Source organism: Delftia sp. CH05 (genome assembly GCF_009827015.1).
GTDB classification, from domain to species: domain Bacteria; phylum Pseudomonadota; class Gammaproteobacteria; order Burkholderiales; family Burkholderiaceae_C; genus Comamonas; species Comamonas tsuruhatensis.
On sequence record NZ_WUMG01000001.1, the window covers coordinates 223,582 to 280,538 of the forward strand.

A 56,957-nucleotide genomic window follows, 5' to 3' on the forward strand; every position below is an offset into this window, starting at 1 on the left:
GCATGGCCCGGCGTCAACGTGGAGCTGGCAGCGCGTGGCAGCAATGTGGAGAAACTCTTTCATGTGGCGCCCCATGCCGATGCCGCGCAGATCCAGGTGCAGCTCGGTGGCGCGCTGTCCCTGCGCCTGGGCGAGGAGGGTGAGCTGATCGCTGCAACCGGGCATGGCGACGTGGCCTATACGGCGCCCGTGGCCTTCCAGCAGACGCAACAGGGGCGTGTCGATGTGCCGGTGCGCTATGCGCTCAACGCGGCGGGCGATGGCTACGGCTTTGCACTGGGGGCCTATGACGCATCGCTGCCGCTGGTGATTGATCCCTTGTTGCGCAGTACGTATGTGGGGGGCAATGGGTGGGATGGCATCCATGCACTGGCCATTGATCCGCAGACGGGGGATGTGCTCGTGGCAGGGTGGACCAAGTCGTACAGCTTTCCTGGTGTGGCAGGTGGAGGGCGTTTTGGAGATGAAGATGGTTTCGTGTCTCGCCTGTCGGCGGACTTGAAGACGATCAGGCAAAGCATTTACCTGGGCGGCAATGCCCTGGACCTCATCAACGCGCTGGCCATTGATCCAAAGACGGGAGATGTCCTCGTGGCGGGAGTTACAGACTCCACCGACTTCCATGGCGCCACGGGCAGTGCGCCGCCCGGGCGCAACACCTTCGTGGCGCGCTTGTCAGGCGATCTTGCGGCGTCCAGAAGCATCTATCTGGGAGGATCGGGCCGTGACGATGTCTACGCCCTGGTGATCACGGACAACGGTGACGTGGTGGTTGCCGGGGAGACGAACTCCACGGATTTTCCCCTGGCTGCGAGCGGATCCAGCTTCGGTGGTGGTCGGTGGGGGGATGGCTTTGTCGCGCGCTTGTCTGGCGATCTGGTACTGCAGCGCAGTATCTACCTCGGAGGAGAGGGAGACGACAGAGTTACGGCGATTGCCTTGGATACCAGCCGTGCGGGCAAGGGGGAGTTGCTCGTGGCGGGGAGCACGAACTCCAGCGACTTCCCTTTGACACAGGGAGGGCAACAGGAGCGATTTGGCGACCAAACCGTGGCTGGCTTTATATCGCGCCTGTCGAGTGATTTGGGCATAGTGCAAAGCACCTATCTTGGAGGAGGTGAGGGAAGCCGTTCTTGGGTTGATGCATTGGCCATCAATGCGCGCACGGGCGACATAGTGGTGAGCTCGACAACCAACTCTCCCAATTTTCCGGGTCGCGCCAGTGGTGTCCAGCACGACCATGAAATTTATGTTCAAGGGCATATGGAAGTCGTTGTATCGCGTTTACCGGGCAGTCTCACAGCGGCGCCCAACAGCATTTTTCTGGCAAGTCCAGGCAAAACAATCTCTAGCGCACTGGTCATTGCGGCAGGTGATACGGATGATGACCCCGACGATATTGTGGTTACGGGCTGGACAGAAAGGCACCCCAATTCAAACCCAGGGTACCTTGAAGGTGCCGATATGGGCTTGCAACCGTCGCGTTCGGATCGGGGCGCTACCGGCTTTGTTGCGCGCTTTTCGCTGCCAACACGGGGGGATCTGACCGTCAGGCGCAGCACCTATCTGGGGCGAGGAGGCGAGGTCATCGACGCAATGGCCATTGACTCCATGGGCCGTGTCGTGGTGGGTGGAACCACATGGACCGACCTTCCCGGCGCCACAGGCACTATGGGCGGCGGGCGAGACGGCTTCGTCTCCCGCATCGCGGGCGACCTTCGAGCCACTTCCACGCAAAAGATCGTCTTTCCCCAGCAAGGCGCGCAGCGCTTCGACCAGGGCAGTTTTGATGTGCATCCCCCGGCCGTGGCCAGTTCGGAATTGCCGGTTCACTACGGGGTGCTGCCGGCATCGAAGAATGTCTGCGCCATCCCCGACGGTCGGGTGGGCAAGGTCACCATTTTGGGCGTGGGTACCTGCGCGGTGGTCGCCAGCCAGCCTGGCGATGGCGGCATCGGCTGGCTGGCTGCGGGTGACGTGGTTCGCGATATCCGCATCGTCCGCTAGCCCAGCACCCCGCGCGCAATGATGCTGCGCTGCACTTCGGACGAGCCCTCGTAGATGCGCAGGATGCGTGCATCGCGCACCAGGCGCTCCAGCGGCATGTCGCGCGTGTAGCCGTAGCCGCCGTGGATCTGCAGGGCCTCGTCGGTGACGAAGCCCACCATTTCGGATGCATGGAGCTTGGCCATGGCCGAGTGCTGGGTGAAGGGCTGGCCGGCCTGGCGCAAGGCCAGGGCCTGCATGGTCAGTGCCCACGATGCCTCCAGGCGCAGCTTCATGTCGGCCAGCTTCCACTGGATGCCCTGTTTCGTGGCCAGCGGCTCGCCGCCGACCAGGCGCTGACTGGCCCATTGCGCGGCGGCGGCCAGGGCGGCCTCGGCCACGCCCAGGGCGGTGGCCGCCACGTCCAGGCGGCTGTTGTCCAGCACCTTCATGGCCGTCTTGAAGCCCGTGCCCTCGGCGCCCAGCCGGTGGCTGGCAGGCACGCGCACGCCGTCCAGCGATACCTCGAAGGCATGGCCGCCGCGGATGCCCATGAGTTTTTCGGGCGCCGAGACCTGGATGCCGGGCAGGTCACGCGGCACGATGAAGGCGCTGACGCCGCGCGCGCCGGCCTCCATGTCGGTCTTGGCGAAGACGACCATGAAGCGCGCCTCGGCGGCGTTGGAGATGAAGTGCTTGACGCCCGTGATCAGATAGTCGTCCCCATCGCGCACGGCGCGCGTGCGCATGTTGGCCGGGTGCGAGCCGCCGCGCGGTTCGGTCAGCGCAAAGGCCGCCAGCCATTGGCCGCTGGCGCAGCGCGGCAGCCACTGCTGGCGCTGGGCGTCGTCGCCGCCGATGAGCACGGCGTCCGTGCCCAGGTAGTGGGCGCCGATCATGGACGAGGTGGCCGCGCAGGCGCGCGAGATGGCCACCAGGGACAGCAGCATGGCCGTGGGCGTGACGCCGGGGCCGCCCAGGGCCTCGGGCAGGTTCATGCCCATCACGCCCAGGGCCGACAGGCCCGGCACATGGCAGGTGGCGGACAGCGCCTCTTCGTCCATGCGCTGCGCCAGCGGGGCGAGTGCGTCGTCGGCAAAGCGGGCCACGGCATCGGCAATGGCGTGGTCGTCGGCGGTGGTGCCCAGTCGTTGGAAGTTCATGTCGGTTGCTCAATGTGATGGGGAAGAGGGGGCTGCGCCTGCGGTGCCCAGGGCACCGGATGCGCGCAGCGCGGCAATGGCTTCGGTGCCCCGGCCCAGCCACTGCGAGAGCAGGGCGTCGGTGTGTTCGCCCAGGGCCGGTGCGCGCTCGGCGCGGTTGGGTGCGGCGCCGCTGAAATGCACGGGCTGGGTGGGCAGGCGCAGGCCGGGCAGGCGAGGGTCCTGCACCGCGCCGAGCAGGCCGCGTGCCTGGCTCTGGGGCGACTCCAGCGCCTGGGCAATGTTCCAGATGGGCGCGGCGGGCACGCCCGCTGCATCCAGCGCGGCCACCACCTGCGCCACTTCATGCCGGCCGGCCCAGGCCTCGATGGCCTCGCGCAGCGCGGGTTCGTGGGCCGAGCGTGATTCATCGCTGGCAAAGCGCGGGTCGCCGGCCAGGCTGCCCAGTTCCATGGCCTGCAGGGCGGCGGCGAACAGCTTGTTGTTGAGCACGGCCAGCGCGAAGTGGCCGTCGCCTGCGCGGTACACGCCGAAGGGCGCGGACAGCGGATGGCGGTTGCCCACGCGGCGCGCGGGCCGGCCCGTGAACAGGTAGCGCGCCACCGAGGTGGCCAGAAAGCTCAGCGTGGTGTCGAACATGGCCACGTCCACCTGCTGGCCCTGTCCCGTGGCGCGGGCCTGCAGCAGCGCGGCCAGCGTGGCCCAGGAGGCGAACAGGCCGGCCACCACGTCGCTGACGGCCTCGCCCACGACGGTGGGCGCGCCATCGGGCTCGCCCGTGGCCTCCATGAGGCCGCTCATGGCCTGCACGATGATGTCGTAGGCCGGCCGGTGGGCCAGCGGCCCGGTCTGGCCGAAGCCCGAGACGCTGACATAGACCAGGCGCGGATTGAGCGCCCGCAACTGGCTTGCGCCTATGCCCAGGCGCTCGGCCACGCCGGGGCGGAAGTTCTCCACCACCACGTCGGCCTGGGCGGCCATCTCGCGGACCAGGGCCACGGCCTCGGGGTGCTTGAGGTCCAGCACCAGGCTTTGCTTGTTGCGGTTCATCACCGTGAACAGCGCGCTTTCGCCGTTGTTCATGGGGCCGATGGCGCGGTAGTCGTCGCCCTGCGGCGGCTCGATCTTGACGACCTCGGCGCCCAGGTCGGCCAGCAGGGCCGTGGACAGCGGCCCGGCCAGCACGCGCGTGAAGTCGAGGATGCGCACGCCGTCCAGCGGGCGGGCGGTACTGGCAGGGGCGGGGGGCGAGGCGGATTCGGTCATTGATGCAGCCATGGACAGGTGGTGGATGGCTGCATGCTGGCCCGCAATTGAATCAATGGAAAATATTCAATCCTGATGCAATGCATTCAAAAAGATGATCCATATCAGCCTCCGGCAGCTTGAGTACTTCGTGGCCGCTGCACGCCATGGCAGTGCGGCGCGCGCGGCAGAAGCCATCGGCGTGTCCCAGCCGTCCATCTCCAAGGCGATTGCCGACCTGGAGGCGCAGTGGGGCGAGGCGCTGTTCGTGCGCCGCCATGCCAGGGGGCTGGATCTCACGGCGGCCGGCGCGGTGCGCAGCCGCGATGCCCAGGCGCTGCTGGACGGCGCACGCAGCCTGCAGGGGCCGCGCACGGCGGCGGTGGCGGGCGTGCTGCGCCTGGGCTTTCTGAGCACGCTGGGCGCGCGCTGGGTGCCGGCGCTGCTGGCGCAGATGCAGCGCCGCCATCCCGGCATTGCACTGGAGCTGGTGGAGGGCGATATCGCCTCGCTCACGCAGCAGGTGGAGCGCGGCGAGCTCGATGCGGCCCTGCAGTACAACACGGGCCTGGCGCGTCCCCGCATGGAGCTGCTGCCCGTGGCGGCGTTGCCGCCCTATGTGCTGCTGCCGCATCGCCATGCGCTGGCGGCCAGGACCAGCGTGAGCCTGGCCGAAGTGGCGGCCCACCCGCTGGTGCTGATCAACCTGCCGCACAGCCGCGAGTATTTCCTGTCGCTGTTCCGCGAGGCCGGCGTGACGCCGCTGGTGGCCCATGAGTTCGCCTCCATCGAGATGCTGCGCTCCATGGTGGCCAATGGCCACGGCCTGAGCGTGCTGACCACGCGACCGGTGGTGGACCGCGCCCACGATGGCCAGCGCCTGGCCTGCCGCCGCATCCGGGGCCGCGTGGCCCCCCAGCCCGTGGTGCTGGCTGTGTCGGCGGGCAATGCCTCGCCGCTGATTGCACCTTTTTTGAAGGTGGCGCGGGCTGTGATTGCACCGTAGCGGCGCGCCGTGCGGTGGCCTGCACCACGGTGGTGAATCGCGACCAGGGACTTTCCCCAGCTTGTATGGACAAGATGGGTTGGCACGGTGCTTGCTCTCGCTCTCTGTGTTGACCGCAGATGGATGCAGGTTTCCGCCCTTGCCAGGTTTGCCGGGTAATCCTGTATATACATGTTTGGTCGGCAAAAACACACTTCGGGCTTCCGCACCGGTCTGCCCGCGGACCCCGAAACTGCCATTGCCAACTTGCTTTCCCGACCGAGGAGTGCCACATGAGTTCGATCCCCACGTTCCGCCGCCTGCCCCTGGGGCCGCTGGCCGCCGCCCTCTGCCTTGCCGCCGCACTGCAGCCCGCTGCCGCGCAGGAGACCAAGATCACCCTGGGCATGTCGGGCTGGACCGGCTTCGCGCCGCTGACCCTGGCCGACAAGGCCGGCATCTTCAAGAAGAACGGCCTGGCGGTGGACCTGAAGATGATTCCGCAGAAGGACCGCCACCTGGCCCTGGCCTCTGGCGCCATCCAGTGCGCGGCCACCACCATCGAGACGCATGTGGCCTGGAACACCAACGGCGTGCCCATCGTGCAGATCTTCCAGATGGACAAGTCCTATGGCGCCGACGGCATCGCCGTGCGCAATGACGTCAAGGGCTTTGCCGACCTCAAGGGCAAGACCGTGGCCGTGAGCGCGCCGGGCACGGCGCCGTACTTCGGCCTGGCCTGGATGCTGCACAAGAACGGCATGACCATGAAGGATGTGAAGACCGTCTCCCTGGAGCCCCAGCCTGCGGCCCAGGCCTTCGTGGCCGGCCAGAACGATGCGGCCATGAGCTACGAGCCCTACCTGTCCACCATCCGCGCCAACCCGGCGGCGGGCAAGATCCTGGCCACCACCATCGACTACCCCATGGTCATGGACACCGTGGGCTGCGATCCCAAGTGGCTCAAGGCCAACGCCGCCGCCGCCAAGGCCCTGGCCCAGTCGTATTTCGATGCGGTGGCCATGATCGAGGCCGACAAGACCAAGTCCTTCGAGATCATGGGCACGGCCGTCAAGCAAAGCGGCGAGCAGTTCGGCAAGTCGGCCTCCTACCTCAAGTGGTCCGACAAGGAAGCCAACCAGAAATTCTTCGCCAACGAGCTGGTGCCGTTCATGAAGGAATCGGCCGTGATCCTCAAGGAGGCCGGCATCATCCGCTCCATCCCCGAGAACTATGGCGTGATGTACGACGCCAGCTTCATCCAGTAAGCCCGCCAGGGGATGACCATGCAAGCCGCATCCACTTCCGCAGTCCAGCCGGCTAACAAGCCCATGACCCACGCCACACCGCACGCTCCCGCGCCCGCCGCGGCGCCAGCCCCCGTCCGCCGCCGCCGCATGGCGCCGCTGGAGCCCGTCAGCCCCACGGCCAAGTGGGTGCTGGGTGTGGCCTTCTTCGTGCTGTTCTTTCTCGTCTGGGCGGCTGTGACGCTGGGCGGCTTCGTCTCCCCGACCTTCCTGGCCAGCCCCATGACCATGGCGCGCGAGGGCGTGCTGCTGTTCACCGAGTACGGCTTCCTGCACGACATCGGCATGACGGTCTGGCGCGTGATGGGCGGCTTCATCCTGGCCTCGGTCGTGGCCGTGCCCCTGGGCATCGCCATGGGCGCCTGGAAGCCGGTCGAGGCCTTCTTCGAGCCCTTTGTCTCGTTCTGCCGCTACCTGCCGGCCTCGGCCTTCATCCCGCTGCTGATCCTGTGGGCCGGCGTGGGCGAGACGCAGAAGCTGCTGGTCATCTTCATCGGCTCGGTGTTCCAGATCACGCTGATGGTGGCCGTGACCGTGGGCGGCGCACGCAAGGACCTGGTGGAGGCCGCCTACACGCTGGGCGCCTCCAACACCGGCGTGGTGCGCCGCGTGCTGATCCCGGGCGCCGCGCCCGGCATTGCCGAGACGCTGCGCCTGGTGCTGGGCTGGGCCTGGACCTATGTGATCGTGGCCGAGCTGATCGGCTCGTCCTCGGGCATCGGCCACATGATCACCGACAGCCAGGCGCTGCTGAACACGGGCCAGATCATCTTCGGCATCATCGTGATCGGCCTCATCGGCCTGGTGTCCGATTTCATCTTCAAATCGCTGAACCGTCGCATGTTCGAGTGGAGCACCCTGTGAAAAGGATCTACCCCCTGAGCGGCTGCGCCGCTTCCCCCTTGAAGGGGGACGACACCCTCGGTGCGGGGCGGCCCTTCCTCGGTGTCTCTGAGGTGAGTCGCGCCGGTTGCAGCCGCCGTGAATATTGACAAGCGCCCTGGAGAATCGTGATGAATCTTTTGTCCATTCAAGGTGTTTCGCGCACCTTCACCAGCCACAAGGGCACGAGCACGCAGGCCTTGTTGCCTGTGGATTTCGAGGTCCGCGAGAACGACTTCGTCACCATCCTCGGCCCTTCGGGCTGCGGCAAGTCCACCATGCTGCGCATTGCGGCGGGGCTGGATTTCCCGACCACGGGCCAGGTGCTGCTGGACGGCCGCGCCGTGGACGGGCCGGGCGCCGACCGGGGCATGGTGTTCCAGAGCTACACGCTGTTCCCGTGGCTGACGGTGGCCCAGAACATCCGCTTCGGCCTGCGCGAGAAGGGCGTGAGCGAGGCGCTGCAAAAGGAGCGCAGCGACTACTTCATCGCCAAGGTGGGGCTGCGCGGCTTCGAGAACCACTTTCCCAAGCAGCTGTCGGGCGGCATGCAGCAGCGCACGGCCATTGCGCGCGCGCTGGCCAACGATCCCAAGATCCTGCTCATGGACGAGCCCTTCGGCGCACTCGACAACCAGACCCGCGTGCTCATGCAGGAGCTGCTGCTGGGCATCTGGGAGGCCGAGCGCAAGACCGTGATGTTCGTCACCCACGACATCGACGAGGCCATCTTCATGGCCAACCGCGTGGCCGTGTTCAGCGCGCGGCCGGGCCGCATCAAGGCCGACATCCCCGTGAACCTGCCGCATCCGCGCCACTACACGGTCAAGACATCGCCCGAGTTCATGGAGCTGAAAGCCCGGCTGACCGAAGAGATTCGCGCAGAGTCGCTGGCCGCTGCTGCACACTGACGCTTTTCATGACCACTGCCCACACCATGTCTTCCCGCTCCACGGCTTCTCGTCTTTCCGCAACGACGGCGGAGGTGCCCATGGCCCTGTACCAGCAGGTCAAGGACCATGTGATGCGCAAGATCGCCGATGGCTCGCTGTCGGCCGGCGAGCGCGTGCCGTCCGAGCAGGAGCTGGTGCAGGAGTTCGGCGTGGCCCGCATGACGGCCAACCGCGCGCTGCGCGAGCTGGCCGAGCAGGGCGTGATCGTGCGGGTGGCGGGCGTGGGCTCGTTCGTGGCCGAGGAAAAGCCGCAGTCCACGCTGCTGCGCATCGCCAACATCGCCGAGGAAATCCGCCAGCGCGGCCATGACCACCGCTTCGAGCTGATCAGCGTGCGCCGCGAGTCGGCCTCGCCCGAGGCGGCGGCTTCGCTGCAGCTGTCCGCCGGCAGCTCGGTGTTCCACCTGCAGGGCGTGCATTTCGAGAACGACGTGCCCGTGCAGCTGGAAGACCGCCATGTGAACCCGCGCATGGCGCCGGACTTCATGGAGCAGGACTTCTCGCTGATCCAGCCTTCGGTGTACCTGGTGCGCAACGTGCCCTTCGACCAGATCGAGCATGTGGTGGACGCCATGCTGCCCACGCCCGAGCAGGCACGCTGGCTGCAGATGGAGACCGACCAGCCCTGCCTGACGCTGACGCGCCGCACCTGGTACCTGGGCACGCCCGTGACCTGGGTGCACTGCGTGCATCCGGGCATGCGCTACCGGCTGGGCAGCCGCTTTCGCACCGACGGCGGATCGCACGACGGCTGAGGCCGGAAAGGCGGGGTTCCCGCTCTTGCGCTGTTCCGCTTCGATTGATATTGTATAGACAGGCATAGACATCCATCCTGGCACATCCTTCCAGACACCGACAGGGCATCACCATGAACACCATCACGACTCCCGGCCTCACCTCCCGTCCCGGCACCGCGCTGACGCTGCAGCCCGGCCAGGTCACCCTGGCCCAGCTGCGGGCCATACAGCAGGGCGGCGTGCGCCTGTCCATGGCGGCGCCCGCCTACGAGCGTATGCGCGCCGCCCAGGCCCATGTGCAGCACATCGTGGATGAGGACCAGGTCGTCTATGGCATCAACACCGGCTTCGGCAAGCTGGCCTCCACCAAGATCGCCCATGACCGCCTGGCAGAGCTGCAGCGCAACCTGGTGCTGTCGCACAGCGTGGGCACGGGCGATCCGCTGCCTGACGCCGTGGTGCGTCTGGTGCTGGCCACCAAGGCCGTGAGCCTGGCGCGCGGCCACTCGGGCGTGCGCCCCGAGCTGGTCGATGCGCTGCTGGCCCTGGCCAACGCCGACGTGCTGCCCGTGATCCCCGCCAAGGGCTCGGTGGGCGCCTCGGGCGACCTGGCGCCGCTGTCGCACCTGGCCTGCGTGCTGATCGGCGAAGGCCAGGCCAAGATCGATGGACAGGTGGTGTCCGGCACCGAGGCCATGCGCCACGTGGGCCTGGAGCCCTTCGTGCTCGGCCCCAAGGAAGGGCTGGCCCTGCTCAACGGCACCCAGGTATCCACGGCGCTGGCCCTGGTGGGCCTGTTCCAGGGCGAGAGCGTGTTCGCGGCCGGCCTGGTGGCGGGCTGCCTGACGCTGGAGGCCATCAAGGGCTCGGTCAAGCCGTTTGACGCCCGCATCCACGAGGCGCGCGGCCAGCTCGGCCAGATCGCCGTGGCCGCCGCCGTGCGCGAGCTGCTGGACGGCAGCGCCATCGACACCTCCCACCCCCATTGCGGCCGCGTGCAGGACCCGTACTCCATCCGCTGCGTGCCCCAGGTCATGGGCGCCTGCCTGGACAACCTCAGCCATGCGGCCCGCGTGCTGGTGATCGAGGCCAACGCCGCCTCGGACAACCCGCTGGTCTTCGACAACGGCGACGTGATCTCGGGCGGCAACTTCCACGCCGAGCCCGTGGCCTTCGCGGCCGACATCATCGCCCTGGCTCTGGCCGAGATCGGCGCCATCTCCGAGCGCCGCATGGCCCTGCTGCTGGACACCGGCCTGTCGGGCCTGCCGGCCTTCCTGATTGCCGACAGCGGCGTGAACTCGGGCTTCATGATCGCCCAGGTCACGGCTGCCGCCCTGGCTGCCGAGAACCAGTGCCTGGCCCATCCCAGCAGCGTCACCAGCCTGCCCACCTCGGCCAACCAGGAAGACCATGTCTCCATGGCCACCTACGGCGCGCGGCGCCTGGGCGAGATGGCGCGCAACACCGCCGTCATCGTGGGCGTGGAAGCCATGGCCGCCGCCCAGGGCATGGACTTCGACCGCAGCCTGAACAGCTCCGAACTGATCGAGGCGCAGTACGCGCTGATCCGCAGCCAGGTTCCGCACCTGGACCGTGACCGCTACCTGGCACCCGACATCGAAACCATGCGCCAGTGGGCGCTTGCCACGGACTGGCCCCAGGCCATCGTCCGCCACCTGCCCAGCCACCAGGCTGCCTGAACCTCGCAATCGCTCACCCTACGCACCCAGGAGATCGCCATGAACGCCAACGACGCCATCCTCAACGCCAACGCTGCCACCGCTGCCACCAATCCCCGCTATGACGCCAGCCGCGTCATCCGCGCCCCGCGCGGCAGCGAACTGCACTGCAAGAACTGGCTGGCCGAGGCTGCCTACCGCATGCTGCAGAACAACCTGGACCCCGACGTGGCCGAGAACCCCAAGGCCCTGGTGGTCTACGGCGGCATCGGCCGCGCGGCGCGCAACTGGGAGTGCTATGACCAGATCCTGGAGTCGCTGAAAAAGCTGGAGGCCGACGAGTCCCTGCTGATCCAGTCGGGCAAGCCCGTGGGCGTGTTCAAGACGCACGAGAACGCACCGCGCGTGCTGCTGGCCAACTCCAACCTCGTGCCCCAGTGGGCCAACTGGGAGCACTTCAACGAGCTGGACCAGAAGGGCCTGTTCATGTACGGCCAGATGACGGCCGGCAGCTGGATCTACATCGGCGCCCAGGGCATCGTGCAGGGCACGTTCGAGACCTTCGTCGAGGCCGGCCGCCAGCACTACAACAACGACCTCACGGGCAAGTGGATCCTCACGGCGGGCCTGGGCGGCATGGGCGGTGCCCAGCCGCTGGCCGGCGTGCTGGCCGGCGCCTGCGTGCTGGCCATCGAATGCCAGCAAAGCAGCATCGACTTCCGCCTGCGCACGCGCTACCTGGACAAGCAGGCGCGCGACATCGACCACGCGCTGGAGCTCATCGCCCAGCACACGGCTGCGGGCGAGGCCATCTCCATCGGCCTTCTGGGCAATGCCGCCGAAATCCTGCCCGAGCTGGTGCGCCGCGCAAAGGCCGGCGGCGCCCGCCCCGACATCGTGACTGACCAGACCTCGGCCCATGACCTGATCAACGGCTACCTGCCCGTGGGCTGGACCGTGGACGAGTGGCGTGCCGCCGCGGCCGACCCGTCGCGCCATGCCCAGCTCAAGGCCGCCGCCGCCCAGGGCTGCGCCCAGCACGTGCAGGCCATGCTGGACTTCCAGGCCATGGGCATTCCCACGGTGGACTACGGCAACAACATCCGCCAGGTGGCCCTGGACCAGGGCGTGAAGAACGCCTTCGACTTCCCCGGCTTCGTGCCCGCCTACATCCGGCCGCTGTTTTGCGAGGGCAAGGGCCCGTTCCGCTGGGTGGCCCTGTCCGGCGACCCCGAGGACATCTACAAGACCGACGCCAAGATCAAGGAACTGTTCCCCGACAACAAGCACACCCACCGCTGGCTGGACATGGCGCGCGAGCGCATCAGCTTCCAGGGCCTGCCCGCGCGCATCTGCTGGCTGGGACTGGGCGAGCGCCACAAGGCGGCCCTGGCCTTCAACGAGATGGTGAAGAACGGCGAACTCAAGGCCCCCATCGTGATCGGCCGCGACCACCTGGACTGCGGCTCGGTGGCCAGCCCCAACCGCGAGACCGAATCCATGAAGGACGGCACGGACGCCGTCAGCGACTGGCCGCTGCTCAACGCCCTGCTCAACACCGCAGGCGGCGCCACCTGGGTCAGCCTGCACCACGGCGGCGGCGTGGGCATGGGCTACTCCCAGCATGCGGGCGTGGTCATCGTGGCCGATGGCACGGACGAGGCCGCCGCCCGCCTGGGCCGCGTGCTCTGGAACGATCCGGCCACCGGCGTCATGCGCCATGCGGATGCGGGCTACGACATTGCCGTGGCGGCCGCCAAGCGCCATCAGCTGAACCTGCCCATGGTCAAGTGAGCCGCTTGCAGGACACCACGGCCATGCAGCATTTCGACCTGAACCAGATCGCCGCCAGCCCCTGGAAGAACGGGGGCGGCAGCACGCGCGAGATCGCCTGCTGGCCGCCCGGGGCGGGCATGGAGGCCTTTGGCTGGCGCATCAGCGTGGCCACCATTGACCAGCCCGGCCCGTTCTCGGCCTTTGCGGGCGTGGACCGGCAGATCATGCTGCTCGATGGCGACGGCGTGCACCTGCGCGGCGAAGGCATCGACCATGTGCTGGACGCGCGCTGGCAGCCGTTTGCCTTCTCCGGCGATGTGGCGCTGGGCTGCTCGCTGCTGGGCGGCACTTCCACCGACTTCAACGTGATGGCGCGGCGCGGCCGGTGGCGGGCGCAGGTCCAGGTGCTGGACAGCGCTGCCGACGCCGGCCGCGCCGACGCCGGCCTGTGCATGGTGCTGCAGGGCGACTGGCAGGCGGATGGCGCTGCGCTCATCCCCGGCCAGGGCCTGTGGTGGAGCGCGCCGCAGCCCGACCCGCAGCAGCTGGTGCCGCAGACCGACGACGCGCGGCTGGTGCAGGTGCTGCTGCAAGCCTGCTGACGACCCACGACATCCAAGGACTCACCCCATGACCGAGCCCCACGCACCCGCTTCTGCACCTGCTTCCGCACTCGCTCCATCCTCTTCGGCCGACGGCTGCTGGCAGAACCTGCGCCTGGCGCCTGACATGTTCGAGGCCGGCCAGGCCGTGGGTGACGGGGAGGATGCCTGCATCGTGGTGCAGCAGGGCCGCGTGGCCTGGGTGGGGCCGCAGCAGGCCCTGCCGCCCGCATATGCGTCCCTGCCGCGCCATGACGGCCAGGGCATGCTGGCCACGCCGGGCCTGGTCGATTGCCACACCCACCTGGTCTATGGCGGCGAGCGCGCCAACGAATTCGCCATGCGCCTGGACGGCGCCAGCTACGAGGAAGTGGCACGCGCCGGCGGCGGCATCGTCTCCAGCGTGCGTGCCACGCGCGAGGCCAGCGAGGACGAGCTGTTCGCCCAGGCCCTGCCGCGCCTGCAGCAGCTGCTGGACGAGGGCGTCTGCGCCATCGAGATCAAGTCGGGCTACGGCCTGGCGCTGGAGCACGAGCGCAAGCAGCTGCGCGTGGCCCGGCGCCTGGGCCAGGCCCTGGGCGTGACCGTGCGCACCACCTTCCTGGGCGCGCATGCGCTGCCGCCCGAGTACGCAGGGCGCAGCCAGGACTACATCGACCTCGTCGCCGGCACCATGCTGCCCGCGCTGGCGGCCGAGGGCCTGGTCGATGCGGTCGATGTGTTCTGCGAGCGCATCGCCTTCTCGTTGGCCGAGACCGAGCAGGTCTTCCAGGCCGCACGCGGCCTGGGCCTGCCCGTCAAGCTGCATGCCGAGCAGCTGTCGAACATGGAGGGGGCGGCCCTCGCGGCCCGCTATGGCGCGCTGTCGTGCGACCACATCGAGCACCTGTCCGAATCCGGCATTGCCGCTATGCGCGACGCGGGTTCTGTGGCCGTGCTGCTGCCCGGCGCCTACTACACGCTGCGCGACACCCACATGCCGCCCATCGCGGGCCTGCGTGCCGCGGGCGTTCCCATGGCCGTCTCTACCGATCACAATCCGGGCACCTCCCCCTGCCTGAGCCTTTTGCTCATGGCCAACATGGCCTGCACCCTGTTCCGGCTCACCGTGCCCGAGGCCCTGGCGGGCATCACCCGCCATGCCGCGCGCGCCCTGGGCCTGCAGGACGAGCATGGCCTGATCGCGGCCGGCCGTCCCGCCCACTTCGTGCTCTGGCCCGTGCGCCATGCGGCCGAACTGGCCTACTGGTTCGGCAGCAAGCCTGACTGCACCATCGTGCGACAGGGCCGCATCGTGCGGACCCGCGGGCAGGGGAGCCACTGAAAGCCTGCTCATGTCCCATGCACTGTTTCTCGATGAATTGATTTCCACCCTGGGCGCCGAAGTGGCGCAGCGCGGCGACGATGTGCCCGCGCGCTACCACACCGACTGGAGCGGCACGCCGCCCCAGCGCCCGCTGGCCCTGGTGCGCCCGCGCAGCACCGACGAGGTCAGCGCGCTCATGCGCCTGTGCTCGGCCCACCGCGTGCCTGTCGTGCCCCAGGGCGGGCTCACGGGCCTGGCCGGTGCGGCCGTGCCCGTGCCGGGTGCTGTGGCCGTCTCCATGGAGCGCATGAATGCCATCGAGGACGTGAACGCGCGCACCGCGCTGATGACCGTGCAGGCCGGCGCCACGCTGCAGGCCGTGCAGGAGGCGGCCGTGGCCGCAGGCATGGTCTTCGGCGTGGACCTGGGCGCGCGCGGCAGCTGCCAGATCGGCGGCAACGTGGCCACCAATGCGGGCGGCAACGGCGTGCTGCAGCACGGCATGATGCGCGAGCAGGTGCTGGGCCTGGAGGTGGTGCTGGCCGACGGCACGGTGCTGCCCATGCTGCGCCCCATGCTCAAGAACAACACGGGCTACGACCTCAAGCAGTTCTTCATCGGCTCGGAGGGCACGCTGGGCATCGTCACGCGCGTGCTGCTGCGCCTGCGCCCCGCGCCCCAGGCCCGCGCCACGGCCCTGGTGGCCGTGCCGGACTTCGATGCGGCGCTGTCCGTGCTCGCGCGCATGCAATCGCGCTTTGGCAACGGCGTGGCGGCCTTCGAGCTGATGTGGGACAGCTTCATCCAGGCCTCCATCCGCTGGCAGAAGCTGCAGCCGCCGTTTGGCCAGGCGCATGCGCTGCTGGCCCTGATCGATGTGGACGGCAAGGACGAGGCCACGCTGCGCGCCGACGTGGAAGAGGCCCTGGGCGAGGCCATGGAGGCCGGCGAGGTGGCCGATGCCGTCATCGCCCAGTCCGTGGCCCAGGCGCGCCAGCTGTGGAAGCTGCGCGAGGCGCCGGCCGAGCTCAACACGAACATGCATCCGCCCGTCAACTTCGACGTCAGCCTGCCCCAGGCCGACATCGGCCGCTTTGCCGATGCCTGCCGCGCCGCGTTCGACGCGCGCTGGCACGGCCACCACACGCTGTTCTTCGGCCATGTGGGCGACGGCAACCTGCATGTCTCGGTGGACGGTGCCACCGCCAACGGCGACTGCGAAGGCGTCGAGGCCGCGCTGTACCACCTGGTCGGCGAGTTCGGCGGCAGCGTCTCGGCCGAGCACGGCATCGGCCTGCACAAGAAGCCCTATCTCGGCGCCAGCCGCACCCCGGCCGAACTGGCCGTCATGCGCGCCATCAAGCAGGCGCTGGACCCCCTGCATCTGTTCAACCCCGGCAAGGTATTCGACCTATGAACGCTCCCGCCCTCCACGCGATCCACACCCTGGCACGCCCCGAAGTGCCGCCGCTGCCGCCCTACAACGCAGGCCTGTCCTCCGAGGCCGTGCGGGCGCGCTACGGCGTCACCGAGATCGCGCGGCTGGCGAGCAACGAGAACCCCTTTGGCGCCAGCCCCGCCGTGGCCCGCGCCCTGGCCGACCTGGCCCTGCACGTGGGCACCTATCCCGATGCGCAATGCACGGCGCTGCGCGCGGCCATCGCGGCGCGCACCGGCGTGCCGGCCGAGGCCATTGCCGTGGGCAACGGCTCCGAGGACATCCTGCAGATGCTGTGCCAGGCGTTTCTCTCGCCCGGCGACCGCGTGCTCACCCAGCGCCCGGCCTTCGGCCTGCACGAGATCTACCCGCGCATGATGGGCGCCCGCGTCGAGCTGCTGGAGCTGACGCCCGCGCTGGGCTTCGATGTCGATGCCTGGTGCCAGGCGCTGGCGCGCGGTCCCAAGATCGCCATGCTGGCCAATCCCTCCAATCCCGTGGGCTGCATGTTCGGTGCCCGCGATTTCGCGCGCCTGCTGGACGCCACGCCGCCGCAGACCCTGCTGGTGGTGGACGAGGCCTACTACGAGTACGCCCTGCACGCCGACGGCTACCCAGACGTGCTGGCCCTGCTGCGCGGCCGCGCCATGCCCTGGATCGTGCTGCGCACCTTCTCCAAGGCCTGGGGCCTGGCCGGCCTGCGCGTGGGCTACGGCCTGGCCAGCGACGCGGCCCTGGTGCAACTGCTGGACCGCGTGCGCACGCCCTTCAACGTCAACCAGGCCGCCCAGGCGGCGGCGCTGGCGGCCTGGGGCGACGAGGACTTCATGCAGCGCGGCGTGGCCCAGACCGTGCGCCTGCGCGATGTGCTGGCGCAGCGGCTGGCCGCCCTGCCTGCCCTGCCCGCACTTCGGATAGCGCCTTCGGCCGCCAACTTCCTGTTCATCGACATCGGCCGTCCCAACGGCCCGGTGAACGAGGCGCTGCTGGCCCGGGGCATCATCACCAAGCCCTGGAAGGAGCCGGGCTTCGAGCACTTCATCCGCGTCTCCGTGGGCACCGAGGCCGACAACGAACGCTTCGTGCGCGCGCTGGCCGACATCCTGGAGGCCGTGCAATGAGCGGCATCGACCCGACACACGACAGCCGCACGCTGTTCGCCGAGCATGCGCTGCTGCCCACGGGCTGGGCGCGCAATGTGCTGCTGCGCTGGGATGGCGCAGGGCGCCTGCTGGCCGTACAGGCCAACGCCCCGTCCGGCAGCGCGCCGCGCGCGCCCGGCCCCGTGCTGCCCGGCATGCCCAATCTGCACTCGCATGCCTTCCAGCGCGCCTTTGCGGGCCTGACCGAATACCGCGCCGAGGCCCAGGACAGCTTCTGGAGCTGGCGCGACCTCATGTACCGCTTTGCCGCGCGCATCACGCCCGAGTCGCTGGAGGCCATCGCCACCTGGCTGTACGTGGAGATGCTGGAGGCCGGCTACACCTCGGTCTGCGAATTCCACTACGTGCACCACGACCGGGATGGCCGGCCCTACGCCGACGACGCCACGCTGTCCCTGGCCCTGCTGCGCGCCGCGCGCAAGGCCGGCATGGGCATCACCCTGCTGCCCGTGCTCTACCAGACCAGCGGCTTCGGCGGCAAGCCGCCGCGCGCCGACCAGGCGCGCTTCATCCGCAGCACCGACAGCATGCTGGCCCTGCTGCAGCGCCTGCTGCCCGAGGCGCGCGCACAAGGCGCGGCCCTGGGCCTGGCGCCCCACTCGCTGCGCGCCGTGCCGCCCGACAGCCTGCGCGTGGCCGTGGAGGGCCTGACGGCGCTGGACGCGCGCGCGCCCATCCACATCCACATTGCCGAGCAGACCCAGGAGGTGGACGACTGCCTGGCCTGGAGCGGCCAGCGCCCCGTGCAATGGCTGCTGGAGCACGCCCCCGTGGACGCACGCTGGTGCCTGGTCCACGCCACCCACATGACGCCCGGCGAATACGCGGGCGCCGCGCGCAGCGGCGCCGTGGCCGGCATCTGCCCCACCACCGAGGCCAACCTGGGCGATGGCATCTTCGACATGCCGCAATGGCTGGGCCACGGCGGTGCCTGGGGCGTGGGCTCGGACAGCCATGCCTGCGTCAACGCGGCCGAGGAACTGCTGATGCTCGAATACAGCCAGCGCCTGTCGCTGCGCCAGCGCAACGTGCTGGCAGGCCCCGACCCGCAGGTGGGCACCGCGCTGTGGACCGCTGCCGTGCAGGGCGGTGCCCAGGCCGCAGGCCGCCCCGTGGCCGGGCTGGCCGTGGGCCAGCAGGCCGACTTCCTGGCGCTGGATGCAGACCATGTGGCGCTGGCCGGCCTGCCGGTGCAGGCCATGGTCTCGGCCCATGTCTTCGGCAGCCACCGCAGCAGCGCGCTGCACAGCCTCTGGGTGGGCGGCGAGCGCCGCGTGCAGGCCGGACGGCATGCTCTGCACGAGGCGGCAGCCCGCGGCTTTGTCGCGGCCCGCGCGGCCACCCTGCAATCCTGAGGCCCCCGCATGCCATGGGCCCGCGAAACCCGCCAGAAACGTTCCAGAATCACGCCATGACCGATACCGCTCCCCCTCCCTTCGTCTTCCACCAGGGCACGGCGCCGCTGCTGATCTCCATGCCGCATGCGGGCACCCATGTGCCGCCCGACATCGCCGCGCGCCTGACCGAGGAAGCCCGCCACGTGCCCGACACCGACTGGCACCTGCCGCGCCTGTACGAGTTCGCCAGGGCCATGGGCGCCTCCATCCTCGTGGCCACGCATTCGCGCTACGTGGTGGACCTGAACCGTCCGCCCGATGGCGCCAGCCTCTACCCGGGCCAGAGCGTCACGGGCCTGTGCCCCGTGGACACCTTCGACGACACGCCGCTGTACGCCGACCCGGCCGATGTGCCCGCAGACGCCGAGATCGCCGCGCGCCGCGAGGCCATCTGGGGCCCGTACCACGCGCAGCTGCGCGCCGAGCTGGACCGCCTCAAGGCCGTGCACGGCACCGTGGCGCTGTGGGACGCGCACTCCATCCGCTCGGTGCTGCCGCGTTTCTTCGAAGGCAAGCTGCCCGACCTGAACCTGGGCACCGGCAAGGGCACGAGCTGCGCGCTGGAACTGGCCGAGCATCTGCTGGCCATTGCGCAGACCGCGCCGGGCCACACCGCCATACTCAACGGCCGCTTCACGGGCGGCTACATCACGCGCCACTACGGCCAGCCCGAGGCCGGCATCCACGCCGTGCAGCTGGAGATGACCCAGTGCAGCTACATGCAGGAAGCCCTGCCCTTCGACTACCTGCCCGAGCGCGCCGAACAGATCCAGCCCACGCTGCAGCGCATGCTGCAGGCGGTGCTGGACTTCGTCACGACACGGCGCGTGTCCTGATCAGCCTTCGTCGTGGCAGTGGCCCGGGCAGGGCCCGCCCATGGCCACGGGCGGCGGGTCGCCCAGCCAGCGGCGCGGCCCGGGGCCGTTCTGTGCGCACAGGTCGCCGGGGTTGTGCAGCACGCAGTGGCGCAGCGACAGGCAACCGCAGCCAATGCACTGGTCCAGGCTCTCGCTGAGCCGCTGCAGCTCGCCTATGCGGTCGTCCAGCCGCTGCTTCCAGACCCGCGACATCTTCTGCCAGTCCCCGCCCGTGGGGACATGGCGGCTGGGCAGCTTGGCCAGCTGCTCGGCGATCTCCTCCAGCGTGAAGCCTATGCGCTGGGCGAACACCACGAAGGCGATGCGCCGCAGCGACGAGCGGTGGTAGCGCCGGTGGCCGCTGGCGCTGCGCACGGACTCGATCAGGTTCAGCGACTCGTAAAAGCGCAGCGCCGAGGCCTTGACCCCGCTGCGCTGCGCCACGTCGCCGATGCTGAGCAGCGGATCATCCTCGGTTTTCATGGTGGCTTTCCTTCGTGGCTTGACTTCAAGTTCACTTGAACTCGAAGAATGCGGCCATTCTGAGCGAAAGCGCAGGAACAGGGCAACCGGGGCTTGTACCGCCCCTGCAGGCGTCCTGGCCGGACTGCGAAATTCTTTGGCCGAGTGCTGCAATGACGCAGCTGCCGTTCATTCATACAGTAATGGGTCTCATTTGTATTGAATGGCATCGGCCGGAGGTTTCCATGTACATCGACAGCAGCAGCTTTCCCCTGGTCCGCATGGGCTACGAGCGCGACAAGGCCGTGCCCGTGGACCGCTTGCTGGAGGACTTCTCGGCCCTGCTGGCCCGCGGCCAGGCCTTTGTCTTCTTCAGCGACGGCGACATGTCCCAGGAGGAGCGCTCGCCCGAGGAGCGCAAGCAGGTCGTGCTGTGGATGAAGGCCCGCCGCCCCGAGCTCAAAAGCCTGGTGCGCGCCCTTGTCCACGCCGAGCCCGATGCGCACAAGCGCGCCGAGGCCGAGGCCTTCGCACAGATGTTCGGCAAGGCCTGGGGCTATCCCATGCTGCTGGTGGCCTCCCCCGAGGAGGCGCAGCAGCGTGCACGGGAGCTGCTCGGGTCCGATTGATGACCGATTGACATGAACTGAGAGAAACACCATGAATGCCGTGGATTCCGCCCTGCTCAAAGTCCTGCCCGAGAGGTGGGATCCCGACCATGTGGACCGTCCCGTGATCGTCCTGCCGATGCGCTCGGGCCCGGGTGACTGGGCAATGGACTTCCATGCCCACCGCAAGAGCCAGCTCATGGTCACCAATGCGGGCCTGATCACGCTGGAAACCGAGGCCGGCGTCTGCGTGGTGCCGCCGCGCAGCGCCGCCTGGATTCCGGGCGGCACGCTGCACCGCGTCAGCTGCAGCGGTGCGGCCAGCGGCCATATCGTCTTTGTGGAATCCGGCGCGGCGCGCCCCGCGCCCGGCCCCTGCCATGCGCTGGCCGTCTCGCCCTTTCTGCATGCCCTGCTGGAGCGCGTGCAGGGCCTGCCGCAGGACTACGAGCCCGACAGCGGCGATGGCCGGCTCATGCAGGTCCTGCTCGATGAAATCCAGAACGCGCAGCCCGAGGGCCTGCACCTGCCCCTGCCGCGCGACCGCCGCCTGCGTCGCATGACCGGCGCCCTGTGCGAGCAGCCCCAGCTGCAGGCGCGGCTGGCCGACTGGGCCCAGCGCATCGGCATGAGCGAGCGCAGCATGACGCGGCTGTTCCTGGCCGAGACCGGCCTCACCGTCAACCAGTGGCGCCGCCAGCTGCATGTGCTCACCGCGCTGCAGCAGCTGTCCCAGGGGCTGCGCATCCAGACCGTGGCCGATGCCCTGGGATACGAAAGCGCACCGGCCTTCGTGACCATGTTCCGCAAGGCCGTGGGCACCTCGCCGCGCCGCTTTCTGGCACTGCGCAGCGCGGTGCGCTGATCGCTACGAAAGCCGCAATCCCAGGCCGACCAGCACGGCCACCACCATCGCCGCCCCGAAGACATCCCAGCGCTGGATGCGCCGGTACCTGAGGATGACGACCAGGACGATGCCGATCAGCGTGATCAGCCGGGCCTGGAACACGGTGCCCAGCAGGAAGCAGATCACGATCTGCGCCCAGTAGGTGAGCAGGCCGGCCATCGGCGGCCTTTTCGATGCGGGCGGATTCGGGTCCGGTGCGGCCGGTGATGGCGATGGCGATGGAGAGGTCGATGCCGCGGGCAGGGTGCTTGCGGCGCCGGGGGCAGGGCCAGCCGCCTGCCGGGCGACCTGCCGTTCCTCCTGGCGCTGCTCGCGCCGCTGCTGGTCGGTCTTCTCCAGCACGGGCGCTGCGGGTGCGGCCGGCTGCCACCATGGCTTGCCGCTGGCCAGCGCAGGTGCCTGCCCGCCGGCTGCCAGGCGCCGGAACGTGGCGTTTGCGGCGGGCTTGGCGCGCGCGGCGGCGCGGTCCTGCCGGCTGGCCTCGAGCAGGGCGTCGTTCGCCCGGTCCACAGGGCTGCGCGTGAGCTGCCGGGCCTGTGCCAGCAGCGGCCCGCCCTGCACGGGATCGACCTGGTGGACGAACTGCGCCATTCCCAGCAACTGCGAGGCATGGGCCGGCCGGCCTTGCCAGTGGGGCGCCTGGGCAGGCTGGACAGATTGGCCTGGCAGGCCTGTCCCGGCCTGCGTGGCGCGGTGCAGGGCGGCGCGCAGGCGCCTGCGCGTCTGGCGCGATACGCCGGGCTTGTCCGCGTTCACCACCAGCCCCGTGACCTCCTGGCGGCGGCCCTTGCGCATCACGCGCTCCTTGTCGGGGTGGGGCGTGAAGCCTTCGTCGCGCAGTATCCAGCGCACGCGGCCCAGCAGCCGCCCCACGTTGTCGCGCGCGGCCTCGCCCGAGGCCGAGAAGGTCAGGTCGTCCGCATAGCGCGTGTACACAAAGCCCAGCTGCCTGGCCAGGCCCAGCAGGCGGCGGTCCAGGCGGCGGCACAGCAGGTTGGTGAGCATGGGGCTGGTGGGCGCGCCCTGGGGCAGCACGCGCTCGCGCGCCTTGCCGCCGACGAAGAGCTTTTCGCCATCCACCTGCCAGGCCTGGGCGCGGTTTTCGCTGCACAGCAGGGCCAGGAGGGTGGCCATGGCCTCGCCATAGCCCAGATGCCGGAACACGCCCTTGATGCGGCCGAAGGCAATGCTGGGAAAGAAGTCCTTCACGTCCAGGTTGATGACCACGTCGTGGCCCGCATGCGGCGCGGCATTGCTCACGATGGAGCGGCCGGCCAGGAAGCCGTGGGCGGCGCCATGCGCGGGCACCTTGGCGAGGATGTTGTCCAGCACCCAGTACTGCGCGCGCTTGAGGCGCGGCATGGGCGCGGAGATCAGCCGCTCGCCGCCGGTCTTCTTGGGCAGGGTGAACGAGTGGTAGTGGTGGGTGCGGGCCACCTCGCGGTGAAAGCCCAGGAAGCGCAGCTCGGCCACCGTGATGCCCATGGCCTGCGCCAGCTGGGCGGCATCGGCCAGCTGCGGCAGGCCGTGCCGGGCGAGCCGCTGCGGATCGGCCTGCCTGCGCTCCGTGCCATCCCGGGCGGCATCCTGCAGGGCCGCGGAGACGCCGGGGCCCAGATAGCCCACGTGCGTGGACCGCCTGGCATGCCAGGCCAGCGCCTTGTCATGGCGTTCCTGGGCCTGGCGGCGTTTGGTTTCCTCGCGCTGGGCCAGCGCCTTTTGCATGCGCTCCTTGCGCATCTGGCGCAGTGCGCGCTCGGGGTTCTGGCGCACGGCGATCTGCTGGCGCAGCTCGGCCAGCTCGCGCTGCAGCTCGCCTTCGCGCTGGATGTGGGCGGCGGCCAGCTGCGGCTGTCCCTCGCCCTTGGGCCAGAAGCCCAGGCGCTGCATCTCGTCGAGGATGACTTCCTGTTTGCTGGAGGCCTTGATGCGCTCGTAGATCTCGGCGCGTGTGGGTTGCGGCTGGCTCATGCGGCCACCCCGGCAAGGCGGGCCCGGCCGCTGTGCGGCGGGCAAAGAAATGGAGCGACGCGCTTCTCGTCGAAGAGCCCGCAGGGCTCACGGGACGGGAGCTGTTCGCTCGACGCCACCCCGCGACGGTATGCGTGTTTCGCTTGTAGCAAGCCACTCAGGAAAACGCATACCGTCGCTGGGGTGGCACAGTGAAAACGGCGCCCGTGGTGCATGAAACGGCAGTTCACAAGGGTGGCGAAACACCACCCGGGTTGCAAGAGCCTGCGCGTCGCTCCGCGTGGCAGTGTAGAGCAATTGAGGCGGTTCACGCGATTTCTCCTTGTCCTGCTGCGGCCGCCTGCTGCGGGCCTGCCGGCTGGCGTGCGGCATCGAGCTGGGCCTGCGCCACCAGGCGCAGCGCAATCATGTGCTCGCAGGGCCCCTGGCGCAGCCGGTGCTGCTGGTAGTGGTTGCAGCTGCAGCGCGCATCGGTCAGGCGCTCGTCCGCGTTGAGTTCGAGCTGGGTGTCGAACAGGCGCTTGCCGTCGGCGCGCGGTATCTGGCCGGTGATGCGGCTGAAGCCGTCCTTGCGGTCGATGCGCGGCGGGGCAATGGCCTTGCCGCGCACCAGGGCCAGCGCCTTGTCCTCCTCGGGGTTGGCAGGCTGCAATTGCTGCGCCGTCAGCGGCTCGCGCAGCAGCTCGCGCCAGGCGTAGCGCCCGGCGTCCAGGTCGTAGACCGCGCGCCCGGCCTGCATCCAGCGTGTCATGGCCGTGTGCACCTGGGCCGGGGCCAGGCCCGTGGCCTGGGCCAGTTCCTGCGCGCCGGCCTGCCAGCACGACTGCAGTTGCCGGCCCACGGCCTCGACCTGGGCGGGCGTGACCTCGGCCTGCGGCGCCATCAGGTGAAAGCGCGCGCTGGCGGCCCAGTCGTTGGCGCTCCAGCCCGACAGGCCCAGCGTGACCGTGACCTGGCCCAGCTCCACCACCCAGAAGCTGGGCATGCCGCTGCCCAGCAGGTGCACGCGCACGCGCGTGGCCTGCGGGATCAGCCGTTCCAGCGTGAGCAGGCGCCGGCGCCCCCACAGGCGGATGGTGCCGCCGCCCGTGCCCAAGGCATCGCTGACGACGTGCGAGCGCCGGGTGGCCAGGCGTTCCTCCCAGGGCTCGAACACCACGGCGGGCGGCTGCCCCGGCGTCAGCTCGAAGCGCAGCGCGCGCGGGCCATGGCGCTCGCGCCGGGCACGCAGCCGCGCGCAGATGTTGAACAGGTCCATGGGGTGCAGTTCCACCACGGTGGCGGGCAGGGCCATGGCGCTGGAGACCTGCACGAAGCCGCGCAGCCAGCTGTCGGGCAGGTCGATCTTTTCCTCGCGCAGTGCCGGATCGGCGCCCATCTGCACGGCAAAGCCGGCCGGGTCCAGCGTCAGCCGCGTGTCCCGGTAGCTGCGGATCTTCTGGAACTCTTCGTAGAGGCTGGCCGAGTAGTCGATGTTGGTGGTGCCGCAGATGCGCTCGCCCGCATGCTCGAAGGCCTCGTGCCGGATGCTGACCGCGCAGTAGCTGGACTCGTCCTGGCTGAAGGCCTCGAACAGCAGCCGGTCCGGGTGCACGGTGATCACGGGGTCGAGCACGTACCAGGCATCGCGGTTGGCCTGGTACAGCCAGTCGAAGTATTTGCGCTGCGCCTTGTAGAAGGGCGCGAGCACCTGGTTGCGGGTCTCGCGCAGGTCCTTGAGTTCGGCGCTGATTTCCTTGGCGCGCGCCTGGGCGCCGCCGGTGTCGGCCATGAAGCCGGCCAGCAGCTGGGACTCATGCTCCTGCAGCCATTCGCGGTAGGCCGTCTTGTCGCGGCCGCGCGTGCGCATGTCGCTGACCACCACGCTGTGCAGCGCGCTGAGGCCTTCGCGCACCTGCAGGAAGGCCGGGCCGTCGCGCCTGAGCAGGCCGTCGAAGCGCGTGGGAGGCCGCAGCAGGTCGGGCGCGAAGGAAAACGCCTGTTGCGTGGCCGTGTCGCTGACCTGCGTGCTGCCGTAGTACTGATAGCGAAATTCCATGTCCGTTCGACTCCGTGCTGTGAACAGGCGCTCAGGTGGAAGACGGGGCCTGGCCGCGCCGCTCCGCCGCCAGGGGCTGCATGAAGCTTTGCGCCAGATGGGGATGGCGCTGCACGATGTCGCGCAGCCCGGCCACATAGTCGGGCTGGTCGGCCTGGCTGGCGCTGACCACCTGCCGCGCGAAGATGGCCGCGACCACGGCCGCAGTCTCGGGCGCATCGACCTGGCCGCGCAGGAAATGCAGCACGCGCGTCTTGCTGGCGCGCGCGCGGTGCACCTGGCTGAGCACGGCCAGGAAGTAGGGCTGCAGCTCCTGCAGGCGCGTGGCGCGCTGGGGCGCGGGCTCGTCGGGCAGGGCCAGCAGCCATTGCGTGACGAACAGCTGCACGCCGGGGGCCGGGTGCTGGGCCAGGCGCGCGAGGTAGAGGCTGGCCTCGGGCGCGCTCATGTGCTGCTCGAGCCGCTGGCGGCCCAGGGCCTGTACCCAGGACTGGGGATGGTCCACCCAGCCGATCAGCAGCTCGGGCGTGAGCGCATTGGCCGGCAGCCGCTGGCCGAACATCTCGCGTGCGTACTGCTGGGTGTCGGCGAACAGGGCGTCGGCCAGCGGCAGCAGCTGTTCCGCCTGCTCGGGCCGGGTCTGTTCCATGGGCGTGAGGCGCGTGTCGATGCTCTGGCGGCTCAGGGCGCGCACATCGGCATCGGCATGCCGCGCCAGCGTGGACCACTGGCGCAGGGTGTAGGCCTGGATGTCCAGCGCCTTCAGGCCCCAGGCGCCGTAGCGTTGCGCACCCGTGGCCTGGGCCTGCAGGGCGCGCCAGATGCCTGAGGCATCGCGGGCCGGGGCCACGGCGGCCAGCGGGCCGGTGAGCAGGCGCAGCGCCGCGTCGTGGACGCCTTCGGCCTTTTCCGCACGGAACAGCACCTCGTGCAGGCGTTCGGCGATCTGGGCGTTGCAGCGCGCGTTGTACAGAGGGGTGCCGGCCAGGCGCTCGACCAGGGGCGCGGCCGCTGCGCGCAAGGCGGCATGGGGCGATACCGCAAACCCGGCCAGCATGTCGGCCTGCTCGCACAGCAGATCGTCGGCCAGGCTGCCCATGAGCCGTATGCCGCAGGCCATGCGCGCAGGTTCCTCGGATTCCAGCAGCCCGCGCAGCGCCGCCGCAGGCAGGGTGCGCAGGCCTTGCGGGTGGACCAGCAGCCAGGCGGTCGCCATCTCCACCAGTGCCGTCACCGAATGCGCCAGCAGGTGGTGCAGCGGCGGGGCCGGAACGCCGGGCGCGTGCGCGACCAGCGGTGCCTTGTCCGCGAAGAGGGCCTGCACCGCATCGCGGATGTCGGCCAGCGCAGCGCCGTCCGCATCCAGCGTGGGCAGCGCCGCCAGCAGGGCCAGGGCCACGGCGGCGCCATCGGCATAGAGCAGCAGGGCCAGTGCCTGCGTGCGCGAGCTGGCGGCGGGCGACAGAAGCAGGGCCGCCACCAGCTCGGCATCGCGCGCGGCGGCTGCGCGGTCGCGCGACAGCCAGGCGCCCAGGTAGCGGGCGGCCGGCCCCTCGCCGCATTGCGCAAGCGCCAGCAGCCAGGGGCGGCGCGCCGCATCGTCGGTCAGAGCGACCATGCGCTGCTGGGCAATCTCCAGGCCCAAGGCGGCGGCGGGCGCATAGGTTTGGTGCAGCAGCGGCGCGGCGGCCGCCGCATCCAGGCTGTCCAGAAAGGCCTTCTGGTCCTGCAGGGCGCGCGTGAGCGACCACAGCAGCAGCGTGGACTGCGAGCGGCCCACCAGCTGCAGCAGCCGCTCGGGGTGGGCGTCCCACAGGGGCGACAGCCCTTCCACGCGCTGCGCGGGCAGCTGCTGCAGGTCCAGCGGCTCGTCGGTGTACCAGCCATGGGCGCGTGCCGAGGCATGCAGCTGCGGCCAGCGCGGCAGCAGCAGCCGGGCGGCAAGCAGCCAGCGCGATTCGGGCAGGCGGCCGGAGCGCGAGGCGGCCTGGCCCGCGCAGCGGCGGTCCATGGCCTGGAGCAGGGCCGTGGCCTGCGCGGCGCCTTCGCTGTGCCCGGCCGAGACCATGCGCCGCAGCTGGCGCCAGCCGCGCAGGCGCAGGTACAGGGAGGTGTCGCGGCTGAAGACGGCACCCTCGTCGCGCGGGCCATCGAAGCGGGCATGCAGCACGGCCAGCAGGGCGTGGTCGCGCCGCCACTCGGCACGCTTGTGGATGCGCCGTATGGCAGGCCACCAGGGGCGTGTGAAAGGGATGCGCTCCATCCAGGCCAGCAGCTGCCGGTGGACGGCGCCATCGTGCGCTCCCAACGTATCGGCCGCCAGCAGTGCCTGGGGCGTGAGGGCGTTGAACACGGCCTGCTGCGCCTGCGGGCCGTCCTCCGGCGGGGCGGTGCGTGTCTCTTGTTCCCCCTGTGCCCCTTGCTCCCCTTGTACCCACTGCTCCCACTGATCCCGGTGCTCCTGCAGCGCCGCCTGGCGCTCCTGCGGCGCGAGCAGCGCCAGCCAGGCCTGGTGCGCCAGGTCGCGCGTGGCCTCGCTGGCGCCGCGCTGCGACAGCGCCTGCATGGCCACCGCCGCGCCGCCATCGCCCAGGCGGCCCACCAGATAGGCCAGGCAGTAGTCGAGCAGGTCGTCGCCCGTGCCCAGCAGGGCCACCAGGCGCGGCACCTGCGCATGCAGCAGGCGCTGGGCGCCGCCGCCGCGCGCGGCATCCGCATATTCCGCCAGGCGCCACACCAGGCGCGCCTGCTGGCCTGCGGGCATCAGCCGCCAGGCATTGCCGTCCAGGCGCCGGCACAGGGCCGGTATGGCGGCGGCCTGCACGGGCGACTCCGGCAGCTGTGGCGGCTGCGGTGCCGGTTCCTGGGCGTGGCCAGCCAAGGGCAAGGCTTGCACGCCATCCAGCTCGGCAAAACCTTGCTGGGACTGCAGCACATCGCCGGCCGCCAGGCGCTGGCGCAGATAGGCCAGTGCGCGCTGGCGTGCAGGCTCCAGTGCCAGCGGCAACGGGGTCAGCGTGCTGTCATCGACCTGCGCGACGACGCCGGCCTTCCATTGCGTGACCTGCAAGGTCACGACATGGCGCGCCGCCGCGTCGCGCCCCTGCGGGTCCAGGGCCACCAACGTCACGGTGCTGATGCGTTCATTGCGTCCCTGCGGGCGGGACAGTACGGCTTGAGCAAGCAGGTTCATGCGGCAGGCATCCAGTGCTTTTCCATATGGGGTTGGCTGGCGGGAACAACCGGGGCCGCAAAGTGTTCGCGGCCGTCGTTTCCCGCTGGCCAACGCAGGGTCAGATGGCATCGCAGTGTAGTGCCTCGATGCCCTGCGGGCGCCGCCCGCCGCGTGCCCGCCGCAGTGCCGATGGCCACTGCGCTTGTCCGATCCGGCCATTGATTCCCCTGGCAAACCGTCCTCAATTTTCGTGGTGTCTTTGTGGCTGGATCTTGACTTCAAGTTCACTTGAACTTGAAGAATGCAACCCATTGTGAGCAGCCGCCGGCAAGGCCTTCAGAGCCTGCGGTACAGCCCCCCTTTTTCCGGCCCTGCACCGACCCCGGCAGCAGGGCCTTGCCCATCCCCTCAAGGAGAGTCGATCCATGCCAGTTCTTCCCCCGCCGCCGTTGCGGCGTGCCCTGTTCGGAGGCGCCCTGGCGGCGCTGGCCCTGCTTGCCGGCTGCCGCCCGCAGGCCGTGGGCGATGCCCATGCCAGCGACGGCCCGCCGCCTGCGCCCGAGGTGCTGGTGAGCGAGGTCGTGCCGGCCAGCGTGCGTGTCTGGGACGAGTTCAACGGCCGCATCGATGCCGTGGACTCCGTGCAGCTGCGCCCGCGCGTGTCGGGCTATATCGAGCGCATTGCCTTCAGCGAGGGGCAGGAGGTCAGGAAGGGCCAGCTGCTGTTCGTGATCGACCAGCGGCCCTACCGCGCGGCCCTGGCCAGCGCCGAGGCCGAGCTGGAGCGCACGCGTGCCGGCGCCGCCCTGGCGCGCACCCAGGACCAGCGTGCCCGCCAGCTGGTGGCCGAGCATGCCGTCTCGCGCGAGGAAGCCGACACGCGTGCCGGCGCCATGGCCCAGAGCGCCGCCCAGGTGCGTGCCGCCGAGGCCGCGCTGGCGGCTGCGCGGCTCAACCTGGACTTCACCGAGGTGCGCGCGCCGGTCTCCGGCCGCGCGGGCCGCGCCCTGCTCACCGTGGGCAACCTGGCCCAGGCCGACCAGAGCGTGCTGACCACCGTGGTCTCGCAGGACCCGGTGTATGTGTATTTCGATGCGGACGAGCACAGCTTCCTGCGCCACCAGCAGGCCGCCAACGCCGCCAACGGCGGCAAGGGCCGGCCCGTGCGCATGGGCCTGGCCAGCGATGAGGGCTTCCCGCACAAGGGCACGCTGGATTTCACCGACAACCAGCTCAACGCCGGCACGGGCACGGTGCGCATGCGCGCCCGCATGCCCAATCCCGACCGCCTGCTGACGCCGGGCCTGTTCGCGCGCGTGCAGTTGCAGTCAGGGCAGTCCGAGCAGGGCGGCGGCGGGCAGCAGGCGCTGCTGATCGACGACAAGGCCGTGCTCACCGACCAGGACCGCAAGTACGTGTATGTGGTGGGCGAGGGCAACAAGGCCGAGCGCCGCGACCTGGAGCTGGGCCGCATGGTCGATGGCCGGCGCGTGGTGCAAAAGGGCCTGGCGGCGGGCGACCGCCTCGTGGTCGGCGGCCTGCAGCGCATCTACTACCCCGGCATGCCGGTCAGCCCCAAGCCTGCGCCCGGCGATGGGCAGGCGGCGGTGGCCCAGGCGTCGGCCGTGGCCGCGCAGTGAACCGGGACGCACCATGGATTTCTCCAAATTCTTCATAGACCGCCCGATCTTCGCGGTCGTGCTCTCCATCATCCTGTTCGCCGTGGGCCTGGTTGCGATTCCGCAGCTGCCCGTGGGCGAGTATCCCGAGGTCGTGCCGCCCAGCGTGGTGGTGCGCGCCACCTATCCGGGCGCCAATCCCAAGGAGATCGCCGAGTCGGTGGCCGTGCCGCTGGAGGAGGCGATCAATGGCGTCGAAGGCCTGATCTACCTGAAGTCGGTCGCGGCCTCGGACGGCAGCCTGCAGGTGGTGGCGACCTTCCGCGCCGACGTGGACCCCGACACGGCAGCCGTGCGCGTGCAAAACCGCGTGAGCCAGGCGCAGAGCCGCCTTCCCGAGGAAGTGCGCCAGTACGGCGTGACCACGCAAAAGCGCTCGTCCACGCCGCTGATGTATGCGGGCCTGACCTCCAGCGACGGCAACCATGATGCGCTGTACCTGCGCAACCATGCCACGCTCAAGATCAAGGACGAGCTGGCGCGCATCCCCGGCATCGGCGAGGTGGCGCTGTACGGCGCAGGCGACTATGCGATGCGCGTCTGGCTGGATCCCAGCAAGGTGGCCGCACGCCAGCTCACCGCCGCCGAGGTGATCGCCGCCATCCGCGAGCAGAACGTGCAGGTATCGGCCGGCCAGCTGGGCGCCGAGCCCAGCCCCAAGGGCTCGGACAAGCTGCTGTCCATCAATGTGCGCGGCCGCCTGAAGACGGCCGAGGAGTTCGGCTCCATCGTGCTCAAGGGTGGTGCCGACGGCCAGGTCGTGCGCCTGTCCGACGTGGCGCGCATCGAACTGGGCGCCAGCGACTACAGCATGCGCTCGCTCAGCGACACGCGGCAGATGGCGGCCGTGGGCATCTTCCTGTCGCCGGGCGCCAATGCGCTGGGCGTGGCGCGGGAGGTCTACGCCACCATGGAGCGCCTGTCCAGGGATCTGCCCGAAGGCGTGAACTTCGAGACCGTCTGGGACCCCACGGTCTTCGTGCGCGACTCCATCAAGGCGGTGCAGAGCACGCTGATCGAGGCGGTGATCCTCGTGGTGCTGGTGGTCATCGTCTTCCTGCAGACCTGGCGCGCTTCCATCATTCCGCTGCTGGCCGTGCCCGTGTCCATCGTCGGAACCTTCGCGGGGCTGTACCTGCTGGGCTACTCCATCAACACGCTGACCCTGTTCGGCCTGGTGCTGGCCATCGGCATCGTGGTGGACGATGCCATCGTCGTGGTGGAGAACGTGGAGCGCTACATCGAGGAGGGCCACACGCCCCTGGAGGCGGCGCACCTGGCGATGAAGGAGGTCTCGGGCCCCATCATCGCCATCGCCCTGGTGCTGTGCGCGGTCTTCGTGCCCATGGCCTTCCTCAGCGGCGTGACGGGCCAGTTCTACAAGCAGTTCGCCGTGACGATCGCCATCTCCACGGTGATCTCGGCCATCAACTCGCTGACGCTGTCGCCTGCACTGGCGGCCAAGCTGCTGCAGCCGCGCGGCGCGCCGCGCGATCTGCTGTCGCGCGGGCTGGACCGCAGCCTGGGCTGGTTCTTCCGGCCCTTCAACCGCTTCTTCGACCGCAGCGCGCACGGCTACCAGAACTCCGTGGGGCAGACGCTGCGCCGCCGCGGCCTGGTGTTTGCGGTCTACGCGGCGCTGCTGGCGGGCACGGCCGTGCTGTTCCAGGCCGTGCCGGGCGGCTTCATCCCGCTGCAGGACAAGCTGTACCTGTTCGGCGGCGCCAAGCTGCCCGAGGGCGCCTCGCTGGGCCGCACCTCCGAGGTGACGCGCCAGATCGTGGAGCTGGCCCACAGCGTGGAGGGCGTGGACAAAGTCGCTGCCTTCGCGGGCTTCAATGCGCTGCAGACCACGACCACGCCCAACCTGACCAGCTCCTACATCATGCTCAAGCCCTTCGGCGAGCGCACGCGCAGCGCCGAGGAGATCAATGCCGAGCTGGGCGCCAAGTTCGCGCAGATCGAGGGCGGCTTCGCCTACGCGCTGATGCCGCCGCCCATCCAGGGCCTGGGCAACGGCTCGGGCTACTCGCTGTTCCTGCAGGATCGAGCGGGCCTGGGCTACGCGGCGCTGCAGCAGGCGCTGCAGGCCTTCCAGGCCGAGATCGCCAAAACGCCGGGCATGACCTATCCGGTCAGCAGCTACCAGTCCAACATCCCGCAGCTCGAAGTCAAGGTGGACCGCACCAAGGCCAAGGCGCAGGGCGTGGCGCTGACCGACCTGTTCCAGACGCTGCAGGCCTACCTGGGCTCGGTCTACGTCAACGACTTCAACGCCTTCGGCCGCGTCTGGCGCGTGATGCTGCAGGCCGATGCCGACCACCGCCAGGCCGTGGAGGACATCGCGCGGCTGCGCACGCGCAATGCGCGCGGCGAGATGGTGCCCATTGGCTCCATGGTCACCGTGGTGCCCAGCTTCGGGCCCGACCCGGTGCTGCGCTACAACGGCTTCCCGGCGGCCGACCTGATCGGCGACTCCGACCCGCGCGTGCTGTCCTCGGGCGAGGTGCTGACCAAGCTCCAGGAGATCGCGCAGCGCACGCTGCCGCGCGGCATCGAGCTGGCCTGGACCGACCTCAGCTACCAGCAGGTGGAGCAGAGCAACGCCGCGGCCGTGGTCTTCGCCATCGCCGTGATGCTGGTCTTCCTGGTGCTGGCCGCGCTCTACGAGAGCTGGACGCTGCCGCTGGCCGTCATCCTCATCGTGCCCGTGTGCATCTGCGCGGCGCTGTTCGGCGTCTGGCTGGCCGGCGGCGACAACAACGTCTTCGTGCAGGTGGGGCTGGTGGTGCTGATGGGGCTGGCCTGCAAGAACGCCATCCTGATCGTGGAGTTCGCGCGCGAGCTGGAGCTGCGCGGCGTGGGCATCGTCGATGCCGCGCTGCAGGCCTGCCGCCTGCGGCTGCGGCCCATCGTCATGACCTCCATCGCCTTCATCGCCGGTGCCGTGCCCCTGCTCATCGGCGGCGGCGCGGGCAGCGAGGTGCGCGCGGCCACGGGGGTGACGGTGTTCTCCGGAATGCTGGGCGTGACCCTGTTCGGCCTGTTCCTCACGCCGGTGTTCTACGTCACGCTGCGCCGGCTCTCGGGCCGGGCGCTGACGGGGCATGCGCCTGCACATGCCGCGCCTGCCTCCCCACCCTCCGACAAAGCCGCACCCCTGGAGCCCCACCATGTCTGAAATCCGCAAATCCCTGAGCCGACACGCGCTGGCGCTGGCGTCTGCCGGGCTTGTGGCTGGCTGCGCGGTCGGCCCCGACTTCAAGGCGCCTGCGGCGCCACAGGCCGGAGCACAGTTCGCGCGGGCCGAGCCTGCACCGGCCACCCCGCAGGCCGAGCCCGATGCCGCCTTCTGGCGCCAGTTCCAGGACCCGCAGCTGACGCGGCTGGTGGAGCAGGCGCTGGGCGGCAACCAGGACCTGCAGGTGGCGCTGGCACGGCTGGACGGCGCCCAGGCGCTGCTGAGCGAAAGCCGCTTCGACCAGTTCCCCACGGTCACGATGTCGGGCCAGGCCACGCAGCAAAAGCGCAGCGAGAGCGAGGCCTTCTACGGGCCGCGCAGCCAGCGCAGCTACACGGCCGGGCTGTCGGCCAGCTGGGAGATCGACGTGTTCGGCCGCGTGCGGCGCAACATCGAGGCGCGGCGTGCCGACCTGCGCGCCGACGCGGCCGATCTCGCGGCGCTGCAGGTGGCCATTGCGGCCCAGGTCGCGGGCAGCTATGCCGACCTGCGCGGCTGGCAGCAGCGCCTGGCCCTGGCCCAGGCCAACGCGGCCAACCAGCAGGACACGCTGCGCCTGGTGCAGCTGCGCCTCACACACGGCAGCGGCACCGAGTTCGACCTGGCGCGCGCCCAGGCCCAGCTGGAGGCCACGCGCTCGCGCATCCCGGCACTGCAGGCGCAGATCGCCATGGCCCAGCACCGGCTGGCCGTGCTCACGGGCCAGGTGCCCGAGGCGCTGATCGCCGCGCTGGATGTGCCTGCCGCCCTGCCGCAGCTGCCGCCGGCCATCGACCCCGGCACGCCGGCCGGCCTGCTGCGCCGCCGTCCGGACGTGGCCGTGGCCGAGGCACGGCTGCATGCGGCCACGGCGCGCATCGGCGTGGCCACGGCCGACCTGTTCCCGCGCCTGTCGCTGGGCGGGCTGCTGGGCAGCACGGCGCTGCATGGCGGCGCGCTGTTCGAGGGCGGCAGCGCCACCAGCAGCGTGTTCCTGGGCGTGGACTGGTCCTTCCTCGACGTGGGCCGCGTGCGGGCGCGCATCGCGGCCAGCGAGGCCGGCGCCCAGGCCGCGCTGGCCCAGTACCAGCAGACCGTGCTGCTGGCGCTGGAGGACGCCGAGAACGCCCTGGTGCGCCTGCAGCGCACGCGCACCGAGGATGCCCACCTGGCCCAGGCCGCCGAGCAGCGCCAGCGCGCAGAACAGCTGGCGCTGCGCCGCTACCACCTGGGCAGCGTGGGCCTGTACGAAGTGCTGGATGCGCAGCGCGACCTCTACGCGGCCCAGGACGCCGCCGCCGACAGCCGCGCACGCGGCCTGCGCGCTGCCGTGGCGCTGTACCAGGCCCTGGCCGGTGGCTGGGACGGGAAGCTGCCGCCAGCCTGAGCACAAGGCGTGCGTTGCAAAAAGGGACGGCCAGGCGCCGTCCCTTTTTTCTTGTTCGGCGCACCCGGTGAAAACCACGAGGACCAGGGGCTTGCCTCATTTTTTTCTTATCGGATAATTTTCTCATTGGAAAAAAATGGAGCGATGGATGATGGAAAGCCAGGTTCTGGATTTCGCCGTGATCGGTGCCGGCATGGCCGGCGCCTCTGTGGCCTGGCGGCTGGCCGGTGCGAGCGCCTCGGTGCTGGTGCTCGAGCGCGAGCCGCAGCCCGGATACCACGCCACGGGCCGCTCGGCCGCCATGTTCATGGAAAGCTACGGCACCGGGCAGATACGCGCGCTGACACGCGCCAGCCGCGCCTTCTACAGCGCGCCGCCCGAAGGTTTTTGCGATCACGCGCTGCTGCAGCCGCGCAGCGTGCTCTACATAGGCACGGCCGGCCAGGAGTCCCAGCTGGACGAGGCCCTGGCCATGTACCGCCGCGACGGCCTGCGCGCCGAGCGCATCGACGCGCGCCAGGCCTGCACCCTGGTGCCCTGCCTGGACGAGAGCCAGCTGGTGGGTGCCGTGCATGACCTGGACGCCATGGACATCGACGTGGCCGAACTGCACCAGGGCTTTCTGCGCGGCATGGCGCGTGCCGGTGCGCGGCTGCGCTGCGGCGCCGAACTGTCCGGCGCCGAGCGCGAGGTGGATGGTGATGGCCAGGGCCTGTGGACCCTGGTGCTGCAGGACGGGTCGCAGGTCCGTGCCCGCGCCGTGGTCAATGCCGCAGGCGCCTGGGCCGATGCCGTGGCCCGGCTGTGCGGCGCGCGGCCGCTGGGCATCGAGCCCCGGCGCCGCTCGGCCTTCACCTTTGCCGCACCGGAGGGCGAGGACATCCACGGCTGGCCTGCCGTGATCGGCGTGGACGAGAGTTTCTACTTCAAGCCCGATGCCGGCCAGCTGCTGGGCTCGCCCGCCAATGCCGATCCCGTGCCGCCGCATGACGTGGTGGCCGAGGAACTGGACGTGGCCATGGGCATAGACCGCATCGAGACACTGACCCGCCTGCGCATACGCCGGCCGCGCCATGTCTGGGCCGGGCTGCGCAGCTTTGCGCCCGATGACGACTTCGTGATCGGCTGGGACGCGCGCCGTGAAGGATTCTTCTGGCTGGCAGGGCAGGGCGGCTACGGCATACAGACGGCCGCCGGCGCCTCGGCCGCTGCGGCCGCGCTGCTGATGCGCGAGCCGCTGCCCGCCGAGCTGCTGGCCCAGGGCGTCGATGCCCGGCGGCTGAGTCCGGAGCGCTTCGCGGCCTGAGACGCCTGCCTTTTCGCTTTTTCAGCCCCCGCAACACACAACAATCCAAGGAGACAGGCATGGGTGCATTCAAGGAAGTGAGCAGGATTGCCGGCGCCTTCGTCGGCGTCATCGTCGGGGCGGGCTTCGCCTCGGGGCAGGAGATACTGCAGTTCTTCGCGGGCTTTGGCGCCATCGGCCTGGCGGGCTGCCTGGTGGCGGCCCTGGCCTTCGTCTTCCTGTCCATGGCGTTCTCCACCATGGGCCAGCGCCTGCAGGCCGGCTCGCACAAGGAGGTGGTGCAGGCCCTGCTGGGCCGGCATGTGGGCATGGTGTTCGATGTGCTGATCACCTTCTTCCTCTTCGCCATCACGGTGGTCATGCTGGCGGGCGCAGGCTCGCTGCTGCACCAGTGGCTGGGCCTGCCCGAGGTCTGGGGCAGCGTGCTGGCCACCGTGGCCACGGTGCTCATCGTCTGCTTGGACGTGGGCCGGGTGATCGCCTTCATCGGCGCGGTCACGCCGCTGCTGGTGTTCATGACCGTGGTGGTCGCAGGCTACGTGCTGGTGACGCCCCAGGGCGAGCCGGCCGCGCTGGAGGCCGCCACCGCCGCCCAGCCCCGGGGTGCGGGGCACTGGCTGGTGGCCGCGCTGCTCTATGTCTCCTACAACGTGGTGGCGGGCATGCCCTTCCTGGTGATCATGGGCGGCCAGGCCAGCTCGCGCCGCGTGGCGCTGTGGGGCGGCGTGGCCGGCGGGCTGCTGCTGGGCCTGCTGATGCTGCTGATCGCGGCCGCCATGGTCTGGCGCATGGACACGCTGGGCGGCCTGTCCATGCCCATGCTGGCGCTGGCCACGCAGATCTCGCCCTGGCTGGGGCACCTGATGTCGCTGGTCATCTTCGGCATGATCCTCAACACCGCCGTGGGCATGCTCTATGCCTTCGTGGCCCGCATCCTGCCGGCCGGCACGCCGCGTTTTCGCTGGGGCACGGGCGTGGCGGGCGTGGTGGCACTGGGCGGCAGCTTCGCGGGTTTCATCACGCTGGTGGGCATGGTGTACCCGGTCTATGGCTACATCGGCTTCGCGCTCATGGCCTGCGCGCTGGCAGGCTGGCTGCGCCTGGGCCGCAGGCCGGCGCCCCAGGCCGATCTGCGCGGCACCTGAGGGGGCGGGCCTGACCCTAGAATCGGGCGGTCGCCAGCCCCGATCGCCCGCTTCATGCCCAGCCCCCGTCCTCGCACCAGTCCCGCCCCTGGTCCCGGCCCCAGCCCTCGTTCCAGTCCGCTTCCCACGGCAGACCAGGTCCTTGCCGCCGTGCTGCCGGGCGCCCGCACGGCCGCCGCCCTGCCCGCAGGCAAGCACGAAGTGGGGGCCAAGCTGCGCAAGGCCCGCAAGGAGCGCGGCCTGACGCTGCAGCAGGTGGCCGAAAGCAGCGGGCTGGCCGTGTCCACCATCTCCAAGGCCGAGCGCGGCCAGATCGCGCTGAGTTACGAGAAGGTGCTCATGCTGGGCAACGCGCTGGACATCGACATGACACGGCTGTTCATGGTCGGGGACGCCCAGCAGGCGGCCGGCGACACGCCCACCGTGGTCAAGGACCGCTTCGAGGACGTGCAGCGCTACGAGACCGACCAGTACCTCTACAGCGTGCTGTGCGGCGCCTTCCCGGGCAAGAAGATGCAGCCCCTGGTGGCCGTGATCAATGCGCGCGAGGCCGGGGAATTCTCGGAGACCATCCGCCATGCGGGCCAGGAGTTCGTGATGGTGCTCTCGGGCCGGGTGCGCATCCTGTTCGAGAACGGCGAATCGGTGGAACTGGGCCGCCACGAGGCCGCATATTTCGACAGCGGCGTGGGCCATGTGTATGTGAGCCTGAGCCGCCAGCCGGCGCAAGTCGTCTCTGTCTGCACCTGAAATGGTTAGCACCCCCTGAGCGGCTGCGCCGCTTCCCCCGTGTGCACGGCGCCCTCTCTCGCTTCGCGGGAGGGGGACGACACCCTCGGTGCGGGGCGGCGCGGCCGGCATAGGCCCTTCCTCGGTGTCTCTGGCGTGGGGGTGCGCTAGTTTCATAGGTCGCGCCTTTTGTTTGGGGCGCAGGCCGTTTTTCTGGGGGAATCCTCGTGCCCGGCACGGCCGCCCCGGAATTCCTACAATCGCTGCCCATGAGCCTGCCCCAGTACACCCGCGCCAAAGAGCTTCCCGCCATCCTTGCCAAGCGCCTCGTCATTCTTGACGGCGCCATGGGCACCATGATCCAGCGCTTCAAGCTGGGAGAGGCCCAGTACCGGGGCCAGGGCTACACGGGCCCGGGCAGCGTGGGCGACCGCTTCAAGGACTTCCCGCATGACGTCAAGGGCAACAACGAGCTGCTGTCGCTCACCCGCCCCGACGTGATCCGCGACATCCATGAGAAGTACCTGGCCGCCGGCGCCGACCTGATCGAGACCAACACCTTCGGCGCGACCACGATTGCGCAGGACGACTACCACATGGCCGATCTGGCGCGCGAGATGAATCTCGAGAGCGCCCGGCTGGCCCGCGCGGCCTGCGACAAGTACAGCACGCCCGGCCATCCGCGCTACGTGGCCGGCGCCCTGGGTCCCACGCCCAAGACGGCCAGCATCAGCCCCGACGTGAACGATCCGGGCGCGCGCAACGTGAATTTCGAGCAGCTGCGCCAGGCCTACCTGGAGCAGACGCTGGCGCTGATCGAGGGCGGCGCCGACGTCATCCTGGTCGAGACCATCTTCGACACGCTCAACGCCAAGGCCGCGCTGTTCGCGGTGGACGAGGCCTTCGAGCAAAGCGGCGAATGCCTGCCCATCATGATCAGCGGCACGGTGACCGATGCCTCGGGCCGCATCCTGTCCGGGCAGACGGTGACGGCCTTCTGGCACAGCGTGCGCCATGCCAACCCGCTGTCCATCGGCCTGAACTGCGCGCTGGGCGCGGCGCTGATGCGCCCCTACGTCCAGGAACTGAACAAGGCCGCGCCTGAGACCTTCATCAGCTGCTACCCCAACGCCGGCCTGCCCAATCCCATGAGCGACACGGGCTTTGACGAAACGCCCGAAGTCACCAGCCGCCTGGTGCATGAGTTCGCGGCCGAAGGCCTGGTCAACATCGTGGGCGGCTGCTGCGGCACCACGCCGGACCACATCGGCGCCATCGCCAAGGCCGTGGGCAGCACGCCCACGCGCCGCCTGTTCTACCCGGAATCGGCCTGATCGCGCGGGCGGAGCCTCTGACATGAGTTCGCCGCTGCCGCCCGTTCCGTCTCCAGCCGCAGGGCTGCCGCAGCCCGTGGCGGCGCCTGTGCCCGGCCCGGCCGCTGGTGCGCCGGTGGCGCCGGCTTCACCCGCGTCATCCGCCTCACCCTCCGTTCCCGTCACGCCGCCAGCGGCCACGGCCGTGCGCTGGTCGCCCGAGATGCTGCAAAGCCTGCGCCTGCAGGCCTTTGAGCAATTGGTGGCCCAGCTGGCGCGCCAGGTGCAGGCCAGCCCCGGCGCGCCTGCGCCGCAGTGGCCGGCCAGCGGCGTGTCCGAGGCGCTGGGCCGGCTGTTGCAGGCCCTGCTGGCCCAGGTGGGCACCCAGCAGGGCCAGGCCCTGCAATTGCTGGCGGCCCAGCCGGGCTCGGCGGCATTGCTCCAGGCGCTGGCGGCAGGCACGACGGCGCCTGGCGGGCAGGATCCCCGGAGCGCTCCATCGGCCCAGGCCGGACCGCCCATCCCGTCCGCATCGACAACGCCTGCGGCCTCCATGCCGCCCGCCGCTGCCGCAGTGACGCTGGCCGTGGCGGCTGCCAAGGGCAAGGTGATGGATGCGCTGCTGGCCGGATCCGGGCTGGCGCCGCAGGCCGGGGCGCGCCCAGCAGGGGGCATTGCAGGCGGCGCTGCCGGGGGGGCCACACAGACCCTGCCCGCGCTGCAAAGCTGGTGGGTGCAGCAGGGCACGCTGCTGACGCCGCAGGGCGAGCGCGGCTTCACGCTGAGCCTGCAGGTGCCCCAGGCCTGGGCCCAGGCGCAGGGCGCGGCCATGGCGCTGGCGGCCGCATCGGCTTGCGCGCCGGGTGCGGCCCCTTTCACGGCGGCGGCCCTGCCTGCGGGCGCTGCGCTGCCCTTGGCGGGCGCCCAGGCCACGGAGCCGGGCCTGCGCCTGCCGCTGGATGCCTCGCTGCAGTCCCTGGCCTCGGGGCCGGTGGCCGTGGTGGTGCAGCCGCGTGGCGCCGATGCGCTGCGCACCAGCGCCCTGCTGCTGCTGGAGCTGCAGCCGCTGCGCCAGCCCGGTGGCGCCATGGCATCGCCGGCCGGGCTGGCCTCGGTGGCGTCGCTGTCGCCCGCGTTCGCGCAGGAGGTGCAGCAGATGCTGCAGCAGCGCAACGATCCCTGGCTGCACATGGCGGCGGCCCAGGCTTCGGGCGCCCTGCCGCGCGAGCGCCGGGCCTTCGAGCACCAGTCGCATTTCTGTACCACCGAAGGCTGCCAGTACGAGGGCCGCGCTCCCTGTGCCCAGCCCTTTTGCAGCGAGATGAACCGGCTCTGGGACGTGTCGCGCACCGAGCGCAGCCGCTGAGACCGGCCTTGCGAAACTGACCGGGCCTGACGGTGGCGTGGTCATCGCCGGCCCCTGCTTTCATAATGCCGCCTGTTGCCCGCCACCTGCGCGGTTGACGTCTTTGGCCGGGATGTTTGACGAATGTGCAGCGATCATGCTGCGATCTGCATCCTGGCTGCCTTCAAGTCGCGGCTGGCCACCAGCCCGCCGCGCACCTTTCCAGCCACCCCGGTTGTGGCAGCCCCCGTCGCCGTTCGCGCATGCCCCCGGGCCGCGCCGGTGTTGTGCCATCTTTCATTTCAGGAACCCGTTCAGGATGCGTTGTACCTCCCGCTTGACCCTTGCCTCTCTCGCCATCGCTGCCGCCCTGCCGGTGGCCGCCCAGTCATCTGGCGCCGGCTCCAACGTCACCATCAGTGGCTATCTGGACGCGGGTGTGTTCCGGGATTTCGACAAGACCAGCAAGCTGGGAACGATTCAGCGCAGCAACCTGGCCATTGCCGGCTTCGAGGACCTGGGCGGCGGCCTGAAGGCCACCTTCCGCCTGAGCACGCGCTTCGACCTGGACACGGGCCTGACCGAGGACTATCCGAAGAAGCCCTTCTGGCATGACGAGTCCACCGTGGGCCTGCAGGGCAACTGGGGCCACCTGCGCCTGGGCCGCGCGCTCAGCGCCATGTGGAGCCAGGAATGGCAGTTCGATCCCTGGGGCAACTTCAACCGTATCGCCTCGCCGGCCTGGCACATGGCCCACTACCTGACGCCCACCGACCGCGCCAGCAACAACGGCTCGCCCGAATACGGCCGCATGTCCAACGGCGTGTTCTACGACTCGCCCAAGTTCGGCGGCTTTTCCCTGCACCTGAGCGCCTCGCCCGAACGCACCCAGGCGCCCGGCCGCCAGGGCCGTGCGCGTTCGGTATCGGTCAACTACGACCAGGGCGCGGTGGCGGCCATGGTGGCGCACGAGCGCAACGGCAGCGGCGACACCGACCTGTACATGGGCGGCAAATACCGCATCGGCACGGCAGCGGTGATGCTGGCCTATGACCGCAGCAAGTCGGGCACGCCCGGCACGGGGCCCGACAAGTCGCGCATGGTCTCGCTGGGCGCCACCTACGGCATGGGCGCGACCACGCTCAAGGCCAGCTATGCGCGCCAGCGCCTGGACCGAGACACCAACAACATGCTGTCGCTGGGCGCCGAGTACGCGCTGTCCAAGCGCACCATGCTCTACACCAGCCTGGGACACCAGCGCTACGAGAACCAGAGCTCGCGCACGGCCTTCGGCGTGGGCATGGCCCATTCGTTCTGATCAATGCGCTTCCCAGCGGCCTGACTGGGCTGCGCTGGTGATCCTGGCCGGGCCTGGAGCCGGCATGGGCTGAGGGGTGGCGGGCAGGGCGGTGAGTTCCATGCCGCGCTCCAGCTTGAAGACGCTCACGGCCTGCTGCAGGCCGTAGGCCTGTTCCTGCAGGGACTGTGCTGCTGCGGCGGCTTGCTCGACCAGGGCCGCGTTCTGCTGGGTGACCTGGTCCATCTGGGAGATGGCCTGGTTGATCTGCTCCAGGCCCGCCGTCTGCTCCACGCTGGCAGCGGTGATCTCTCCCATGATGTCGGTCACGTTGCGCACGCTGCTGACGATGTTCTGCATGGTCTGCCCGGCCTGGGCGACCAGGGCAGAGCCGGTGCTGACCTTGCCGTTGGAGTCCTCGATGAGGAGCTTGATCTCCTTGGCCGCATCGGCGCAGCGTCGCGCCAGTGCGCGCACCTCGGCCGCCACCACGGCAAAGCCCCGGCCCTGCTCGCCGGCGCGCGCCGCCTCGACGGCGGCGTTGAGCGCGAGGATGTTGGTCTGGAAGGCGATGGCGTCGATCACGCCGATGATGTCGGCGATCTTGCGCGAAGAGGCATGGATGGCGTCCATGGTGTCCACCACCTGGGACACCACCTCGCCGCCTTGCTGGGCGACGGTCGAGGCCGAGGCTGCCAGCTGGTTGGCCTGGCGCGCGTTGTCGGTGTTCTGGCGCACGGTGACGGTGAGCTGCTCCATGGAGGCAGCCGTCTCCTGCAAAGAGCTGGCCTGGTGCTCGGTGCGCAGCGACAGGTCGTTGTTGCCCGAGGCGATCTGGCTGGAGGCCGTGGCGATCGAGTCCGTGCCGTTGCGCACCTGCCTGACGATGTGGATGAGGCTCTGGTCCATGCGGTGCAGCGCGTGCAGCAACTGGCCTGTTTCGTCGGTGGTGGTGGCCTGGATGCGGCGCGTCAGGTCGCCTTCGGCCACGGCCTGGGCCACGCCCACGGCCTCGATCAGCGGCCGCGCCACGATGCGCGCCAGCGCCAGCGCCAGCGCCAGTCCCAGCGCGATGCTGGCGGCCAGCAGCCCCACCACCCAGGCGCGCGCGCTGCTGTACAGATCATTGGCGTGCCTGTTGGCCTCCTGGCCGGCATCGTGGTCGATCTGCACCATGCGGTCGATCTGGTCGTACAGGCGCCGGCTCAGCTCCAGCGATTCACCCTGCGCCAGCACCAAGGCTTCGTCCTTTCGGCCGTTGCGTGCCAGGGTCATGATCATGGCGTGCTCCCTGGCATATGCGCTGCGCAGCCGGCCCAGCTCGTCGTAGGACGCCCTTTCCTGCTCGGTTTGGATGAAGCTGGCGTAGTTGTCGTAGTTCGTCTGGATCTTGCTCCACAGGTCGCTCATGATGGCGTCGAAGGCCTTGATATCCTGGTCGCTGGTGGAGATCAGGTACTGAAGCTCGTTGGCGCGGTAGCGCGCCGTGGTGGCGCGGATGGTGAGCAGCATGCGCGACGAGGGCATCCAGCGTGTGGCGATGTCGACGGACGCCTGGTTGATCTGGCTGAGCCGCATCACGGCATACAGGCCCACGAAGGTGGTCAGCGCCAGCACGGCCAGGAAGGCCAGCAGCAGCTTGGAGGAGATCTTGAGGTTGCGAAAGGCTTGCATGGCGAAGTTCTGAAGTCGTATCCCTTGAACGGCAAGGGGGCAAAAAAAGGCGTGCAGCAGGGCACACCTGGCCTGCGGTGCAGAGCAAGGTGGAAAGGGATCAACGAAGGCAATGACGAGGGCCGGCGCGTGCGCTCAGGGGGGGAACCAGCCCGAGGTCCGGCAGATGCGGCCCTTGATGCGGGGTCTCATGGCGCAGGCCCTTCCAGGGCGGCAGGACTGCGGCTGGCCATGCGCGGGTCTGATGCAGGGCAGGGGCGGTGGATGCGGAAGATGCCGAGCCGTCCGCCTACACCTTTTGGCGCCCGGACGCCAGCTGCGGCCCGGTGCTTGGCGGCGGCTGCCGCCTTCTGCGCCCAGGTGCTGCGGATGGGTGTCCTAGGGATTTCGGACAGGAAAGAATTGGCTATGTGCATCTGTGGTGGGGATTATTTCCGCACCGCCAGATGATGAGAATGCTTCCTATCTGATTTTCGATAGGACGTGTCCTAAAAGCGGTTTGCGGGCGCGCGACACGGCCGTCCGCACCGTCTTCGCACCGGCTTTCGCTCCGTCATTTGTGCCGTCATGTGCGCCGTCATGTGCGCCAGTGCGACGGGCCGGCCCCCAGCCTTCAGGACGTCAGGACAGCCGCGCGACAGCGTGTGCCAGGTGCCTGCCTGTGCCGGTCGTTCAGACCACGCCCTGGTCGCGCAAGGCCTGCAGCTGCTGTGCATCCAGGCCCAGGCGCTGGCGCAGCACTTCGTCCGTGTGCTGGCCCAGGGCCGGCGGCGCATGGCGCAGCGTGGTGGGCGTGTCCGACAGGCGCAGCGGGCTGGCCGTGGTCACTACGCGGTTGATGGTCTCGCCGGCAGGCGGCGTGGCGCCCGGGTAGCGTTCCTGCTCCACGCGCAGGCCGCGCGCACGCACCTGCGCATCGTCGAAGGCCTGGCCGATGTGGTTGATGGGGCCGCAGGGCACGGCCTTGTCCTCCAGCAGCGCGATCCATTCGGCCGTGGGCCGGCTGCGCGTGAGATCGGACATCAGCGGGATCAGCGCGTCGCGGTGGATGACGCGGCCGGCATTGGTGGCAAAGCGCTCGTCGCTCGCCCAGTCCGTGCCGGCCGCCTCGCAAAAGCGCGCGAACTGGCCGTCGTTGCCGATGGCCAGCAGCATGCGGCCGTCGGCCGTGGGGAAGTCCTGGTAGGGCACGACGCTGGGATGGGTGTTGCCCTGGCGGCCCGGCACATGGCCGGTGTTCAGGAAGCCCGCGCCCTGGTTGGCCAGCACGGCCATGGCCACGTCCAGCAGGGCCATGTCGATGTGCTGGCCGCGTCCCGTGCGGTGGCGGGCCTCCAGTGCGCCCAGGATGGCCGTGGTGGCATACATGCCCGTGAACAGGTCGATCACGGCCACGCCTACGCGCAGCGGCCCGCCGCCGGGCTCGCTGTCGGCGCGGCCCGTGATGCTCATGAGGCCGCTCATGGCCTGCACCAGCAGGTCGTAGCCGGCGCGCGGCGCATAGGGCCCGGTCTGGCCGAAGCCCGTGACCGAGCAATAGATCAGGCGCGGGTTCAGCGCGCTCAGCGAGGCGTAGTCCAGGCCGTAGCGCTTGAGGCCCCCGGTCTTGAAGTTCTCCACCACCACATCGCTTTGCATGGCCAGCTCGCGGATCAGCCGCTGGCCCTCGGCCGTGGCCATGTCCACGGTGACTGATCGCTTGTTGCGGTTGCAGGCCGCGAAGTACACGGCGTTGTCCGAGGGATTGCCTTGCGCATCGGGGAAGAAGGGCGGGCCCCAGTGGCGCGTGTCGTCGCCCTCGCCGGGCTTTTCGATCTTGATCACGTCGGCCCCCATGTCGGCCAGGTTCTGCGTGCACCAGGGGCCGGCCAGCACGCGAGAGAGGTCGAGCACGCGCAGATGGCCCAGCGCTCCTGCGGTCTGGGTGGCCGTGCTGTTGATGGGGCTGGGGGAGGGGGTTTCGGTGTGGTTCATGGGCTGAGGCGGCTATCCCGGGCAGATGGGCCATGCTACGGCGCGGCGGCCCGCCGTGGCTTCGCATTTGTGAAAGCGCGCGTTCGCGCCCGGCCGGCACTGCGGTTTGTACTGACGCGCAGGGCTCAGCCGGGGCCGCTGCGGCTTTCTACAATGCCGGATGGCCATGCATTTCGATCTTGTGGATCTGCGCCTCATGGTGCACATCGCCGACGCCAACAGCATGACGCGTGGCGCGGAACTTTCCTTCATCTCCCTGCCGGCGGCCAGCACCCGCATCAAGAACCTGGAAGAGAGCATCGGCACCAAGCTGCTGTACCGCACCAGCCAGGGCGTGACGCTGACGCCGCCGGGCCAGGCCTTCGTCACCCATGCGCGCATGGTGCTGGGCCAGATCGAGCACCTGCGCGGCGACATGCAGGAGTACGTGCGCGGCATCAAGGGGCATGTGCGGGTGTTTGCCAACACCACCTCGCTGGGCGAGTTCCTGCCGCCCGTACTGCGCCACTACCTGCGCCGCAATCCCGACGTGAACATCGACCTGCGCGAGCGCCTGTCGCACGACATCGTGCGTGCCGTGACCGAGGGGCAGACCGACATCGGCATCGTCGCCGGCCTGGTGCGCACCGAGAACCTGGAGACCCTGCCCTACCGCCGCGACCGCCTGGTGCTGGTGGTGCCGCGCGGCCATGCGCTCGATGGCGAGATGCAGATGGCCTTTGCCGACACTCTGGACCTGGACCATGTGGGCCTGCACGAATCCAGCGCCATCCACGCCTTCCTGCGCCAGGCCAGCGACCAGCTGCACCGGCCCATCAAGCAGCGCATCCAGGTGGGCAACTTCGAGACGGCCTGCCGCATGATCGAGTCCGGCGTGGGCGTGGGCGTGCTGCCCGAATCGGCCGCCAGCCGCCATGCGCATTCCATGGACATCGCCATCGTGCCGCTGTCCGATGCCTGGTCGGTGCGCGAGATGCAGATCTGCGTGCGCAGCCTGGAGGCCCTGCCGTCCTTCGCCCAGGAGCTGGTGGAGCTGCTGGTGGCCGACGCACAGGGCCGGCTCACGCTGGAGTAGGGGCCCACCGACGGCTGCCCGCCGCCCACCGCCCGTTCAGTCGGCCTGGGCCGTGCCCCGGTCCAGCGTGGTCGGTGCCAGCCAGTACTTGAAAGTGCCGGTGGCCGTGGCCACCAGCTTTCCGTCTTCATCGAGCAACTGCGCTGCGCAGCTGCACAGGCTGCGGCTGGCGTGCACCACCCAGCCTTCGGCCAGCAGCGCGCCCTTGCCCGGGCGGTGGAAGCGGCTGCTCATCTCCACCGTCACGGCGGTCTGCGATGGCGCACCGGGCAGCTCGCCGGCGGCGCGCGACATCACGGAGTCCAGCAGCGTCATGAGCACGCCGCCGTGCGCGGCGGGCAGCTGGTTGAGCAGTTCCTCGCGCATGTGGGGCAGGCGAACATGGACCTTGCCGGGCGGCGCGGGCACCTGCGAGGCGCCGATCAGCCGCATGAAGGCATTGCGGTCGGGGGGCGGTGCGCTCATGTGGCTCATGCGGCGCGCGCCTCGCGCACCATGTTGCGCGCGATGATGACCTGCTGGATCTGGGTCGTGCCTTCGTACAGGCGGAACAGCCGCACGTCGCGGTAGAAGCGCTCGATGCCGAACTCGGCCAGGTAGCCCGAGCCGCCCAGGATCTGCACGGCGCGGTCGGCCACGCGGCCCACCATCTCGGTGGCGAACATCTTGCAGCACGAGGCCTCGGTGGAGACGTTGCGGCCCTCGTCACGGCGGCGCGCTGCGTCGATCACCATGCACTCGGCCGCATACAGCTCGGCCTGGCTGTCGGCCAGCATGGCCTGCACCAGCTGGAACTCGCAGATGGGCTGGCCGAACTGCTTGCGCTCCAGCGCATAGTTCAGCGCGTCGCGCAGGATGCGCTGCGCCACGCCCACGCTCACGGCCGCGATGTGGATGCGGCCCTTGTCCAGCACCTTCATGGCGGTCTTGAAGCCCTGGCCTTCCTTCAGGCCGATGAGGTTGGCCGCCGGCACGCGCACGTTGTCGAAGAATACGTCGCAGGTGTGCGCGCCCTTCTGGCCCATCTTCACGTCGTTCTTGCCGAAGCTGATGCCCGGCGACTTCGCATCCACGATGAAGGCCGAGACGCCGCCCGCGCCCTTGTTGGCCGGGTCGGTGCGCGCCATCAGCGTGAACATGCCCGCATGCGGCGCATTGGTGATGAATCGCTTGTTGCCGTTGACCACATAGTGGTCCCCGTCCCTGATGGCGGTGGTGCGCAGCGAGGCCGCGTCCGAGCCCGCCTCGGGCTCGGTCAGCGCGAACGAGGCCATGATCTCGCCCGTGGCCAGCTTGGGCAGCCAGGCCGCCTGCTGCTCGGGCGTGCCGTCGATGAGGATGCCCTGCGAGCCTATGCCCACGGTCGTGCCGATCACCGAGCGGAAGGCCGGCGCGGTCTGGCACAGCTCGAAGAGCACGCGCACCTCTTCCTCCATGGTCAGCTCCAGCCCGCCGAACTGCTCGGGGATGGTCATGCCGAACAGGCCCAGGTTGCGCATCTCCTGCACGATGGACTCGGGAATCTCGTCGGTCTCGGCCACTTCGTTCTCGGCGGGCACCAGGCGCTCGCGCACAAAGCGGCGCACGCTGTCCAGCAGGGCTTCGAGGGTTTCTTGGTCGCGGATCATTGCGGTGTGCTTCCTGTGCGGTTCAGAGGGTTTCGGCGGTTCCCAGCACCGCCGTGGATTGGCTGGACAGCGTGCCGCCGTTGCCGTGCACCACGGCCGTGCGGTGGCGTCCCAGCTGGCGCTGGCCGGCCTCGCCGCGCAGCTGGCGCACGGCCTCGATCAGCGCAAAGATGCCGTACATGCCCGGGTGCACGCAGGACAGGCCGCCGCCGTTGGTGTTGACGGCCAGCCGCCCGCCGGGCGCGATGCCGCCCCCGGACACGAAGGCGCCGCCTTCGCCCTTGGCGCAAAAGCCCAGGTCCTCCAGGAACAGCAGGGTGTTGATGGTGAAGGCGTCGTAGACCTGGGCCATGTCCATGTCGGCCGCGGTGAGCCCCGCCATGGCAAAGGCCTGGGTGCCGGACTGCGCGGCGGCCGTGGTGGTCAGGTCGGGCATGCAGGAGATCTGGCGGTTCCAGATGGCCGTGGCATTGCCCAGCACGTAGACGGGGGGGCGCGGCAGGTCGCGGGCACGCTCGCCGCGCACCAGCACGATGGCGCCCGCGCCGTCCGTCACCAGGCAGCAGTCGCGCACGCTCAAGGGGCTGGCGATGGGGCGGGCCGAGAGCACGTCCTCGATGGTCAGCGGGTCGCGCATGAAGGCTTCGGGGTTGAGCTGGGCCCAGGCACGCGCGGCCACGGCCACCTCGGCCAGCTGCTCGCGCGTGGTGCCGAACTCGTGCATGTGGCGCGCGGCCGCCAGCGCATAGGCGGTCACGGGCAGCACGGGCTCGTAGGGGAACTCATAGGGCTGCGGGTCCAGGAAACGCCGCGCCGCCTGGCCTTCCTTGCGGCCGAAGGTGGCCGAGCGCTGGGCGCTGCCGTAGCACACCAGCACGGCCTTGCACTGGCCGGCCTCCAGCGCGCGGATGGCGGGCAGCAGGTGGGCGATGAAGCTGCTGCCGCCGATCATCGTGCCGTCCACATAGGTGGGGTTGATGCCCAGGTGCTCGATCACGGGCATGGTCCACATGCTGGCGTTGACGCTGCAGGTGGCCAGTCCGTCGATGTCCTGCATGGTCAGGCCCGCATCGGCCACGGCCGCATGGGCGGCGCGCACCAGCAGGGTCATGTCGTCCATGCCGGGGGCCTCGCCACAGCCATAGGTGGCGGCGCCGGCAATGGCCACGCGCCCGCGCAGCGGGCGGTTCACGGCGGCGGCGTCCAGGGTGGATTGGGGGATGCGGGTGTTCATGCTGCACCTCCACGGGAAGCCTGTGGAGCCGGTTGCAGCGCGGGCTGGAACAGCACCAGGCCGCGTCCGTCCTTGCTCGCCACATGGGCGCTCACGCGCTGGCCTATGCGCACGTCGGCCGGCGCAATGCCTTCGACGCGGCCCATCATGCGCACGCCTTCGTCCAGGTCGATCAGGGCCACGTTGTAGTCGCCGCCGGCATCGCTTTTGCGTGCGACGGTGCTGGTGGAGTAGACCGTGCCCTGGCCGCTGGCGCGCACCCAGCGCAGCGGGCTGGCACCGCAGTGCGGGCACAGCTCGCGCGGGGTGAAGACATGGCGCGTGCATTGCGGGCACTGCTGTATGCAGAAGCGGCCGGCATCAAGTTCGGCCTGGTAGTGGGTCTGTGCGCTCAGGTGCATGGGCGGTGTTTCCATTCTTTGTGTTCTTGGCGCTGCGCCCGGCGGCATGCAGGGCAGCGGCTGTCCGCCAGCATGCCCGCATCGCGGGGCCGCTTCAATTCGCCAATCTGGAAGGGTGGCTTCACCAGCGCCGGCGCCCGGCTGTCAACCCAGGGTTGCTGCCTAGGCGGGCCGGCAGGCACGGCTGCTATGGTGTTTATGCATTCCCGGCCTTTTCTTCATACCCGCCCTGCGCCGCCTGCCGGCGCACCGAGGGCGCGCCGCCGCTTTGGCACGGCGTGGCGCTACAGGAAGGCCGGCAATGGCGTGCCGCACCCCGGCCCGTTCTCCGCTGTCGATCCCCACCCACCCAGGAGGTTTTTGCACATGACGGATACGCTGATCAAGGTGGACCTGAACCGCCCGCCCACCGACAACGAAAGAGTCCACAACCGCTGGCACCCGGACATTCCCATGGCCTGCTGGGTCCAGCCCGGCGACGACTTCATCCTGGAGACCTACGACTGGACCGGCGGCTTCATCAAGAACAACGACAGCGCCGACGATGTGCGCGACATCGACCTGACCACGGTGCACTACCTGTCCGGCCCCGTGGGCGTGAAGGGCGCCCAGCCCGGCGACCTGCTGGTGGTGGACCTGCTGGACATCGGCGCCAAGCCCGACAGCCTCTGGGGCTTCAACGGCTTTTTCTCCAAGAACAATGGCGGCGGCTTCCTGACCGACCATTTCCCCTCGGCCCAGAAATCGATCTGGGACTTCAAGGGCATGTTCACCAGCTCGCGCCACATACCAGGCGTGAACTTCCCCGGCCTCATCCATCCCGGCCTCATCGGCTGCCTGCCCGACCGGCCCATGCTGGAGATGTGGAACGAGCGCGAGCGCGCCCTGATCGCCACCGATCCCGAGCGCGTGCCCGGCCTGGCCAACCCGCCGTCGGCCGGCACGGCCCACATGGGCCAGATGCGCGGCGAAGCGCGCGACAAGGCCGCCGCCGAAGGCGCGCGCACCGTGCCGCCGCGCGAGCATGGCGGCAACTGCGACATCAAGGACCTCTCGCGCGGCGCCAAGGTGTTCTTTCCGGTCTATGTGGACGGCGCCGGCCTGAGCGTGGGCGACCTGCACTTTAGCCAGGGCGATGGCGAGATCACCTTCTGCGGCGCCATCGAGATGGCCGGCTGGGTGCACATGAAGGTCGGCCTCATCAAGGGCGGCATGGCCAAGTACGGCATCAAGAACCCCATCTTCAAGCCCAGCCCCATCACGCCGCGCTATGACGACTACCTGATCTTCGAGGGCATCTCGGTGGACGAGAGCGGCAGGCAGCACTACCTGGATGTCAACGTGGCCTACCGCCAGGCCTGCCTGAACGCCATCGAATACCTGAAGAAGTTCGGCTACAGCGGCGCCCAGGCGTATTCCATCCTGGGCACGGCGCCCGTGCAGGGCCATATCAGCGGCGTGGTGGACGTGCCCAACTCCTGCGCCACGCTGTGGCTGCCCACGGGCATCTTCGACTTCGACATCAACCCCAACGCGGCGGGGCCCGTCGTCCAGTTCGACGGCAGCGTGGATATGCCCCTGTCCCCCGACCTGCGCTGACGCCAAGGAGCCCGCCCATGCCCACCTACGACTACGACTGCGCGCAATGCGGCGGCTTCGAGGCCCTGCGGCCGCTGCGCCTGCGCGACGAGCCTGCGGCCTGCCCCGGCTGCGGCACGGCGGCTGCGCGCGTGCTGGCCGCCGCGCCCCGGCTGGCGCTGATGGCCGACGGCACGCGCCGCGCCATGGCCACCAACGAGCGCGCGCGCCACGAGCCCGCCAGCTCGCGCGACTATGACTATGCGCGGCTCAGGCACCCGGCAGGCTGCGGCTGCTGCGGATCGGGGCGGCGCAGCGCCACGGTGACGGCGCCCAACGGCGCAAAGTCCGCGCCCTCGCGGCGGCCCTGGATGATCAGCCACTAGGCTGCATCGGGGTGGACCGCTTCCCAGGGTTTCCACCGCTTGGGAGCCCTGGAAGCGCGCCTTCCACATTCGCGAAACACGGCGCAGGGCGGCTTGCCCAGAATGGGCCGCGCGGCAAGCCGCCGCCCGTTGCCCGGAGTTTCGCCATGCCCCCGTCTTCCTTCCTGCCTTCTGCCACTTCCTCCTTCTCTTCGCGCCGCCGCCGCCTGCTGTCCGCCGGTGGCGCGCTGGCGGCCGGCAGCCTCTTGCCTGCAGTCCGGCCGGCGTTTGCGGCCGATGCCTGGCCCACGCGGCCCGTGCGTTTCATCGTGCCCTTTCCGCCCGGCGGCCCGGTGGACACCACGGCGCGCGCCTTCACCCAGAAGCTGGGCGAGATCTGGCCGCAGCCCTGCATCGTGGACAACCGCGCGGGCGCCGGCGGCATGGTGGGCGCGGCCCTTGCGGCCAAGGAGCCTGCCGACGGCTACACGCTGTTCGTGGGCTCCATCCACCATGCGGTGAACCCGGCGCTGCAGCCGAAGATGACCTACGACATAGAGCGCGACTTCGCGCCCGTGAGCTTTGCGGCCATGTTCCCGGTCTTCCTGGTGGCCCATCCCTCGGTGCCCGCCAGCAATGTGCGCGAGCTGATCGCGCTGGCCAAGTCCGGCAACGGCCTGAGCTTCGGCTCCTCGGGCAATGGCGGCGGCACGCACCTGGCCGGCGAGCTGTTCAACATGCATGCAGGCATCAAGCTGCAGCACATTCCCTACAAGGGCAGCGCGCCGGCCATGAACGACCTGCTGGGCGGCCAGGTGCAGCTGATGTTTGCCGATGCGCCCAGCGCGCTGCAGCACATCAAGTCCGGCCGCATCAAGGTGCTGGGCGTGGCCAGCCGCCAGCGCTCGGCCATGCTGCCCGAGGTGCCCACCATCGCCGAGTCGGGCCTGCCCGAGTACGAGGCCTATTCCTGGGCCGCGCTGTTTGCGCCGGCCCGCACGCCGCCCGCCGTGCTGGCGCGCATCAACGCCGACTTCAACACCGCGCTGCGCGATGCCGCCGTGCGCCAGCGCCTGCTGACGGCGGGCGCCGAGGCCGACCCCGGCACCCAGCAGCAGATGCGCGAGCGCCTGAGCAGCGAGCTGCGCAAATGGGCCCAGGTGGTCAAGGTGGCCGGCATCCAGGCGGACTGAGCACGGCGGCGTGCCCGTACCCGGGACAAACCCGGCTTCGCAGCGCTGCAACCCGGTCTTTCGCAATCGCGCATAGGCGGGCCGGGCCTGCCTGCTTAGGCTTGCCTCCGGTATCCAGAAAAACAACCCCGAGACAAGGAGACGGATATGCGGAAAGGCTTGATGCGAGGCGGCTTGACCAAGGCGCGCGCTGCCGGCTGCGCGCTGGGCGCCGGCCTGCTGTGGACGGCGGCGCAGGCGCAGCAGATATCGGACGACGTGGTGCGCATCGGCGTGCTCAGCGACATGTCGGGCCTGTACGCGGACACGGCGGGGCGCGGCTCCGTCGAGGCCGCGAAGATGGCCGTGGCCGACTTCGGCGGCCAGGTGCTGGGCAGGAAGATCGAGGTGGTCTGGGCCGACCACCAGAACAAGGCCGACGTGGGCGCCACCCATGCGCGCACCTGGTTCGACCGCGACGGCGTGGACCTGATCGTGGACATCAACAACACGGCCGTCGCCATCGCCGTCAACAACCTGGCGCGCGAGCGCGGCAAGATGGTGATCAACACCGGCGGCGCCTCCGACATCCTCACCAACGAGCACTGCGCGCCCACGGCCATCCACTACACCTACGACAGCTATGCGCTGGCCAACGGCGCGGTGCGCGGCATCCTGGCGCAGGGCAAGAAGGACTGGTTCATCCTGGGCGTGGACTATGCCTTCGGCAAGGCCATGACGGCCAATGTGACCGACTTCCTGAAGGACGGCGGCGGCAAGCTGGTGGGCACCACCTTCCATCCGCTCAATGCCAGCGATTTCTCGTCCTTCCTGCTGCAGGCCCAGGCCTCCAAGGCCTCGGTGATCAACCTGGCCAATGCCACCAGCGACACGGTCAACGCCATCAAGGCCGCGCACGAGTTCGGCATCGCGCCCAGGCAGACCCTGGTGCCCAGCCTGCTGTTCATCAACGACGTGCATGCGCTGGGCCTGCGCTACGGCCAGGGCATGGTGCTGACCACGGGCTTTTACTGGGACCGCACCGAGGCCACGCGCGCCTGGTCGCGGCGCTTCTTCGAGAAGATGAAGAAGATGCCCTCCATGATCCATGCGGGCGCCTACTCGGCCGTCACCAACTACCTCAAGGCCGTGCAGGCCACCAGGGGAGACGACGGCAACGCGGTGGCGCGCCAGCTCAAGCAGATGCCCATCGAGGACTTCTTCGCCCAGAACGGCAAGGTGCGCGAGGACGGCCGCATGGTGCACGACATGTACCTGGTGCAGATCAAGAAGCCCGAGGAATCCAGATATCCCTGGGACTACTACAAGGTGCTCTCCACCATCCCCGGTGACGAGGCCTTCCGCCCGCTGTCCAGGAGCAGCTGCAAGCTGGTGAAGACATCATGAAGACACGCGCCGCCGTACTCACGAGAACGGGCGCAGCCGCGCCCTATGCCGACAGCCGCCCGCTGGAGATCTGGGAGGTGGACCTGGCGCCGCCCGGCCCCGGCGAAGTGCTGGTCAAGGTGGCCGCCGCAGGCGTGTGCCACTCCGACCTGTCCATCATCAACGGCGACCGTCCGCGCGACACGCCCATCGTGCTCGGCCATGAGGCCGCAGGCGTGATCCAGGCCCTCGGCGAGGGTGTGACCGACCTGGAGGTGGGCGACCACGTGGTCATGCTCTTCGTGCCCGGCTGCGGCGACTGCCAGCCCTGCGCCGAGGGCCGGCCCGTGCTGTGCGAGCCCGCAGGCCAGGCCGGCGTGGCGGGCACCCTGCTGTCGGGCGCCAGGCGCCTGTCGCGCAATGGCCAGCCCATCTCGCACTTCGTCGGCGTCTCGGCCTTTGCCGAGCATGCCGTGCTCTCGCGCCGCGGCGTGCACCGCATCGACAAGTCGGTGCCGCTGGAGCTGGCCGCGCTGTTCGGCTGCGCCGTGATGACCGGCGTGGGCGCGGTGGCCAATACCGCCAGGGTGAGCCCCGGCCAGAGCGTGGCCGTGGTGGGGCTGGGCGGCGTGGGCCTGTCCTCGGTGATGGGCGCGGCGGCGGCGGGTGCGGCCCGCGTGGTGGCCGTGGATCTCAATGCCGACAAGCTGGCCATGGCGCGCGATTTCGGCGCCACCGACACCGTCAACGCCGGCGACGAGGATGCCGTCAAGCAGGTGCGGGCGCTGACGGGCGGCGGCGTGGACCATGCCTTCGAGATGGTGGGATCGGCCAAGGCCCTGGAGATGGCCTACCGCATCACGCGGCGCGGCGGCCAGACGGTGACGGCGGGCCTGCCCTCCAGCGCCCAGGCCATCAGCCTGCCGGTCTGGCACCTGGTAGCCGAGGAGCGCACGCTCAAGGGCTGCTACATGGGCAGCTGCGTGCCGCGCCGCGACATCGACCGCTATCTCGCCCTGCATGCGGCCGGCAGGCTGCCCGTGGACCGGCTGGTGACCGGCCACCTGACGCTGGACCAGATCAACGAGGGCTTCGACCGCCTGGCGCGTGGCGAGGCCATACGCCAGATCATCCGCATGGAGGCCTGATAGGAGGTCAGGCTGATCAGCGAGGACCGGGGCTGCTGCTGCGGCTGTGTCCAAGCCAAGCACGGCGGTCAGGTGCCGTCGGGCAGCAGCTGGTTTTCCCAGCCGGTCAGCCGCTCGATGGCCCGGGCCACCTGCAGGATGCGGGCCTCGTCGAAGTAGCGTCCCACCACCTGCACGGCCAGCGGCAGGCCCTGGGGTGACAGGCCCACCGGCACGCTGACGGCCGGGTGCCCGGTCACGTTGAAGGCATGGGTCTGTACCGGCCAGTGGCGGAAATGCGGCATGGGGTCGAAGCGCGGCGCCGTATCCAGGGTGATGGCGGTCAGCAGCACGTCGCAGCGGTCCAGCGCAGCGTCCACGCGCGCCGCCAGCATGCGGCGCACACGCAGGGCGTTCAGGTAGTCCTCCGAGGACACGGTGGCGCCCAGCAGCAGCCGCGCCGCCGTGAGTTCGCCATAGTCCAGCGGGCGCGAGCGCAGGTCCTGCGCATGGATGGTGAACATCTCGGCACTGAGGATGACGCGGCCGGCCGCCAGGAACTGCTGGCTGTGGGGCAGGCTCACGTGGATGGGACGGGCGCCGGCCTCGGCCAGCAGCGCGGCCGTGCGGTCGAAGGCCGACAGGAACGTGGGCGACGCCTGGGGCGAGGACTGGAAGTGGTCCTGCGGCACGCCGATGGTCAGGCCCTTCACGCCCTGCTCCAGCCCCGTGCAGTAGTCGTCCACGGGTTCGGTGGAGCTGGCCGGGTCCAGCGGGTCGTGCCCGGCCAGCACCTGCAGCGCGATGGCCGCATCCTCCACGCTGCGCGACAGCGGGCCGCAGTGGTCCAGCGTCCAGGCCAGGGGGAACACGCCGTGCTTGGAGACGCGGCCGTAGGTGGGTTTCAGCCCCACGGCGCCGCACCAGGCGGCCGGTATGAGGATGGAGCCGCCCGTGCAGGTGCCCAGGGCCAGCCGCGTGAAGCCTGCCGCAATGGCGGCGCCCGAGCCCGACGACGATCCGCCCGGGATATGGGCCAGGTCCCAGGGGTTGCGGGCTGCGGGAAACGGCAGGTCGGGGCTGGGCGCGCCGATGGCGAACTCATGCGTGGCCAGCTTGCCCAGGATGACGGCGCCCGCATCGCGCAGGCGCCGCACCGGCGTGGAATCGTCTTCGGGCACATAGTCCAGGCTCAGCCAGGACTGGCAGGTGGTCGGCAGGCCGGCCACGTCGTAGACGTCCTTGATGGCCACGGGAATGCCGTGGAGCAACGGCAGATCGG

At 69.8% G+C, this 56,957-nt stretch carries 44 protein-coding genes (2 of these 44 only partly in view); 31 read left to right on the forward strand and 13 right to left on the reverse strand.

The window, feature by feature from the left end; all coding sequences use genetic code 11:
• Positions 1 to 2,007, forward strand: the 3' portion of a protein-coding gene (locus GRX31_RS01010; protein WP_160851094.1) for a DUF7948 domain-containing protein. The gene continues 369 nt to the left of window position 1, outside the view; the window shows 2,007 of its 2,376 coding nt (coding positions 370-2,376); its start codon lies off the left edge, out of view; its stop codon occupies positions 2,005 to 2,007.
• On the opposite strand, the gene GRX31_RS01015 is transcribed toward GRX31_RS01010, so the two are convergent.
• A complete protein-coding gene (locus GRX31_RS01015; RefSeq protein ID WP_160851096.1) occupies positions 2,004 to 3,149 on the reverse strand; it encodes an acyl-CoA dehydrogenase family protein in 1,146 nt (381 codons plus the stop codon). The two genes, GRX31_RS01010 and GRX31_RS01015, sit on opposite strands and share 4 nt — an antisense overlap.
• A gap of 9 nt (positions 3,150 to 3,158) precedes the next feature.
• The gene (locus tag GRX31_RS01020; RefSeq protein ID WP_160851098.1) at positions 3,159 to 4,415 is read right to left on the reverse strand and encodes a CaiB/BaiF CoA transferase family protein; all 1,257 of its coding nucleotides are present in this window, start codon (positions 4,413 to 4,415) and stop codon (positions 3,159 to 3,161) included.
• Positions 4,416 to 4,509: 94 nt separating this feature from the next.
• Between GRX31_RS01020 and GRX31_RS01025 the strand changes: the two genes are divergently transcribed.
• The 13 genes from GRX31_RS01025 to hutG all read left to right on the forward strand — a co-directional run bounded on the left by GRX31_RS01025 (position 4,510) and on the right by hutG (position 19,458).
• Positions 4,510 to 5,400, forward strand: coding sequence for a LysR substrate-binding domain-containing protein (locus tag GRX31_RS01025; RefSeq protein WP_160851100.1), 891 nt, complete (start codon positions 4,510 to 4,512; stop codon positions 5,398 to 5,400).
• Positions 5,401 to 5,672: 272 nt separating this feature from the next.
• Positions 5,673 to 6,647 carry an ABC transporter substrate-binding protein gene (locus tag GRX31_RS01030; RefSeq protein WP_013800043.1) on the forward strand — a complete coding sequence of 325 codons (975 nt, stop codon included), beginning with the start codon at positions 5,673 to 5,675 and terminating at the stop codon, positions 6,645 to 6,647.
• A gap of 18 nt (positions 6,648 to 6,665) precedes the next feature.
• Positions 6,666 to 7,550, forward strand: a complete 885-nt coding sequence (locus GRX31_RS01035) for an ABC transporter permease (protein WP_016447378.1) — start codon at positions 6,666 to 6,668, stop codon at positions 7,548 to 7,550.
• Positions 7,551 to 7,699: 149 nt separating this feature from the next.
• Positions 7,700 to 8,479 (forward strand): ABC transporter ATP-binding protein, encoded by a 780-nt coding sequence (locus tag GRX31_RS01040; RefSeq protein WP_012202086.1) that lies wholly within the window; start codon positions 7,700 to 7,702, stop codon positions 8,477 to 8,479.
• 26 nt (positions 8,480 to 8,505) lie between these two features.
• A complete protein-coding gene (hutC, locus tag GRX31_RS01045; protein WP_026062963.1) occupies positions 8,506 to 9,276 on the forward strand; it encodes a histidine utilization repressor in 771 nt (256 codons plus the stop codon).
• 113 nt (positions 9,277 to 9,389) lie between these two features.
• The gene (gene hutH / locus GRX31_RS01050; RefSeq protein WP_160851102.1) at positions 9,390 to 10,961 is read left to right on the forward strand and encodes a histidine ammonia-lyase; all 1,572 of its coding nucleotides are present in this window, start codon (positions 9,390 to 9,392) and stop codon (positions 10,959 to 10,961) included.
• 39 nt (positions 10,962 to 11,000) lie between these two features.
• Entirely contained in the window at positions 11,001 to 12,734 is a 1,734-nt protein-coding gene (gene hutU / locus GRX31_RS01055; RefSeq protein WP_016447381.1) for a urocanate hydratase, read from the forward strand.
• Between the two features lie 23 nt (positions 12,735 to 12,757).
• Positions 12,758 to 13,318: a HutD/Ves family protein gene (locus tag GRX31_RS01060; protein ID WP_160851105.1), complete on the forward strand. Its 561-nt coding sequence runs from the start codon at positions 12,758 to 12,760 to the stop codon at positions 13,316 to 13,318.
• Between the two features lie 28 nt (positions 13,319 to 13,346).
• Positions 13,347 to 14,642, forward strand: coding sequence for an imidazolonepropionase (gene hutI, locus GRX31_RS01065; protein ID WP_160851107.1), 1,296 nt, complete (start codon positions 13,347 to 13,349; stop codon positions 14,640 to 14,642).
• Between the two features lie 10 nt (positions 14,643 to 14,652).
• Entirely contained in the window at positions 14,653 to 16,041 is a 1,389-nt protein-coding gene (locus GRX31_RS01070) for an FAD-binding oxidoreductase (RefSeq protein ID WP_160851109.1), read from the forward strand.
• Positions 16,038 to 17,183 (forward strand): histidinol-phosphate transaminase, encoded by a 1,146-nt coding sequence (locus tag GRX31_RS01075; RefSeq protein WP_160851111.1) that lies wholly within the window; start codon positions 16,038 to 16,040, stop codon positions 17,181 to 17,183. Before GRX31_RS01070 ends, GRX31_RS01075 begins: the two co-directional genes overlap by 4 nt.
• Entirely contained in the window at positions 17,180 to 18,580 is a 1,401-nt protein-coding gene (locus GRX31_RS01080) for a formimidoylglutamate deiminase (RefSeq protein ID WP_160851113.1), read from the forward strand. Before GRX31_RS01075 ends, GRX31_RS01080 begins: the two co-directional genes overlap by 4 nt.
• Positions 18,581 to 18,594: 14 nt before the next feature.
• Positions 18,595 to 19,458, forward strand: a complete 864-nt coding sequence (gene hutG, locus GRX31_RS01085) for an N-formylglutamate deformylase (protein WP_126311581.1) — start codon at positions 18,595 to 18,597, stop codon at positions 19,456 to 19,458.
• On the opposite strand, the gene soxR is transcribed toward hutG, so the two are convergent.
• The gene (gene soxR, locus GRX31_RS01090) at positions 19,459 to 19,962 is read right to left on the reverse strand and encodes a redox-sensitive transcriptional activator SoxR (protein WP_012202096.1); all 504 of its coding nucleotides are present in this window, start codon (positions 19,960 to 19,962) and stop codon (positions 19,459 to 19,461) included.
• Between the two features lie 224 nt (positions 19,963 to 20,186).
• On the opposite strand from soxR, the gene GRX31_RS01095 reads away from it, so the two are divergent.
• On the forward strand, positions 20,187 to 20,570 hold the full coding sequence (locus tag GRX31_RS01095; protein ID WP_016447388.1) for a hypothetical protein: 384 nt from the start codon (positions 20,187 to 20,189) through the stop codon (positions 20,568 to 20,570).
• A 31-nt stretch (positions 20,571 to 20,601) separates the two neighbouring features.
• Positions 20,602 to 21,414, forward strand: coding sequence for an AraC family transcriptional regulator (locus tag GRX31_RS01100; protein ID WP_016447389.1), 813 nt, complete (start codon positions 20,602 to 20,604; stop codon positions 21,412 to 21,414).
• Between the two features lie 3 nt (positions 21,415 to 21,417).
• Here GRX31_RS01100 and GRX31_RS01105 read toward each other — a convergent pair whose 3' ends face one another.
• The 3 genes from GRX31_RS01105 to GRX31_RS01115 form a co-directional block, all read right to left on the reverse strand.
• Positions 21,418 to 23,427 carry a reverse transcriptase family protein gene (locus GRX31_RS01105; protein WP_160851115.1) on the reverse strand — a complete coding sequence of 670 codons (2,010 nt, stop codon included), beginning with the start codon at positions 23,425 to 23,427 and terminating at the stop codon, positions 21,418 to 21,420.
• A gap of 307 nt (positions 23,428 to 23,734) precedes the next feature.
• A complete protein-coding gene (locus GRX31_RS01110) occupies positions 23,735 to 25,465 on the reverse strand; it encodes an SWIM zinc finger family protein (protein WP_160851117.1) in 1,731 nt (576 codons plus the stop codon).
• 31 nt (positions 25,466 to 25,496) lie between these two features.
• Positions 25,497 to 28,658, reverse strand: coding sequence for a hypothetical protein (locus GRX31_RS01115; protein WP_160851119.1), 3,162 nt, complete (start codon positions 28,656 to 28,658; stop codon positions 25,497 to 25,499).
• Between the two features lie 407 nt (positions 28,659 to 29,065).
• On the opposite strand from GRX31_RS01115, the gene GRX31_RS01120 reads away from it, so the two are divergent.
• The 9 genes from GRX31_RS01120 (at position 29,066) to GRX31_RS01160 (ending at position 42,082) form a co-directional block, all read left to right on the forward strand.
• The gene (locus tag GRX31_RS01120) at positions 29,066 to 30,280 is read left to right on the forward strand and encodes an efflux RND transporter periplasmic adaptor subunit (protein WP_016447393.1); all 1,215 of its coding nucleotides are present in this window, start codon (positions 29,066 to 29,068) and stop codon (positions 30,278 to 30,280) included.
• A gap of 13 nt (positions 30,281 to 30,293) precedes the next feature.
• Positions 30,294 to 33,500: an efflux RND transporter permease subunit gene (locus tag GRX31_RS01125; RefSeq protein WP_160851121.1), complete on the forward strand. Its 3,207-nt coding sequence runs from the start codon at positions 30,294 to 30,296 to the stop codon at positions 33,498 to 33,500.
• Positions 33,493 to 34,926 carry an efflux transporter outer membrane subunit gene (locus GRX31_RS01130; protein WP_046982621.1) on the forward strand — a complete coding sequence of 478 codons (1,434 nt, stop codon included), beginning with the start codon at positions 33,493 to 33,495 and terminating at the stop codon, positions 34,924 to 34,926. Before GRX31_RS01125 ends, GRX31_RS01130 begins: the two co-directional genes overlap by 8 nt.
• Positions 34,927 to 35,077: 151 nt before the next feature.
• The gene (locus GRX31_RS01135; protein WP_272918438.1) at positions 35,078 to 36,232 is read left to right on the forward strand and encodes an NAD(P)/FAD-dependent oxidoreductase; all 1,155 of its coding nucleotides are present in this window, start codon (positions 35,078 to 35,080) and stop codon (positions 36,230 to 36,232) included.
• Positions 36,233 to 36,291: 59 nt separating this feature from the next.
• Entirely contained in the window at positions 36,292 to 37,377 is a 1,086-nt protein-coding gene (locus tag GRX31_RS01140; protein ID WP_160851125.1) for a YkvI family membrane protein, read from the forward strand.
• Between the two features lie 54 nt (positions 37,378 to 37,431).
• The gene (locus GRX31_RS01145) at positions 37,432 to 38,127 is read left to right on the forward strand and encodes a helix-turn-helix domain-containing protein (RefSeq protein ID WP_202396452.1); all 696 of its coding nucleotides are present in this window, start codon (positions 37,432 to 37,434) and stop codon (positions 38,125 to 38,127) included.
• A gap of 248 nt (positions 38,128 to 38,375) precedes the next feature.
• Complete coding sequence (locus GRX31_RS01150; protein WP_017406622.1) at positions 38,376 to 39,440, forward strand: homocysteine S-methyltransferase family protein; 1,065 nt, start codon at positions 38,376 to 38,378, stop codon at positions 39,438 to 39,440.
• Positions 39,441 to 39,462: 22 nt separating this feature from the next.
• Positions 39,463 to 40,785, forward strand: a complete 1,323-nt coding sequence (locus GRX31_RS01155; protein ID WP_016452208.1) for a hypothetical protein — start codon at positions 39,463 to 39,465, stop codon at positions 40,783 to 40,785.
• A 298-nt stretch (positions 40,786 to 41,083) separates the two neighbouring features.
• Positions 41,084 to 42,082, forward strand: a complete 999-nt coding sequence (locus GRX31_RS01160) for a porin (RefSeq protein WP_026062702.1) — start codon at positions 41,084 to 41,086, stop codon at positions 42,080 to 42,082.
• Here GRX31_RS01160 and GRX31_RS01165 read toward each other — a convergent pair whose 3' ends face one another.
• On the reverse strand, positions 42,083 to 43,735 hold the full coding sequence (locus tag GRX31_RS01165) for a methyl-accepting chemotaxis protein (protein WP_160851127.1): 1,653 nt from the start codon (positions 43,733 to 43,735) through the stop codon (positions 42,083 to 42,085).
• A 672-nt stretch (positions 43,736 to 44,407) separates the two neighbouring features.
• The gene (locus GRX31_RS01170; protein WP_160851130.1) at positions 44,408 to 45,709 is read right to left on the reverse strand and encodes a CaiB/BaiF CoA transferase family protein; all 1,302 of its coding nucleotides are present in this window, start codon (positions 45,707 to 45,709) and stop codon (positions 44,408 to 44,410) included.
• 160 nt (positions 45,710 to 45,869) lie between these two features.
• Between GRX31_RS01170 and GRX31_RS01175 the strand changes: the two genes are divergently transcribed.
• Positions 45,870 to 46,784 carry a LysR family transcriptional regulator gene (locus GRX31_RS01175; RefSeq protein ID WP_012202113.1) on the forward strand — a complete coding sequence of 305 codons (915 nt, stop codon included), beginning with the start codon at positions 45,870 to 45,872 and terminating at the stop codon, positions 46,782 to 46,784.
• Between the two features lie 36 nt (positions 46,785 to 46,820).
• Here GRX31_RS01175 and GRX31_RS01180 read toward each other — a convergent pair whose 3' ends face one another.
• The 4 genes from GRX31_RS01180 to GRX31_RS01195 are packed head-to-tail and all read right to left on the reverse strand — an operon-like array spanning position 46,821 to position 50,047.
• Positions 46,821 to 47,249, reverse strand: a complete 429-nt coding sequence (locus GRX31_RS01180; protein ID WP_017406618.1) for a PaaI family thioesterase — start codon at positions 47,247 to 47,249, stop codon at positions 46,821 to 46,823.
• A 5-nt stretch (positions 47,250 to 47,254) separates the two neighbouring features.
• Positions 47,255 to 48,412, reverse strand: coding sequence for an acyl-CoA dehydrogenase family protein (locus tag GRX31_RS01185; RefSeq protein WP_013800068.1), 1,158 nt, complete (start codon positions 48,410 to 48,412; stop codon positions 47,255 to 47,257).
• Positions 48,413 to 48,434: 22 nt separating this feature from the next.
• The gene (locus GRX31_RS01190) at positions 48,435 to 49,646 is read right to left on the reverse strand and encodes a thiolase (RefSeq protein WP_160851134.1); all 1,212 of its coding nucleotides are present in this window, start codon (positions 49,644 to 49,646) and stop codon (positions 48,435 to 48,437) included.
• Positions 49,643 to 50,047, reverse strand: coding sequence for a Zn-ribbon domain-containing OB-fold protein (locus GRX31_RS01195; RefSeq protein WP_026062701.1), 405 nt, complete (start codon positions 50,045 to 50,047; stop codon positions 49,643 to 49,645). Before GRX31_RS01195 ends, GRX31_RS01190 begins: the two co-directional genes overlap by 4 nt.
• Before the next feature lie 366 nt (positions 50,048 to 50,413).
• On the opposite strand from GRX31_RS01195, the gene fmdA reads away from it, so the two are divergent.
• The 5 genes from fmdA (at position 50,414) to GRX31_RS01220 (ending at position 55,696) form a co-directional block, all read left to right on the forward strand.
• A complete protein-coding gene (gene fmdA, locus GRX31_RS01200; RefSeq protein WP_046241120.1) occupies positions 50,414 to 51,646 on the forward strand; it encodes a formamidase in 1,233 nt (410 codons plus the stop codon).
• Positions 51,647 to 51,663: 17 nt separating this feature from the next.
• Positions 51,664 to 52,011 carry a zinc ribbon domain-containing protein gene (locus GRX31_RS01205; protein WP_016452200.1) on the forward strand — a complete coding sequence of 116 codons (348 nt, stop codon included), beginning with the start codon at positions 51,664 to 51,666 and terminating at the stop codon, positions 52,009 to 52,011.
• 146 nt (positions 52,012 to 52,157) lie between these two features.
• Positions 52,158 to 53,183: a tripartite tricarboxylate transporter substrate binding protein gene (locus tag GRX31_RS01210; protein WP_160851136.1), complete on the forward strand. Its 1,026-nt coding sequence runs from the start codon at positions 52,158 to 52,160 to the stop codon at positions 53,181 to 53,183.
• A gap of 147 nt (positions 53,184 to 53,330) precedes the next feature.
• The gene (locus GRX31_RS01215; protein ID WP_160851138.1) at positions 53,331 to 54,569 is read left to right on the forward strand and encodes an ABC transporter substrate-binding protein; all 1,239 of its coding nucleotides are present in this window, start codon (positions 53,331 to 53,333) and stop codon (positions 54,567 to 54,569) included.
• On the forward strand, positions 54,566 to 55,696 hold the full coding sequence (locus GRX31_RS01220; RefSeq protein ID WP_160851141.1) for a zinc-dependent alcohol dehydrogenase family protein: 1,131 nt from the start codon (positions 54,566 to 54,568) through the stop codon (positions 55,694 to 55,696). Before GRX31_RS01215 ends, GRX31_RS01220 begins: the two co-directional genes overlap by 4 nt.
• 68 nt (positions 55,697 to 55,764) lie before the next feature.
• On the opposite strand, the gene GRX31_RS01225 is transcribed toward GRX31_RS01220, so the two are convergent.
• A protein-coding gene (locus GRX31_RS01225; protein WP_016450257.1) for an amidase crosses the window boundary here: on the reverse strand, positions 55,765 to 56,957 show its 3' portion. 199 nt of this gene lie beyond the right edge of the window; the window shows 1,193 of its 1,392 coding nt (coding positions 200-1,392); its start codon lies beyond the right edge, outside the window; it ends in the stop codon at positions 55,765 to 55,767.

What these genes read in the sequence shown, in the direction of transcription:
- GRX31_RS01015 (WP_160851096.1), bottom strand. Translation starts at nt 3,149, where the DNA reads ATGAACTTCCAACGACTGGGCACCACCGCCGACGACCACGCCATTGCC.
- GRX31_RS01020 (WP_160851098.1), bottom strand. Translation starts at nt 4,415, where the DNA reads ATGACCGAATCCGCCTCGCCCCCCGCCCCTGCCAGTACCGCCCGCCCG.
- GRX31_RS01025 (WP_160851100.1), top strand. Translation starts at nt 4,510, where the DNA reads ATGATCCATATCAGCCTCCGGCAGCTTGAGTACTTCGTGGCCGCTGCA.
- GRX31_RS01030 (WP_013800043.1), top strand. Translation starts at nt 5,673, where the DNA reads ATGAGTTCGATCCCCACGTTCCGCCGCCTGCCCCTGGGGCCGCTGGCC.
- GRX31_RS01035 (WP_016447378.1), top strand. Translation starts at nt 6,666, where the DNA reads ATGCAAGCCGCATCCACTTCCGCAGTCCAGCCGGCTAACAAGCCCATG.
- GRX31_RS01040 (WP_012202086.1), top strand. Translation starts at nt 7,700, where the DNA reads ATGAATCTTTTGTCCATTCAAGGTGTTTCGCGCACCTTCACCAGCCAC.
- hutC (WP_026062963.1), top strand. Translation starts at nt 8,506, where the DNA reads ATGTCTTCCCGCTCCACGGCTTCTCGTCTTTCCGCAACGACGGCGGAG.
- hutH (WP_160851102.1), top strand. Translation starts at nt 9,390, where the DNA reads ATGAACACCATCACGACTCCCGGCCTCACCTCCCGTCCCGGCACCGCG.
- hutU (WP_016447381.1), top strand. Translation starts at nt 11,001, where the DNA reads ATGAACGCCAACGACGCCATCCTCAACGCCAACGCTGCCACCGCTGCC.
- GRX31_RS01060 (WP_160851105.1), top strand. Translation starts at nt 12,758, where the DNA reads ATGCAGCATTTCGACCTGAACCAGATCGCCGCCAGCCCCTGGAAGAAC.
- hutI (WP_160851107.1), top strand. Translation starts at nt 13,347, where the DNA reads ATGACCGAGCCCCACGCACCCGCTTCTGCACCTGCTTCCGCACTCGCT.
- GRX31_RS01070 (WP_160851109.1), top strand. Translation starts at nt 14,653, where the DNA reads ATGTCCCATGCACTGTTTCTCGATGAATTGATTTCCACCCTGGGCGCC.
- GRX31_RS01075 (WP_160851111.1), top strand. Translation starts at nt 16,038, where the DNA reads ATGAACGCTCCCGCCCTCCACGCGATCCACACCCTGGCACGCCCCGAA.
- GRX31_RS01080 (WP_160851113.1), top strand. Translation starts at nt 17,180, where the DNA reads ATGAGCGGCATCGACCCGACACACGACAGCCGCACGCTGTTCGCCGAG.
- hutG (WP_126311581.1), top strand. Translation starts at nt 18,595, where the DNA reads ATGGGCCCGCGAAACCCGCCAGAAACGTTCCAGAATCACGCCATGACC.
- soxR (WP_012202096.1), bottom strand. Translation starts at nt 19,962, where the DNA reads ATGAAAACCGAGGATGATCCGCTGCTCAGCATCGGCGACGTGGCGCAG.
- GRX31_RS01095 (WP_016447388.1), top strand. Translation starts at nt 20,187, where the DNA reads ATGTACATCGACAGCAGCAGCTTTCCCCTGGTCCGCATGGGCTACGAG.
- GRX31_RS01100 (WP_016447389.1), top strand. Translation starts at nt 20,602, where the DNA reads ATGAATGCCGTGGATTCCGCCCTGCTCAAAGTCCTGCCCGAGAGGTGG.
- GRX31_RS01105 (WP_160851115.1), bottom strand. Translation starts at nt 23,427, where the DNA reads ATGAGCCAGCCGCAACCCACACGCGCCGAGATCTACGAGCGCATCAAG.
- GRX31_RS01110 (WP_160851117.1), bottom strand. Translation starts at nt 25,465, where the DNA reads ATGGAATTTCGCTATCAGTACTACGGCAGCACGCAGGTCAGCGACACG.
- GRX31_RS01115 (WP_160851119.1), bottom strand. Translation starts at nt 28,658, where the DNA reads ATGAACCTGCTTGCTCAAGCCGTACTGTCCCGCCCGCAGGGACGCAAT.
- GRX31_RS01120 (WP_016447393.1), top strand. Translation starts at nt 29,066, where the DNA reads ATGCCAGTTCTTCCCCCGCCGCCGTTGCGGCGTGCCCTGTTCGGAGGC.
- GRX31_RS01125 (WP_160851121.1), top strand. Translation starts at nt 30,294, where the DNA reads ATGGATTTCTCCAAATTCTTCATAGACCGCCCGATCTTCGCGGTCGTG.
- GRX31_RS01130 (WP_046982621.1), top strand. Translation starts at nt 33,493, where the DNA reads ATGTCTGAAATCCGCAAATCCCTGAGCCGACACGCGCTGGCGCTGGCG.
- GRX31_RS01135 (WP_272918438.1), top strand. Translation starts at nt 35,078, where the DNA reads ATGGAAAGCCAGGTTCTGGATTTCGCCGTGATCGGTGCCGGCATGGCC.
- GRX31_RS01140 (WP_160851125.1), top strand. Translation starts at nt 36,292, where the DNA reads ATGGGTGCATTCAAGGAAGTGAGCAGGATTGCCGGCGCCTTCGTCGGC.
- GRX31_RS01145 (WP_202396452.1), top strand. Translation starts at nt 37,432, where the DNA reads ATGCCCAGCCCCCGTCCTCGCACCAGTCCCGCCCCTGGTCCCGGCCCC.
- GRX31_RS01150 (WP_017406622.1), top strand. Translation starts at nt 38,376, where the DNA reads ATGAGCCTGCCCCAGTACACCCGCGCCAAAGAGCTTCCCGCCATCCTT.
- GRX31_RS01155 (WP_016452208.1), top strand. Translation starts at nt 39,463, where the DNA reads ATGAGTTCGCCGCTGCCGCCCGTTCCGTCTCCAGCCGCAGGGCTGCCG.
- GRX31_RS01160 (WP_026062702.1), top strand. Translation starts at nt 41,084, where the DNA reads ATGCGTTGTACCTCCCGCTTGACCCTTGCCTCTCTCGCCATCGCTGCC.
- GRX31_RS01165 (WP_160851127.1), bottom strand. Translation starts at nt 43,735, where the DNA reads ATGCAAGCCTTTCGCAACCTCAAGATCTCCTCCAAGCTGCTGCTGGCC.
- GRX31_RS01170 (WP_160851130.1), bottom strand. Translation starts at nt 45,709, where the DNA reads ATGAACCACACCGAAACCCCCTCCCCCAGCCCCATCAACAGCACGGCC.
- GRX31_RS01175 (WP_012202113.1), top strand. Translation starts at nt 45,870, where the DNA reads ATGGCCATGCATTTCGATCTTGTGGATCTGCGCCTCATGGTGCACATC.
- GRX31_RS01180 (WP_017406618.1), bottom strand. Translation starts at nt 47,249, where the DNA reads ATGAGCGCACCGCCCCCCGACCGCAATGCCTTCATGCGGCTGATCGGC.
- GRX31_RS01185 (WP_013800068.1), bottom strand. Translation starts at nt 48,412, where the DNA reads ATGATCCGCGACCAAGAAACCCTCGAAGCCCTGCTGGACAGCGTGCGC.
- GRX31_RS01190 (WP_160851134.1), bottom strand. Translation starts at nt 49,646, where the DNA reads ATGAACACCCGCATCCCCCAATCCACCCTGGACGCCGCCGCCGTGAAC.
- GRX31_RS01195 (WP_026062701.1), bottom strand. Translation starts at nt 50,047, where the DNA reads ATGCACCTGAGCGCACAGACCCACTACCAGGCCGAACTTGATGCCGGC.
- fmdA (WP_046241120.1), top strand. Translation starts at nt 50,414, where the DNA reads ATGACGGATACGCTGATCAAGGTGGACCTGAACCGCCCGCCCACCGAC.
- GRX31_RS01205 (WP_016452200.1), top strand. Translation starts at nt 51,664, where the DNA reads ATGCCCACCTACGACTACGACTGCGCGCAATGCGGCGGCTTCGAGGCC.
- GRX31_RS01210 (WP_160851136.1), top strand. Translation starts at nt 52,158, where the DNA reads ATGCCCCCGTCTTCCTTCCTGCCTTCTGCCACTTCCTCCTTCTCTTCG.
- GRX31_RS01215 (WP_160851138.1), top strand. Translation starts at nt 53,331, where the DNA reads ATGCGGAAAGGCTTGATGCGAGGCGGCTTGACCAAGGCGCGCGCTGCC.
- GRX31_RS01220 (WP_160851141.1), top strand. Translation starts at nt 54,566, where the DNA reads ATGAAGACACGCGCCGCCGTACTCACGAGAACGGGCGCAGCCGCGCCC.